Source organism: Saccharopolyspora shandongensis (genome assembly GCF_900106995.1).
In the GTDB taxonomy this organism is placed as follows: domain Bacteria; phylum Actinomycetota; class Actinomycetes; order Mycobacteriales; family Pseudonocardiaceae; genus Saccharopolyspora; species Saccharopolyspora shandongensis.
Genome location: NZ_FNOK01000025.1, coordinates 73903 through 130355 on the forward strand (window position 1 = coordinate 73903; position 56453 = coordinate 130355).

Here is a 56453-nt window from a genome sequence, read left to right on the forward strand (position 1 = left end):
GCGCCGCAGCCTCCGGCTGCTCAGCAGTCGGTTCCGCAAGCACCTGCGCCGCAGCCTCCGGCCGCTCAGCAGCCTGCAGCTCCGCCACCGCCGGCAGCACCTGCCACGCCACCTCCCGCAGCGCCTCCCGTGGCCTCGGAGCCAGCGGCGGAGGCCACGGGCGCCGGCTACTGGGCTCAGCGGTTCTCCAGCGCGGGCAAGGGCAAGGCGTCGCCCCCGTCGCCCCCATCGGCTCCGCCGGAAGGTGATGTCGAGGCGACGATCCAGCAGCCTGCCTTGCGGCGGCCGGCACCGAAGCAGGAGGCTCCCGCTCCCCCGGCGCCGCCGAAGCCCACTCCGCAGGAGGGGCTCACGGAGCAGCTGCCGCGCGTCGCGCCCGCCAAGTCCGAGCCCGACCCGGAAGGCACCGCGGTGCTGGCCTACCCGCCTGCACCAGCGCCCGTACCGGCACCAGCGCCCGCGCAGCAGGAGGAGGAAGCGCCGGACGAGCTGGAAGACCCGTACGACTTCGACTCCTACGACGAACCCGAGCCCGAGTACGCAGAGGACGACTACGACCCGGAGCTGCCCGCGGGCTTGGACGCGGACGAATACCGCGACGGCGAACCCGATGACGAGCCCGTCTCCGCGGGCAAGGAGTGGGGCACGCTGGTGCTGCAGGGCGTCGGCGGCCTGGTCGGCGGCGGGCTGGTCTGGGTCGGGTTCCGCTGGTTGTGGGGCACGAACGCCCTGGCGGCGCTCGGCGCCGCGCTGGTGATCACCGGTCTGCTGGTGTTCATCGCGTGGAAGTTCTTGCGCACCAACGATCTGCAGACGATCCTGCTGGCGGTGCTGGTCGGCTTGTTCTGCACGGTGTCCCCGGCGGCACTGCTGCTGTTCAGCCACTCGTGAGGCACCGGCGCGCAACGACCCATCCACCGTCGGTCATGCTTGGCAGGCGATGACAGTGCAACCGCCCCAGCGCGAGGAGGCACCCGGCCGGATCCCGGTCGGGCTGTCCAGCGCGTCGGTGTGGCCGCAGCCGGCGCGTGCGGCGTTCGAGATGGCCGCGGACCTCGGGTTCGACGGCGTCGAGGTGATGGTCTGGGCGGACGCGGTCAGCCAGGACGTCTCGGCGCTGCACCGGCTTTCCGAGCAGCACGGCGTGCCGATCCTGGCGATCCACGCACCGTGCCTGCTGATCACGCAGCGGGTCTGGTCGTCGGAGCCGGAGGAGCGGCTGCGGCGGTCCGTCGTGGTGGCCAGCGAACTGGGTGCGCAGACGGTCGTCGTGCACCCGCCGTTCCGCTGGCAGCGCCGCTACGCGGAGCGATTCGGCGAGCTGGTCTCGGAGCTGGAGGAAACCAGCGGGATCTCGATCGCCGTGGAGAACATGTTCCCGCTGCGCCCGCCGAGCACGCTGAACCGGTTGCGCGGCGGCAAGAGCAGCGGGCTGTCGGCGTTCAAGCCCTCGCCGGACCCGACGGAGGTCGGCTACCGCAACTACACGCTCGACCTGTCGCACGCCGCTGCGGCGCACGTGGACGCCATCGAGCTGCTGAAGCGGATGAAGGACGGCCTCGCGCACGTGCACCTGGCGGACGGCACCGGCGCGCCGCGGGACGAACACCTGGTGCCGGGGCAGGGCAACCAGCCGTGCGCGGAGGTGTGCGAGGCGCTGGCCGCCGACGGCTACCAGGGCGCGGTGGTCCTGGAGATCAACACCCGCAAGGCGCGCAATCCCCAGCAGCGCGCGGCATTGCTGTCCGAGGCGCTGTTGTTCGCCCGGCTGCACCTGGAGCCGCTGCGCGCGGGCTGACCGGTTTCTCCTGGTCAGGGTCCGGGCGCGGTTTTCCGCGCGATAGCCCGCAAAAACCGCGCGCGGGCGGTCGGCGCGGCTAACCGATGCCTAGTGATCAACTTCTCCGAAGGTCACTAGAATCAGTGACCATGAACTCGTTGCGCGCATCGGTCGCCGAGCGCTTCCGCCCGCTGGACCGCACGTGACAGAGGTCCTGGATCCCTTCGCGGCGGCCACTTCGGTGCGCTCGCTCGGCGACGGCACCTTCGTCGCCCACCTGCATCCCGACTGGGCTGTCGGAGAACGCCCGCACGGCGGCTACCTGCTCGCGCTGATGGCCCGCGCCCTCGGCGACGTGACCGGGCTCGCGCCGCTTTCGATCAGCGCCCAGTTCCTGCGTCCGCCCCGGGTCGGCCCGGTGCTGGTCCGGACCGAGGTGCTCAAGGCGGGCAAGACGGTGACGGCCGCCCGCGCGCAGCTGGAGCAGAGCGGCCAGGTCTGCGTGGACGCCACGGTCACCCTCGGCAAGGTGCCCGAGTCGGAGCCCGAGTGGTCGGATCTGCCCGACATGCCGGTGAACCCGCCGTCGACCGCGATCGATCTCGCCGCCACCGAGGCCCGAAAGTACTTCGCCCTGGCGCGCGTCTGCGACATGCGCCTGGACGCGAGCACCGCGGACTTCCTCAACGGCGGCATCGGCGAGCCGCGGCTGCGGCTGTGGGCCAAGCCCCGCGAGGCGCAGCCCGACCTGCTGTTCGGACTGGTCGCGGGCGACCTGACGGTGCCGGTGACGCTGAACCTCGGCCGGTTCGGCTGGGCGCCGACGGTGCAGCTCACCGCCCTGCTGCGGGCTCAGCCGGCGAACGGCTGGCTGCGGATGGTGGTGGACTGCCGCGCGGTGCACGGGCAGTGGTTCGACGAGGACGTCATGGTGATCGACTCGGTCGGCCGACTGATCTGCCAGGCCCGCCAACTCGCCCTGTCCCCGTGACCAGATCTCCCCGCGATTTCAACGAAAATCGGATCGCTGATCTCCAATGAAATCGCGGGGTATCGGGGTCAGTTGAGGCGGGTGACGTCGAGGCCGCCGTCGGCGTGCTGCTTGCGCAGGCGCTTCTTGTCGAACTTGCCGACGCTGGTCTTCGGCGCTTCAGGGATGAACGTCCAGTACTCCGGCACCTGCCACTTCGCCACCTCGCCCGCGAGGAAGTCGCGCAGCTCGGCCGCGTCCACCTGCTGACCGTCGCGGAGCACCACGGCCACCAGCGGCCGCTCGGACCACTTCTCGTCCGGCACGCCGATGACCATCGCCTCGGCCACCGCCGGGTGCCCCATCACCTTGTTCTCCAGGTCGACCGACGAGATCCACTCGCCGCCCGACTTGATCACGTCCTTGGCCCGGTCCGTCAGCTGCACGAACCCGTCCGGCGTGATGAACCCCACGTCGCCGGTGCGCAGCCAGCCGTCGTTGAACTTCTCCGGATCGTCGTCGCCGTAGTACGCCCCGGCGATCCACGGCCCGCGGACCTCCAGTTCGCCGACGCTCTCGCCGTCCCACGGCAGCACCGAGCCGTCGTCGCCGACCAGCCGGCCCTGCACGCCGGCGGGCAAGCGCCCCTGGCTGGCGCGGTAGGTCCAGCGCTGCTCGTCCGTGACGCCTTCCGGCGGCCGGGCCACGCTGCCCAGCGGCGACGTCTCGGTCATGCCCCACGCGTGCAGCACCGAGATGTCGTACTTCTCGTGGAACGCCTTCATCAGCGACGGCGGGCACGCCGCGCCGCCGACCACGACCTCGCGCAACGAGGACACGTCGTGCGGGTCGGCCTCGAGGTGCTGCAGCACGCCCTGCCAGATCGTCGGCACCGCCGCGGCCATCGTCGGGCGCTCCGCCTCGATCATCTTCAGCAGCGGCTCGGGCTGCAGGAACCGGTCCGGCATGATCATCGACGCGCCGACCATGAACGCCGCGTACGGCAGGCCCCACGACATCGCGTGGAACATCGGCACCACGGCCAGCGACCGGTCCGCCTGCGACAGGGCCATCCCGTCGGTCATGCACACCTGCATCGAGTGCAGGTAGATCGACCGGTGCGAGTAGACGACGCCCTTCGGGTTGGCGGTGGTGCCGGAGGTGTAGCACATCGCGGCGGCCGAGCGTTCGTCGATCTCCGGCCAGTCGAACACCTCCGGCTGCCCGGCCAGCAGTTCCTCGTAGCCGTGCACCGCCACCCCGGCCGGCGCCTCCAGTGCGGCCTTGTCGCCGCCGGCGACGATCACGTGCCGCACCGTCTTCAGCTCCGGCAGCAGCTTCTGGAACAGCGGCAGCAGCGTCGCGTCGACCAGCACGACCCGGTCCTCGGCGTGGTTGGCGACGTAGACGAGCTGCTCGGGGAACAACCGGATGTTCAGGGTGTGCAGCACAGCGCCCATCGACGGAACCGCGAAGTACGCCTCCAGGTGCTCGGCGTTGTTCCACATGAACGTGCCGACCCGCTCGTCGCCGGTCACGCCGAGGCCGCGCAGCGCGTGCGCCAGCTGTGCCGTCCGGCGCCCCACCTCCGCGAAGCTGCGGCGCCGCGCTCCGTCGCCGGTCCAGGTCACGACCTCCGCGGACGCACCGTGCGGCCCGCTGCCCTGCTGGAGGATCCGAGCGATCGAGAGCGGGCCGTCCTGCATCGTGCTGAACATGATCAGAGCTCCTTTGGGCTGGTCATTCAGGCGCGAAACATCGCTCGGCCGTGGCGGGGCGCTGTGGTGGCAGACACAGTAGCGGCTGGAATCGACCTTCGGGAGGGGTGGACACGCAGCGTGCACCGCCGGTTCGCGCCGCGTGCGGAGAGTGGTCTGGCACCCTGAGCGGCATGACGACGATCGCCGTACTCGGAGCCGGAAAGATCGGGGAATCCCTGCTGTCGGGGCTGCTGAAGGCGGGGCGTGCCCCGTCGGACCTGCTGTTCACCGAGCGGTTCCCGACGCGTGCGGAGGAGCTGACCAAGACCTACGGCATCACGCACGTCGAGGTGGCCGATGCGGTGCAGCGCGCGGACGTCATCGTCGTCGCCGTCAAGCCGCAGGACATCGAGCCGCTGCTGGACGAGATGGCGCCGAACCTGCCCAGCGGCAGGCTCGTGGTGTCGTTGTGCGCGGGCCTGCCGACGAAGCTGTTCGAGCGCCGGTTGACCGAGGGCACCGCGGTCGTCCGGGTCATGCCGAACACCCCGATGCTGGTCGGCGAGGCGATGAGCGCGGTCTCCGGCGGCGCGCACGCCTCGGACGCCGACCTGGCGCTGGTCGAGGACCTGCTCGGCAGCGTCGGCAAGGTCGCGCGGGTGCCCGAGAGCCAGCAGGACGCGGTGACGGCGCTGTCCGGCTCGGGCCCGGCGTACTTCTTCTACCTGGTCGAAGCCATGATCGACGCCGGCATCCTGCTGGGCATCCCGCGGGCCACCGCCGCGGACCTGATCGTCCAGTCCGCGGTCGGCGCGGCGGCGATGCTCCGCGAGGGCGGCGGTCACCCGGTGATGCTGCGCGAGGCGGTCACCTCGCCGGCGGGCACGACCATCGCTGGCATCCGCGAGCTGGAGAAGCACGGCGTGCGCGCGGCGCTCATCGACGCCATCGAAGCGGCCCGCGACCGGTCCGTCGAGCTCGGCAAGGCGCACGAAACCGACGAACCCGCCTGACGCCGGCGCGACGCGTGAGGAGCGGCGGTTTCGCGCGAAACCGCTGTTCCCACGCCTGCTGGGTGGTGGTTTCGCGTGAAACCGCCACCTCCGCGCGCGACTCAGCGGCGCTGCCAAGACCAGTTGGTGCGAACTACTCAGGGCCAAGGGGGACGTTCGGCCATCGCAGGTGCCCCGTGTGTCCCGCTACTCTCGATAGAGCACGTGCGTGAGGTTTCCGTCGGAGGGGAAGCCGACGGCGCGACACGTGCCGAAGGGCACGGTGAAGCATGTCTGCGAACTCCGAACCCAGCCAACAGGCGCCACCGAGCATGGGTCAGGTGCGGTTCCTCACCGTCGCAGAGGTCGCAAAGCTGATGCGGGTGTCGAAGATGACGGTCTACCGGCTCGTGCACGCGGGCGAGCTGCCCGCAGCACGGGTGGGGCGTTCGTTTCGGGTTGCCGAGAAGGACGTCCACGCGTACCTGGAAAGCGCCTACTACAACGCGGGCTGAGATCGCTCGGCCGGCCGTTTGCGCAGGTGACCGGCCGCGAGCCCGACGGGCGGCCGATGGCGGCCCGGACGGCTCGCGCGCCCGGTCGGCGGCGCTCGGCGGCGTTTCGAGGACCACGGCGGAAGGCCTCGAGACCTGCAGGTAAAGTTTTGGGTTGGTCGTGCCAGGTGTGCGCGTTCATGCGGCTGCACCGGTGCGGGAGACGTTCGAACTGCCGTCAAGAGCGAAGGAGTCCGCATGGGCTCGGTCATCAAGAAGCGCCGCAAGCGCATGTCCAAGAAGAAGCACCGCAAGCTGCTCCGCAAGACGCGCGTCCAGCGTCGCAAGTTGGGCAAGTGACCTGCGCACCGCCGCCGGCCGATGGTCGGCGGCGGTTGTTTTTTGCCGGTGGGCCCGTGCACACGGCCGACTCGTCCTGGTGACCCGAACGCCGTGGTGAGCGGCGCATTCGGCGGTAGCATCGCAGTCGGCGAGCGTGCCGGAGAGCGCAGGGAGACACAGTGGGCCCGAATGTCGTGCTGGTGACGGGGGTCAGCCGGTTCCTGGGCGGGCACCTCGCCGCGCGGCTGGCGGCCGATCCCTCGGTGCGGCGGGTCCTCGGCGTGGACACCGTGCAGCCCGGCCGCGATCTGCTGCGGCGGATGGGGCGCACCGAGTTCGTCCGCGCCGACATCCGGAATCCGCTGATCAGCAAGGTCATCGCGAACGCCCAGGTCGACACCGTGGTGCACGCGGCGGTCAACTCCCATTCCGGGCCCGGCGGGCGGGCCACGACGAAGGAGATGAACGTCATCGGCACCATGCAGCTGCTGGCCGCCTGCCAGCAGTCGCCGCTGGTGCGCAAGGTGGTGGTCCGGTCGACCTGCGCGGTCTACGGGTCGAGCTCGCGGGACCCGGCGGTGTTCACCGAGGAGATGGAGCCGAAGGACCTGCCGTCGTCCGGCTACGCCAAGGACGCGGTGGAGATCGAGGGCTACGTGCGCGGCTTCGGCCGGCGCCGGCCCGACGTGGACATCACCACGCTGCGGTTCAGCAACCTGATCGGCCCGCGCATCGACGCCGTGCTGTCCCGCTACTTCGCACTGCCGGTGGTGCCGACCGTGCTCGGGTTCGACGCGCGGCTGCAGATGCTGCACTCCGAGGACGCGCTGGCGGTGCTGGAGCGGGCGACGATGGTGGACCGGCCCGGCGTGTTCAACGTGGCCGGTGACGGCGTGCTGATGCTCTCGCAGGCGATCCGGCGCGCCGGGCGCGTCGCGATGCCGCTGCCGAGCACGGCGGTGCTGCCGCTGACCCAGTTCTTCCGCAGCGCCCGGCTGGTCGACTTCTCGTCGGAGCAGCTGCGATACCTCAACTTCGGGCGGGTGCTGGACACCACGAGGCTCCGCGAGGAGTTCGGGTTCACCCCGCGCTGGACCACCCAGCAGGCCTTCGACGACTTCGTGCGCGGCCGGGGCCTGCGGCCGGTGATCGACAAGGAGAACATCCTGGCGCTGGAACGCGGCGCCGGTGACCTGCTGGCGAAGCTTCGGTGACGGAGGCGGCATGAGCGACGGTCGCGCCCGACCGGGTGCGGGGGCGTGATGGCGGATGCGCAGGTGATCCCGCTGCGCGCGGCGGACCGGGAGCAGCTGGAAGCCGCGAAACCACCGGAACCCGGCTGGGAGGACGCCGTCATCGACGCGCTGGCGTTCGCCCGGCGGCGGTTGCTCGGCGACTACCAGGTCGACGAGTTCGGCTTCGACCAGGAGCTGACCGACGAGGTGTTCCTCCGGCTCCTGCGGCCGGTCTACGAGAAGTGGTTCCGGGTAGAGGTGATCGGCGGCCACCACGTGCCCGTCGACCGCGGCGCGCTGGTGGTGGCCAACCACTCCGGCACGCTGCCGTGGGACGCGCTGATGACCACGGTCGCGCTGCACGACCACATCGAGGCGCCCCGGCACCTGCGGATGCTCGGCGCCGATCTGCTGTTCTCGATGCCGGTGCTCGGCCCGCTGGCCCGCAAGGCCGGGCACACGCTGGCCTGCAACCCGGACGCGGAGCGGCTGCTGACCAACGGCGAGCTGGTCGGGGTGTGGCCGGAGGGCTTCAAGGGCATCGGGAAGTCGTTCAAGGACCGGTACAAGCTGCAGCGCTTCGGGCGCGGCGGGTTCGTGTCGGCCGCGCTGCGCACCGGCGCGCCGATCGTGCCCTGCTCGATCGTGGGCGCCGAGGAGATCTACCCGAAGCTGGCGGACATCAAGCCGCTGGCGCGGTTGCTCGGCGTGCCGTACTTCCCGGTCACGCCGTTCTTCCCGCACTTCGGGCTGCTGGGGGCGGTGCCGCTGCCGTCGAAGTGGTACATCGAGTTCGGCGAGCCGATCGAGACCTCGTCGTTCCCGGAGGGCGCGGCGGACGACCCGATGCTGGTGTTCAGCCTCAGCGACCAGGTTCGCGAGATCATCCAGCAGACCCTCTACCGCCTGCTCTCCCAACGCACCAACGTCTTCCTCGGCTGACCGCGGTTTCAATTGAAACTGGGCTCAACCTGGTGAGTGCCGAGGCCAGGGATTGTAAGGCGGTCGCCGTGCCGGTGCCGCGTTGCGGACCGGGCCGTCCGTTGTTCTATTTGTGCTGGTGAACGTGCTTTTTCCGTGAGCTCTAACGCGGAAATCCGGACAGTTACCAGACGAAGCGGACGGTGCGTGATGAGCTACCCCTCGACCTTCGGCTCCCAGGACCCCTTCGCGGATCTGCTCAACAGGTTCTTCGGCATGTCGCCGATGACGTCGCCGCCCGCCGTCCAGCGAGTGCCGATCGGCCGACTGCTCAGCGAGTCCGCTACCGAGCTGATCGGCAAGGCGTCCGAGCGCGCGAGGCAGGACGGCAGCGACGACCTGGACACCGAACACCTGCTGTGGGCGGCGACGCAGGTGGAGCCGTCCCGCAGCCTGCTGGTCCAGGCCGGGGCCGAGCCGGACCACCTCGCCTCGCGGATCGCCGAGGTGCTGCCCGGCGCCAGCGCGGAACCCTCGGCGAGCCCGGGGCTGACGCCCGCCGCGAAGCGCGCGCTGATCGGCGCGCACGCGCGGTCCCAGGCGGCGGAGAAGTCCTACATCGGGCCCGAGCACATCCTGGCCGCCCTGCTCGACGATCCGGACTCGGCGGCGGTCAAGCTGCTGGACTCCTACGAGATCAACACCCGCAAGCTCCGCGACCGGGTCGACCGCGCCGCGACCAACGAAAACATCCCGACGACCGCGGGCAGCGACACCCCGACGCTGGACGAGTACAGCCGGGACCTCACCGAGGAGGCCCGCGCGGGCAAGCTGGACCTGGTCGTCGGGCGCGCCGACGAGATCGAGCAGACCGTGGAGATCCTTTCCCGGCGCAGCAAGAACAATCCCGTGCTCATCGGCGAACCCGGCGTCGGCAAGACCGCGATCGTCGAGGGGCTGGCGCAGCGCGTCATCGCCGGCGACGTCCCGGAAACCCTCCAGGACAAGCGGGTTCTCGCGCTCGACATGACCGGCCTGGTGGCCGGCGCGCAGTACCGCGGCGAGTTCGAGCAGCGGCTGAAGAAGGTGATCGACGAGGTCCGCGCCGCCGAGGGCTCGGTGATCCTGTTCATCGACGAGATGCACACCATCGTCGGCGCCGGGGCGAGCGGCGAGAGCAGCATGGACGCGGGCAACATCCTCAAACCCGCGCTGTCCCGGGGAGAACTGCACGTCATCGGGGCCACCACGATCGACGAGTACCGCAAGCACGTGGAGAAGGACGCCGCGCTGGAACGCCGGTTCCAGCCGGTCCTGATCGCGGAACCCACCGTCGAGGAGACCATCCAGATCCTGCAGGGCCTGCGCGACTCCTACGAGGCGCACCACGGCGTCCGCTTCTCCAATGAGGCGCTCGCCTCGGCCGCCACCCTCTCCGACCGCTACATCAGCGACCGCTTCCTGCCGGACAAGGCCATCGACCTGATGGACCAGGCGGGCGCGCGGGTGCGGCTGCGGTCGGTCAGCCGCAGCGGCGACGTCCGGGAGCGCGAGGACCGGATGGCCAAGCTGCGCCGCGAGAAGGACCAGGCCGTCGACGCCGAGGACTACGACCGGGCCCGCGAGCTCAAGGAGCAGATCGAGGGCCTGGAGGGGGAGATCGCCGGTATCACCGAGCGGCGCGAAGGCGTCGCGGACGTGACCACCCAGGACATCGCGGAGGTGCTGTCCAAGCGCACCGGCATCCCCGTCGCGCAGCTGACCGAGGACGAGAAGCACCGCCTGCTGCGGCTGGAGGAGGCCCTGCACGAGCGGGTCGTCGGCCAGGACGAGGCGGTCCTCGCGGTGGCGGAGGCGGTCCGGCGCAACCGGGCCGGGATGGCGCACCCGGACCGGCCCATCGGGTCGTTCCTGTTCCTGGGGCCGACCGGCGTCGGCAAGACCGAGCTGGCGAAGGCGCTCGCGGAGCTGATGTTCGGCGACGAGCACAAGCTGATCCGCTTCGACATGAGCGAGTTCCAGGAGAGGCACACCGTGTCCCGGCTGGTCGGCGCCCCGCCCGGCTACGTCGGTTACGAGGAGGCCGGGCAGCTGACCGAGAAGGTCCGCAGGCAGCCCTACAGCGTGCTGCTGTTCGACGAGATCGAGAAGGCGCACCGGGACGTGTTCAACACGCTGCTGCAGGTGCTCGACGACGGCCGGCTGACCGACGCCCAGGGCCGCACCGTGGACTTCCGCAACACCGTGGTGATCATGACGAGCAACGTGGGCGCCCAGCGCATCCTGGCCCACGAGGGCGACGTGGACGCCATCCGGGACGAGCTGATGGACGACCTGCACGCGAGGTTCGCGCCGGAGTTCCTCAACCGCATCGACGAGACGATCATCTTCCACCGGCTGACCGAGGACGACCTGGCGAAGATCGTCGACCTGATGCTGGACCGCAGCCGCCGCCTCCTGCGCGCGCAGGAGATCGACCTGGAGGTCACCGAGGCGGCCAAGAGGTGGCTGACCCGGCGCGGGTTCAAGCCGGAGTTCGGGGCCCGGCCGCTGCTGCGCACCATCCAGACGCAACTGGACAACCGGATCTCCAAGCTGCTGCTGCGCGGCGAGGTCCAGCCGGGCGACACGATCCTCGCCTCGCTCGAGGAGGACGAGCTGATCTGCACCCTGGCCCGGCCGCACGAAGCGAACGTCCCGGCGCAGGCCGGGGACAAGGCGCCCGAGTCGAGCAAGGTCTGAAGCTCGATGCGGCTCTTGGGGAGCTTGGTCAACGCGGCGGTTTCACACGAAACCGGCGTTCTCCACGCCTGCCGGGCGACGGTTTCGCGCGAAACCGCCACCGCCCCAACAGGCTTCGCCACGTCCGGGAGAGCTTCCGCAGCACCCGGAATCGCCGTTGCGGCGGAGCCACCCGGAGCGGTGGTCTGGGCGGTTCGGGAGTGCGCCGGTCCGAATCCCGTGGGAAGGATGGATCATGAGTAGCCTTTCGGATGATCCGACCCAGGCGGTGACCGACCGGCTCGCGAAGCTGGCCTGGGGGTCCGTGCTCGTCGTCGGCCTCTGCTCGCTCGTCGTCGGCGTGCTCGCGCTGGTCTGGCCGCGGGCGACGCTGATCGTCCTCGGCGTGCTGTTCGGCGTCTACCTGCTGGTCAGCGGCGTGCTGCAGATCATCGCGGCGTTCGGCACGCACGTGACGGCGGCGATCAGGGTGCTGGCGTTCATCAGCGGCGCGCTGTCGATCCTGCTGGGCTTGCTGTGCTTCCGGGGCGAGATGCAGTCGATCCTGTTCCTGGGCCTGTGGATCGGCATCGGCTGGCTGTTCCGCGGCGTCACCCAGACGACCGCGTCGATCGCCGACCGGGCGATGCCCGCGCGCGGCTGGCAGATCTTCATGGGCATCGTCACGGCCCTGGCGGGGATCGTGCTGATGGTCTCGCCGCTGACGTCGGTGGCGCTGCTGGTCCTGTTCGGCGGGATCTGGCTGGTCGTCCTCGGCGTCGTGGAGATCATCACCGCGTTCCGGATCCGCTCCGCCGCGAAGCGGCTCGCCACTGGATGACCCCGATGACCGGACGCGCGAGCGGGAGGGGCGCGCCCGGCCTTCGGATGGGCCGGTGCGGTGGGCGGGGATGCCACCGCACCGGCCCGGTTTTCGCGTGGCCGCCGTCGGTGTGCGCGGTCATGCTTTCGCCGAGTCCCAATCCACTACCGGTGGGGAGAATCCGATGAGTTCCCGGCTCAACCCGTACATCAGCTTCGACGGCGACGCCCGGCAGGCGATGGAGTTCTACAAGAGCGTCTTCGGCGGCAACCTGACGGTGAGCACCTTCGGCGAGTTCGGCGCCCCGGACCCGAGCAGCGCGGACAAGGTCATGCACGCGATGCTCGAGACCGGCAGCGGCTTCACGCTCATGGCCTCCGACACGCCGCCGGGCATGGAGCACAAGCCGGGCACCAACATCTCGGTGAGCCTCAGCGGCGACTCGGAGGACGAGCTGCGCGGCTACTGGGCGAAGCTGTCGGAGGCGGGCACGGTGGCGGTCCCGCTGGAGAAGCAGATGTGGGGCGACACGTTCGGGATGTGCGTGGACCGGTTCGGCATCGGCTGGATGGTGAACATCGCCGGCTCGTGACCGGCGCAGGTGATTTCCGGGGCCGCGAGCCCGCCGGCTGCTACGACCGGCTGGAGGGCTCGCGGCCCGTTCGTTCAGGACCGGTCGCGGCGCCGGTAGGCGAGGCCGGCCGCTACCGCCCCCGCGATGGCGCTGGCCCCCATGATCGAGTTCAGGCCGATCCGCGCCGCCTTGCGGCCCGTCCGGAAGTCCCGGACCTCCCAGCCGCGGGCCCGGGCGATGTCGCGCAGCCGCTGGTCCGGGTTGACGGCCACCGCCGTGCCCACCGCCGACAGCATCGGGATGTCGTTGGCCGAGTCCGAGTACGCCGTGCAGCGGCGCAGGTCCAGGCCTTCGCTGGCGGCCATCGCCCGCACCGCGTGCGCCTTCGCGCGCCCGTGCAGCATCTCGCCGACCAGCCGGCCCGTGTACACGCCGTCGGAGCTCTCCGCGACCGTGCCCAGCGCGCCGGTCAGCCCGAGCCGCCGCGCGATGATCTGCGCCAGCTCCACCGGGGTCGCCGTCACCAGCCACACCCGCTGGCCGGCGTCGAGGTGCATCTGGGCCAGCGCCCGGGTGCCCGCCCAGATCCGGTCCGCCATCAGCTCGTCGTAGATCTCCTCGCTGAGCTCCACCAGCTCCGAGACCTTGCGGCCGGCCACGAACGACAGCGCCTGCTCCCGGCTGGCCTGCATGTCCTGCGGGTTCTCCCGGCCGCCGACCCGGAACTTCAGCTGCTGCCAGGCGAACCCGGCCAGGTCGGTGGCGGTGAGGAACTTGCGGGCGGCGAGTCCGCGGGCGAAGTGGAACAGCGAGGCGCCCATCATCATCGTGTTGTCGACGTCGAAGAACGCCGCGGCGGTGAGGTCGGGCGGGGTGGCCAGCGAGCCGTCTGGGACGGGTGCGGCGGCGACGGCGGCCTCGGCGGACGCGCGACCGGCCACCTTCGCGCTGTCGATCGGATCGGAGCCGGGCGCGCGCGAGCTCTGGTCCGCGCCATCGGCTGAGCCTTGACGTGTCGGCACCGCCGCGCCTCCCGGGGGTCCTCCGGTGTTGTCGTGCGAAGTTCCAGGTCTTGCCGACCCGGGCCGACCCGGCTCAGCAGGTCTCTAGCTTAAGACCTGGCCGCAACCGAACTTGCGCACCTCCGCCGTGGCGTGGTGGTCCGCGATCCCCGCGGAAATCGGACCTCCGATTTCCGCGGGGATCGCGGCGGGAGGTCAGCGGAGGTCGTCGGGCAGCAGCTGCGCCAGCCGGCGGATCGCGCGGTGCTGGAGGGCCTTGACCGCCCCCTCGTTGCGCTGCATCGCGGCCGCCGTCTCGGTCACCGACAGGCCCTGCAGGAACCGCAGCCGGATGCATTCGCGCTGGTCGGGGTTGAGCTGCCGGACGCAACTGAGCAGCTCTCGGTGGGTCGCCTCGGTGAGCACGTGCTGTTCCGGGCCGAAGTGCGTCCGGCCGACCGGCAGGTTGTCGGTGACGTCGGAGGTGGGGATCTCCAGCCGGTTCCGGCTGGACTTGATGTGGTCGAGGATGAGGTTCTTGGCGATGGTGATGAACCAGGCCGCCACATCGCGGCCCTGGTAGCTGATGGAGGCGATCCGGCGCAGCGCGCGCAGGAACGTCTCGCTGGTGATGTCCTCGGCCAGGCAGTGGTCGCTGACCCGGAACAGCACGTACCGGTAGACGATCTGGGCGTACTCGTCGTAGAGGTGGCCGAAGGCGTCGTTGTCGCCCTGCTGCGCGGCGCTGACGTAGGCCCAGCTCTCGGTGCCCGGCCTGGGCACCGATCGGGAGACCGGGACGTCGACGCTGCGGAAGGGTGCGGCCGGGGCGGGGGGTGCGAGCGTCTTCGGGCTGCTCATCTCTTGCGACCTCCTGCCGTCGTTGGCGGACCGGCTTGGTGCGGGTGAGACGCACCGGTGCCGGTGTCATGTCGCGGTGTCCGGCGGACACCCGCCTCCGGCCGGCCAACGGGGCTCCGATGGCCTGGTGACGCCGGGGGCGTGGGCGTTGGAGCAGCAGCATACGTGTTGTTACTCGGAAGTAGGTAGTACTACTCGGTGACGCTCTGGTTGCAGAGCGTGTTCAGCCGGGGTGCGACGCCTAACTCCGACAGGTGATTTTGGACACTTGACCAGCGCGGTCGGTGTCGTGCCGTTACCCGGCCCGCTGGGTACTTTGGAGGCCGCGAAGTCGGCCCGAATTTCTCCCTGGAGCGAAGGCATGCACGAGGTGACGGTGATGACCCGCGAGGGTTGCCACTCCTGCGCGGACGCGATCTCCGACGTGCGGCGGATCTGCGCAGAGCTCGATGTGTCGTGGTCCGCGCAGGACGTGGACACCGACCCGGAGCTGCGCGCGGAGTACGGCGACCGGGTCCCGGTGATCTTGATCGATGGAGTCGAGCACGGCTACTGGAAGGTCGAGGAGGACCGCTTCCGCCGGGCCCTGGCCCGCTGACCCGTGATCTTGGCCGGTGGTCGGTGCGGGTTGCCGCCATCACGTGCTCCAGACCACGCGTTTTGGCACGTCGGGGGGCCATCGGCAATGATGGCGGGGAAGGCTTGCGCCTCCGGCGGAGTCCGGCCCTGCGACTTTGTGCATGCGTTCACAAATTAGTTACGGTGTACGGGTCGGGTCGCCGGATTCTCGGTGTGGATCAGCGGATCAGGTGTCGAGCCGTCGGATGCCGGCGGCGTTCGCGGATGACGCCGAGCAGCCGGTCGGCGGACCGGCCGGTGTCGGAGCCCCAACCTGAGCAGCGATGTCGGGAAGTGGGCGACGACCGCCGCGCCTCCGGGCGCGGACGGGCAGGCCAAAGCAGCAGGTAGGGCGAGGGAGATCCAGCGTGACGGCCCACGGAGCGGACGTGCAGGACGGTGACGGGCAGGCCGAGGCCGATTCCCGGACCGACTCCAAGCAGTCGCCGGCGATCGAGGTCCCCGCGGCTCGGGAGCGCGCCAGGGCGATCCCGGAAGCCGCCGTCGCCCGGCTCGCGGTCTACCTGCGGGCGCTGTCCAGTCTCGCCGAGCAGAACGTGGGCACGGTCTCCAGCGATGAGCTGGCCGTCGCCGCCGGGGTCAACTCCGCGAAGCTGCGCAAGGACCTCTCCTACATCGGCTCCTACGGCACCCGCGGCGTCGGCTACGAGGTCGCGGTGCTCATCGGCCAGATCGAGCGCATCCTGGGCCTGACCCGCAAGCACAGCGTCGCGGTGGTCGGGATCGGTAATCTCGGCCACGCGCTGGCCAACTACGGCGGCTTCCCGGGCCGCGGCTTCCCGGTCTCCGCGCTGTTCGACCTCGACCCGGACCTGGTCGGCGTGCCGGTCGGCGGCATCCCGGTCAACCACATCGACGACATCGTCGAGGTGTGCGCCGAGCGCGAGGTCACCATCGGCGTCATCGCCACGCCCGTGCAGGGCGCCCAGGAGGTCTGCGAGCGTTTGGTCGCCGGCGGCGTTACGTGCATCCTGAACTTCGCGCCCGTCGTGCTGCAGGTCCCCGAAGACGTCGAGGTGCGCAAGGTCGACCTGGCGGTGGAGATGCAGATCCTGTCGTTTCACGTGGCCCGACGTCAGCAGGAAGCGGCGGCGGAAGCCGGCCGATCCGATGTGGACGGTGCGGACATCGGTCCGCCGGGCGGCGGAGATCGGGTGTCGGGTCAGGTCGAATCGGCGGACAGGATGGTGGAACGGCTGTGAACCTGCTCACCGTCGGGATTTCCCACCACAGCGCCCCGGTGCGGGTGCTGGAGCGCGTCGCGATCGGCGGCGATGACGTCGCCAAGCTTCTCGGCGAACTGCTGCAGCGCGAGCACATCTGCGAGGCGTTCATCATCTCGACCTGCAACCGGGTCGAGGTCTACGCCGTCGCGGAGACCTTCCACGGCGGCCTGGACGACGTGACGTCCGTGCTCGCCCGGCACGCGGGTGCGGAGGTAGGCGAGCTCGCCGACCACCTCTACGTCTACTACGCGGGCGCCGCGGTGGAGCACCTCTTCTCGGTGTCCGCGGGCCTGGACTCGATGGTCGTAGGTGAGGCGCAGATCCTCGGCCAGCTGCGGCAGGCCTACGGCGCGGCTGACGAGAACGGCACCGTCGGCAAGACGCTGCACGAGCTCGCGCAGCAGGCGCTCCGCGTCGGCAAGCGGGTGCACGCCGAGACCGGCATCGACGCCGAAGGCGCGTCGGTGGTCTCCGAGGCGCTCGCCGACGCCGAGGTCGCGCTCGACGGCTTGGCCGGGCGCAGCGCGCTGGTGGTCGGCGCGGGCTCGATGGGCGGCCTGGCCTCCGCGCAGCTCAAGCGCGCGGGCATCGGCGAGGTCGTGATCGCCAACCGCACCGCGGCCAACGGCGAGCGGCTTGCCTCGTCGCTGCGCGCCGACGGCGTCGCCGCCCGCACCGCCGACCTCACGGACCTCAGCAGCGCGATCGCCGCGGCCGACCTCGTGGTGGCCTGCACCGGCGCGATCGGCGCGGTGGTGACCGAAGACGTGGTCGCGGCGGCGCTGACCGTCCGCGACGACCGCCCACTGCTGTGCTGCGACCTCGGCCTGCCCCGGGACATCGCGCCCGAGGTGGCCGGACTGCCCGGCGTGACCGTCGTCGACCTGGAGAGCCTGCAGCAGCGGCTGTCGGACAAGCAGGGCGGCAACGAGTCCGAGCGGGCCGCACAAATCGTCGCCGAGGAACTGCGCGGCTACCTCGCCGCGCAGCGCTCGGCCGAAGTGACTCCGACCGTGACCGCGCTGCGCAAGCGCGCCGCCGAGGTCGTGGACGGCGAACTGCTGCGACTCGATTCGCGGCTGCCTGAACTGGACGGCGACGTGCGCGACGAACTGGCGCGCACCGTCCGTCGCGTGGTGGACAAGCTCCTGCACACGCCGACGGTCCGGGTCAAGCAACTCGCGTCGGTGCCCGGCGGTGCCGGGTACGCCGACGCGCTCCGAGAGCTCTTCGAACTCGATCCGCAGACGACTGCCGTGCTCGGCACCCCGCAGGCCGACGAGAGCCTTCCCGGCGGGGTCACCGTCGCCCAGGCGCGCCTGCGCGGTCGAGCAGAACAGGACGGTGAGGACCGTTGAACAAGACCCTCCGCATCGGCACCCGCGGCAGCGCCCTCGCGATGGCGCAGTCGTCGAACGTCGCCGAGGAGCTGGAGAAGGCGGGTTACCCGACCCAGCTGGTCGCGGTGAAGACCCCCGGCGACCTCTCGATGGCGCCGATCGCCGAGATCGGCGTCGGCGTGTTCACCTCGGCGCTGCGCGAGGCGCTGGCCGCCGGCGAGGTGGACGTCGCGGTGCACTCCTTCAAAGACCTGCCGACCGAACCGGACCCCCGGTTGTCGCTGGCCGCCGTCCCGGTCCGGGAGGACCCGCGGGACGCGCTGGTGGCACGGGACGGTCTGACGCTCGGCGAATTGCCCCCGGGGTCCGTTGTGGGCACCGGTTCGCCGCGCCGCGCCAGCCAGCTCCGGGCCCTCGGCCTGGGGCTGGAGGTGCGCAGCATCCGCGGCAATGTGGACACCCGCCTGCGGAAGGTGACCGACGGTGAGCTGGACGCCGTCGTGCTCGCCCGAGCCGGGCTGGCCCGTGTGGGCCGGCTTGCGGTGATCACGGAAACGCTCGATCCACTGCAGATGCTGCCCGCGCCCGCCCAGGGCGCGCTCGCAGTGGAATGCCGCGTCGATGACGTGGACACCGAGCACCTGCTGCAGTCCGTTTTGGACGATCAGGCCAGCCGCGCCGCGGTGGCCGCCGAGCGCGCCATGTTGTCCGCGCTCGAAGCGGGCTGTAGCGCGCCGGTCGGCGCGCTGGCCGAAGTGGTGGATGACCTCGACGAGGACGGGCGCGTGGCGCTGCGGCTGTCCGTGCGAGGGGTGGTGGCGACCGACGACGATCAGTTGGTGCGCGCCTCCGCCACTGGTGAGACGACCGCCGCCGAGCAGCTGGGCCGGGAATTGGCCGCCCAGTTGCTGGAAGCCAGGGCCGCTTTGCTCAGCGGACCTGGCAGTAGTTGATGGGGAGTGCCCTGATGACCCGAGCACGTAAGACCCCCGGACGGATTGCTTTCGTGGGCTCCGGTCCCGGTGACGCGGGACTGCTCACCGTTCGGGGCCGGAATGTGATCACCCGCGCAGCGCTGCTGGTGACCGACCCGGACGTACCCGCCGACATCGTCGGACAGGCAGCCGACGGCGCCGAGGTCCGCCCCGCCGTGGGCGACCCGGCGGACGTGGCCAAGGACCTGGTGAACGAGGCCTCGACCGGTCGCACCGTGGTGCGGTTGGTCGCGGGCGACCCGCTGACCGCCGACGCGGTGGTCCGCGAGGTCCAGGAGGTCGCCAAGACCGGCGCCGCCTTCGACATCATCCCCGGCGTCGCCGGCGGCAGCGCGGTTCCGGCCTACGCCGGCGTCGCGCTGGGCGCGGTGCACACCGAGGTCGATGTCCGCGGCGACGTGGACTGGGCCTCGCTGGCCGCGGTGCCCGGCGCGCTGGTGCTGCACACCACCGGCAGCCACTTGGCCGAGGCCGCCTCGCGCCTGGTCGAGCACGGCAGGCCGGCGACGACCGCCGTGGCGGTGACCGCCTCCGGCACCACCGTGCAGCAGCGCACGATCGACACGACGCTGGCCTCGCTGGCCGCCGACGCGGGTGAGCTGCAGGGCCACCTGGTGGTGACCATCGGCGACATCGTGTCCGAGCGCGGCAAGCTGTCCTGGTGGGAGTCGCGCGCCCTGTACGGCTGGAAGGTCCTGGTGCCGCGCACCAAGGAGCAGGCCGGCGTGATGAGCGACCGGCTGTGGTCGCACGGCGCGGTCTCGCACGAGGTGCCAACGATCTCCGTCGAGCCGCCGCGCAGCCCCGCGCAGATGGAGCGCGCGGTCAAGGGCCTGGTCGACGGCCGCTACCAGTGGGTGGTGTTCACCTCGGCGAACGCGGTCCGCGCGGTGTGGGAGAAGTTCGGCGAGTTCGGGCTGGACGCCCGGGCGTTCTCCGGCGTGAAGATCGCCTGCGTCGGCGAGGCCACCGCGGAGAAGGTCCGCTCCTTCGGGATCATCCCGGAGCTGCTGCCCGCCGGTGACCAGTCCAGCGATGGCCTGCTGCAGGAGTTCCCGCCGCACGACGACATCCTCGACCCGGTCGACCGGGTGCTGCTGCCGCGGGCGGACATCGCCACCGAGACGCTGTCGGCCGGGCTGCGCGAGCGCGGCTGGGAGGTCGACGACGTGACGGCCTACCGCACGGTCCGCGCGGCGCCGCCGCCGGCCGAGACCCGCGAGATGATCAAGACCGGCGGGTTCGACGCGGTGTGCTTCACCTCGTCGTCCACCGTCCGGAACCTGGTCGGCATCGCGGGCAAGCCGCACGCCCGGACGCTGGTGGCGTGCATCGGTCCGAACACCGCGGAGACGGCGAAGGAGTTCGGCCTGCGGGTCGACGTCCAGCCGGAGATCCCGCGGGTGGAGGACCTGGTGGACGCGCTGGCCGAGCACGCTGCCCGGCTCCGCGCGGAGGGCGCGCTGCCGCCGCCGCGCAAGGCCAAGCGGGCTCGCCGCAGCTGATTTTCCGAGTGGAGGGCGCCTTCGACCGGCATGGCCGGGCGGAGGCGCCCTTCGCTTTGCGGGGCATCTTGAGCGGCTCTGGGTCGTGAGCGTTTTGGGCTGCCATAGCGCTCCAAAACACTCACGACCCCGTCGCCAGCGGAAACGCCGACCACGGAAGTCCGGGGCGGCAGCTCGTTCAGAAGGCCTCGTCGATGCCGTTGCGCTTGCAGAACTCGGACAGCTTCTCGGGATCGGCGAAGAGGTACGTGGTCGAAGCGTTCCCGACCTCGACGAACCGGCGCGGGTCGCTCGGGTCGGCCGGGCGGAGGGCGTGGGCCATCCCCGCGGTGACCTCGATGTCGAGGTAGTCGCCGTTGTCCTCGGTGTCCCAGGAGTGCGACGAGCCGCCGTGGACGAAGGAGAACCGGAACCCCTCGGATTCCTCTTCGTCGATCTCGATCGCGTCGCCGTCTTCATCGATGCCGACCAGCTCGACGTCGGAGACCTCCACGGTGCCGCCGGCGGCACCGACGAACTCGGCCAGGAGGTCAACGTAGCTCGGCGGGTAGGACCCGGAATCCGGGTCGAAGTCGACCGAACGGCCCGCCCGCTCGAACACCGCCAGCAGCAGGTCGTACGGCGACACCGGGCCGGGGGCCAGCTCGTCGGCGACCTCCGCCGCCCACTCCGGGACCAGGCCGAGAACGGTCAGCTCCGCGGCGAGGTCGCGGGCCGGTGCGGCGTGCGTGACCAGGCTGCGCAGGCGGGGCAGATCCTCGTCGTGCTCGTCGCGTTCGGCGAGCTTCTCGACGGCCCGCGTGGCCGCCGACATCGCGATGGGCCCGCCGATGCGGACCAGCGCATCGCAGAAATCCCACGGGGATCGCCGCGCGGCATTCTTGACGATTCGCACCACCAGTTCGGCGACTTCGGGATCGGCCGATCCGCGGTAGCGCTCGCTGAGCACCTCGATCGCTTCCTCCGGGAACCGCGTCCAGTGCTCCCGGGCGTGGCGCTCGGCGAGGCCGGAGTCCAGCGCCGCGATGGCCTCCAGCGCCTTGCCCGGCGCATCCCGGTGCGGTGATTCCAGCGCTACTTTCTCCAGCAGCGGCAGGCTTTCCCGGCCGCGGCCGGCCAGAGCGTCCACTGTGCACCGGGTATCGCCGTTCATGAGCCGGTCGGCGCACCGCTCCAGCGCCCACTCGTAAACTCCCGGCTCTGCTCTCGCGGCGATCGCAGCCAGGGCATCCGCGGGCCACTGCGCGTGGTCGATCGGCAGGTCCAGCCACCGGCGCACCTGGTCGGCCACCTCCCGGCCGGGCGAGGTTCCGGCGGCCGCGTTCAGCAGCACCCAAGCCGTCGAAGTGCGTTCCTCGCTGCTCGGCAGCTCGTCGATCGCCGACTGCGCCAGCCGCAGCAACCGCGGTCCGGCTGCGGCGATGCGGAGGATGCCGAGCGTGGCGGCGGCGCTGCGGCGCACCGCCTCGTCGTCGGAGCCCAGCATTTCCAGCAGCCACGGGGCGAGCAGATCTTCGTGCTCGGCGAGCGCCGCCGAACCGGATTCGTCCGCGCCGATCCGGAGGGCGGAGGCCGTGTCCTCCCAGCGAGCGGGGTCGGCCACCAGATCGGCGAGCAGGTCGCCGGCGGCCTCGTCCCGAAGGCGAGCGAGAGCCACGGTGGCGAACGTCCGGTCCCAGCCCGCGCCGGACCGGGCGGCCGCCCGCAGCTCGGCGCGATCCTCCTGGGTCATCGCGGCGAGCAGCCGCAGATCTGTCGCGTCGTGGAAGGAGATGTCGCCGGGATTCGCGAGCATCGCGGCCAGGCGCGACGGCCGAGCGGTCAAGTCCTGCTCCAGGTGCAATCGATCGAACAGATGTGTGGAAGCTAGCAACCTCCAGGCCCGGAGAACGGGGTTTTGGCCGGGATTGGCGAGGGTGGGCACTCACGACCTGTCTAAGGGCAGGCCGAGCCCTCGGGACGTCCGTTCTGCCGGATCGCTACGCTCGGGGTATCACCCCGCCGAGCCTGTTTGGGGAGCCGCTGTCATGTACCCCTCGCACCGTCCGCGCCGACTGCGTCGCAACCCCGCGCTGCGCCGACTGGTTTCCGAGACCTCCGTGGAGCCCCGCCACCTGGTGCTGCCGATGTTCGTCCGCGAGGGCGCGAACGAACCGGCGCCGATCCCGTCGATGCCGGGCGTCCTGCAGCACAGCCGCGACTCGCTGCGCAAGGCCGCGGTCGACGCCGTCAACGCCGGTGTCGGCGGGCTGATGCTCTTCGGCGTGCCGACCACGCACGACGCCGAGGGCTCCGGCGCGGTCGACCCGGACGGCATCCTCAACGTCGCGCTCCGCGACCTGCACTCCGAGCTCGGCGACGACACCGTGCTGATGGCCGACCTGTGCCTGGACGAGTTCACCGACCACGGGCACTGCGGCGTCCTGGACGAGGACGGCAACGTCGACAACGACCGCACGCTGCAGATCTACGGCGAGATGGCCGTGGTCCAGGCCCAGTCCGGGGCCCACGTGGTGGGCCCGAGCGGCATGATGGACGGCCAGGTCGGCGTGATCCGCGACTCGCTGGACGCGACCGGTTTCGGCGACACCTCGATCCTGGCCTACTCGGCGAAGTACGCCTCCGCCTTCTTCGGCCCGTTCCGCGACGCGGTGGACTCGCAGCTCAAGGGCGACCGCAAGACCTACCAGCAGGACCCGGCCAACGGCCGGGAGGCGCTGCGCGAGGCCGATCTGGACCTCGCCGAGGGCGCCGACATGGTGATGGTAAAGCCCGCGATGTCCTACCTGGACGTGCTGCGCGACATCGCCGGCGTGGCCGACGTGCCGGTGGCCGCCTACCAGGTGTCCGGCGAGTACTCGATGATCGAGGCCGCGGTCGCCAACGGCTGGCTGGACCGGCAGCGCACCGTGCTGGAAACCCTGACCTCGATCCGGCGGGCCGGCGCCGACATTGTCCTGACCTACTGGGCGGCCGAAGCCGCGCGCTGGCTGCAGGACGCGCGGGCATGACGGACCTGGGGCAGCGGGTGGACGCGTTCGGCCGACCGGTACCCGAGCCGGAGCCACCGTCGGCGCCGCAGGCGCTGCAGACGGCGAAGTGGCTGTGGCTCGGATCGGTGCTGCTCGGCGTCGTGCAGGCGTTCGTCCAGCTCCTCGACCGGCCGAAGCTGATCGCGGAACTGCGCCACATCCAGCCGGGCATGACCACGCAGGACCTGGAGGCCGCGGCCAACAGCGGGATCATGTTCACGTTCCTGCTCAAGGCGCTGATCCTGCTGGTGTACCTGATGCTGTCCCGGCGGATGCTGGAAGGCCGCAACTGGGCGCGCGTCGTGCTCACCGTCTTCGGCGGCTTCGGGATCTTCAACGCGCTGATCACGGTGCTCACCGTCTCGCTGGTCGGCGGGGAGCTGATCCGCCAGATCACCGGCGTCGGGATCACCGGTGCGGACGTAGCGTTCTCGCTGGTCGTGATGCTCGTCCAGCTCGCCGCGATCGTGTTCATGTACCGCCCGGAGGCGAACCGGTTCTTCCACGCGGTGCGCAACCGCCGCATCGGTAACGCAACGGGTCGGCCAGGTAACGGTTGGTCATAACGCCTGGACGTCGGCCTCCGCGATTCCTAACCTGGAGCAGGTGACACCGCCGCAGGAACCAGAGCGCGACCCGCAGGTGCCCGGCCACGAGCCCTCCGGGCCGTGGCGGCCGACCACGATCAACTACGCCTTCTGGTCTGGGATCGCCAGCGCGGTGGTGGGCTTCGCGATCCTGGCGGCATCGTTCCTGCTGGTGTCCGACGCCGAACTGCAGGCGGTGCTGGAGGAGACCGCCGCGCAGGGCCAGCCGATCACGATGGACCAGGCGCGCAGCATCTACCAGGCGGTGCTGGTGATGGTGGTCGTGATCGTGGTGGTCATCGCGGCGTTGTGGATCATGTTCCTGTTCTTCATGCGCCGCGGGCGGAACTGGGCCCGGATCGTCATCACGGTGATCGGCGCGGTGTGGATCCTGCTCACGATCCCGTCGGTGGCCAGCGGCAGCATCGTGGCCTCGCTGCTGTCCTTGCTGCAGCTGCTGGCCGTGGCGGCGACCATCGCCTTCGCGTACCTCGCGCCGTCGAACCAGTACTTCCAGCTCGGCCGGCACCGGTGAGCGCATTTCCGATACGTCGGGATGGTCCGCTGTATTAGTGTTTTCGGGTGACGTCGCCCCAGAACCCTTGGCAGCAGAACCCGAACCCGCAGCCCGCGGGCTATCCGCAGGCGCCGATGGGGTATCCGCAGCAGGTGCCTGGTGGGAAGCCGCGCCTGCCCGGCACCGTGAACTTCGCGAGCATCCTCGGGCTGGTGGTGCCGCCGCTGTCCGCGGTGCTGAGCGTCATCAGCTTCGTGGTCCTGCTCGTCATGCTCAGCGACTACCTGGAGAGCACCTGGTCGGTCTTGGCGGTGAGCGCCTTCTTCACCGTTGCCGCGGTGGTGTGCGCCGTCCTCTGGATCGTCTTCTCGCTGGTGATGCGCCGCGGGCGCGGTTGGGCGCGGATCGCGCTGGTGGTCCTGGCCGTCCTCTGGCTGCTCTACGACCTCTACTCGATCGTCTCGTTCTTCCTGACGGTCGGCGGCGACTTCGGGTCGGCCATCAGCCAGCCGACCGTGATCATCGGCATGGTCCAGATGTTCCTCGTGATCGTGACGACGGTGCTTTTCCTCGTGCTGGTCTTCCTGAAGCCGTCGAACGACTACTTCAAGGCCATGCAGGGCAGGTGAGTTTGACCAACCAAGTGGACAGCGGGTCTGCCCTGTTCATACTGTTTGCCGCGTGACTCCACCGCAAAATCCTTGGCAACAAGGTGGGTACCCGCAGGGCGGGACTCCCTCCGGCGGTTTTCCGCAGCAATACCCGCAGGGCGGGTTTTCGCAGTACCCGCAGTCGAATCCGTTCGCGGCGCCACCGGTGCCCGCGCAGGAGCTGATGTCGTTCCAGCGGCCGATCACCGTCGAGATCGCGTTCTGGATCGCGGTCGTCGTGCCGCTGGTCGCCACGGTGCTCTCCGTGCTGAGCTACCTGATGCTGCAGGGCTTCGTGAACGACTCCATCGCCGGCACCAGCGGTGACTCGGACATCGACCGGCAGATCGCGTCCATCGCCAACGGCTTCCTGCTGTTCTTCTTCGTGGTCCTCACGATCATCTACCTGATCCTGACCGGGCTGTGGATCCTCTTCGGCTTCAAGATGCGAGCCGGGAAGAACTGGGCGCGGATCACGCTCACGGTCCTCGCCGGCATCTGGATGCTGGTCGGCGTCATCAGCCTGATCCAGGGCGGCAGCATGACGATGACCGGCGACCTGGACGAGCAGCAGCTGCCCGGCTCGTTCTTCGCGTTGTCCTACAGCCAGACCGGGCTCGGCCTGGTGGGGATGCTCGTGTTCGTCGCGCTGGTCTACCTGAAGCCGTCGAACTGGTACTTCAAGGCGACGAGCCGGTTCTGATGGATTCGCCGCGACCACTGCGCCTCGCCATCGTCCTGTGGTGGGTGGTGGCGCTCGTCCTGGGGTTGCAGTCGGTGCTGATGTGGATTGGGCGCGGCGACCTGGCGGGGCGGTTGATCGCGCAGGACCAGGCCACGCCTGCGGACGCGGCCGACCGCGCGCAGCAGCTGCTCCTGGTGAACACGGGAATCGCGGTGGTGCTGGTGGCGGCCTACCTGGTGCTGGGGGCGTTGATGTTCCGGCGGCGCGCGTGGGCTCGCGGTGTGCTGTCGGGGTTCGCGGTCGTGCACCTGCTGATGTTGCTGGGCACCGGGGCGGTGTTCAGCGTGAACGTGATCGTGCTGATCCTCGGCGCGGCCGCCGCGGTGCTCATGTGGCGGCGCCCGAGCACGGACTGGCTGACGGGTGAGCATGACTGAACCGGTGCTGTACTCGGAGCGCGGCAGCAGCTGGTGGCCGGTGCTGTGGGGGCCGGCGTTCGCGCTGCTCGGCCTCGGCGTCGAAGCGTTGACGCCGGGCCCGGTGAACGCGCCGCTCTGGGGGCTGGTCGGCGGTGGGCTCGCGGTCGCCGCCGCGATCTGGGTGTACGGCCGCCGCAAGCTCGTTTCGGTGCGGCTTACGCCCGCGCAGCTGGTGCTGGGGCGGGAAGAACTCGAGGTCGGCCGCATCGCGGCGGTCACCGACGTAGGCGCGCCGGTGGGGGCGCGGGTGCTCGGCGGGAGCTGGACGGTCCCGAAGGGAACCGGCGAGGTCCCGCTCCGGCTCGAACCCGACGAGGTGGTCCTGGCCTGGGCGAAGAACCCCGAAGCGCTGTCGTCGGCGCTCGCCCGGCTCGTGGAGAGGTGACCGCGCGCGGCCTCGGTGCTGGTTCGCGGTGCGCGCGGTCGGTCATGAGACGCTTCTTCGCGTGACGACTCCGGAACCGTGGCCCGCCTCCGGGCCGCGACTCAGCGACGACGACGTCGAGCACGCCGATGTTCCGGCCGGCTCGGCCGGGCTGAACCAGCCCTGGCGGGCCGCCGTGGCCGGGATCGAGCTGGTCGTGGCGGTGGGGCTGGGGCTCGCGGCCTGGTGGTCGTGGCAGCAGGGGACGGTGACGATCTACCTGCCGGGACCGGAGGGCGCCGTCGACGTCGTCACCAGGTCGATCGGGAGCTGGCTGGCCGCCGCGGTCGGCGCCGCGACCCTGGCCGGGCTGTTGCTGCTCGACGGGATCCGCCAGCTGGTGCTGGCGCTGCGGGCCCGCCGCCGGGAGTCGAACGGGGTGTGACCGGTCACTTCGCCGCGCCTGTCAGACTGGTGACGTGACAGCTTCTGCGAACCCCGCATCGAATTCGAACGACGATCCGGCTCCGCGGTCGCGGCAGCTGTTCGAGCGCGCTCTCGCGGTGACGCCGGGCGGCGTCAACTCGCCGGTCCGGGCGTTCCACTCGGTCGGCGGCACGCCCCGCTTCATGGTCCGCGGCGAAGGCGCGTACCTGTGGGACGCCGACGGCAACCGGTACGTGGACCTGGTGTCCTCCTGGGGCCCGATGATCAACGGGCACGCGCATCCCGACGTGGTCCGGGCGGTGCAGGAAGCCGCTTCGCACGGCCTTTCCTTCGGCACCCCGGGCGCCGGTGAGATCGACCTCGCGCAGGAGATCATCGACCGCGTCGAGCCCGTCGAGCAGGTCCGGTTGGTCAACTCGGGCACCGAGGCGACGATGAGCGCCGTGCGGCTGGCCCGCGGGTTCACCGGCCGCCAGAAGATCGTCAAGTTCGCCGGCTGCTACCACGGCCACGTCGACGCGCTGCTGGCCAGCGCCGGCTCCGGGGTCGCCACGCTGGGGCTGCCGACCTCGCCGGGCGTCACCGGTGCGCAGGCGGCGGACACCATCGTGCTGCCCTACAACGACCTCGACGCCGTGCGCCAGGTCTTCGCCGAGCAGGGCGACGAGATCGCGTGCGTGATCACCGAGGCCGCGGCGGGCAACATGGGCGCGGTCGCGCCGCTGCCCGGTTTCAACGCCGGGCTGCGGGAGATCACCGGCGCCGCCGGGGCGCTGCTGATCATGGACGAGGTCATGACCGGTTTCCGGGTCTCCGCGGCCGGCTGGTTCGGCGTCGACGGCGTCGCCGGTGATCTCTACACGTTCGGCAAGGTGATGTCCGGCGGGCTGCCCGCGGCCGCCTTCGGCGGTCGCGCCGAGATCATGGCCCGTCTCGCCCCGTCCGGGCCGGTCTACCAGGCGGGCACGCTGTCCGGGAACCCCGTCGCCGTCGCCGCCGGGCTGGCCAACCTGCGCGCCGCCGACGCCGAGGTCTACGCGGCGCTGGACCGCAACAGCAAGCGGCTCGGCGACCTGTTCGGCGCGGCACTGACCGCCGAGGGCGTGCCGCACCAGGTCGCCTTCGCAGCGAACTTGGTCAGCGTCTTCTTCAGCGAGACGCCGGTGCACAACTACGAGCAGGCGCAGGCCCAGCAGGTCTGGCGGTTCCCGCCGTTCTTCCACGAACTGCTCCGGCGTGGCGTCTACGCGCCGCCGAGCGCGTTCGAATCCTGGTTCGTCAACGCGGCGATGGACGAAGCGGCATTCGAAGTGATCGCCGAAGCGCTGCCGCACGCGGCCCGCGCCGCGGCCGCGGCCACCGCCCCGGGGGCTGACGCATGACCGGCGAGAAGACGGTGGTGCACTTCCTGCGCCACGGCGAGGTGCACAACCCCGAGGGCGTCCTCTACGGGCGGCTGCCGGGGTACCGGCTGTCGGACCGGGGAGAGCAGCAAGCGAAGGTCGTCGCGGAGTTCCTGGCCGGGCGCGACGTCGCCCACGTCGTCGCTTCGCCGTTGCAGCGCGCGCAGCAGACGGCCATGCCGATCGGCGGGATGTTCCAGCTCGGCGTGGCGACCGACGACCGGCTCATCGAAGCCGACAACCGCTTCGAGGGCCTGAAGGTCTCGGTCGGCGACGGTGCGCTGCGGTCGCCGAAGCACTGGCCGAAGCTCTGGAACCCGCTGCGGCCGTCGTGGGGCGAGCCGTACCTCGAGATCGCGCACCGCATGCTGGGCGCAGCGCACCGGGCCCGGTCGGCGGCGGCCGGCCACGAGGCGGTGTGCGTTTCGCACCAGCTGCCGATCTGGACGCTGCGCCGGTTCCTCGAGGGCAAGCCGATGTGGCACGACCCGCGGCGGCGGCAGTGCTCGCTGGCGTCGCTGACCAGCCTGGTGTTCCGCGGCGAGGAACTGGTGCGGATCGCCTACGTCGAACCGGCCGGTGAGACCGATCCGAAGGTGACAGGGGCATGAAACGACTTGTGGTGCGGCTCGGACTCGTCGCGGCGACGTTAGCGCTGGTCGCAGGCTGTGCGACGCAGGGCGACGACGCGGTGCCGCAGGGCGGCGGCGGTGAGTTCACCTTCGTCTCGCCCGGCGGGCAGACCCGCATCTTCTACCCGCCGGAGCAGCGCGGCAGGGTCAGCGGGATGTCCGGTGACAGCCTCCTGGAACCGGGCAAGCAGATCGGGCTGGACGACTTCAAGGACAAGGTCGTGGTCCTGAACATCTGGGGCTCGTGGTGCGGGCCGTGCCGGTCGGAGGCCGACGACCTGCAGGCGGTGCAGGACAAGACCGCCGCCCAGGGCGTCCAGGTGCTCGGCATCAACGTGCGGGACAACCAGTCGGCCGCCGCGGACTTCCACCGCGACCGGGGCCTGAGCTACCCGTCGATCTTCGATCCGGCGGGCCGCACGCTGCTGGCTCTGCGGCAGTTCCCGCGCAGCACCGTGCCGGCCACGATCGTGCTCGACCGGCAGCACCGGGTCGCGGCGGTCTTCCTGACCGAGATGCTGGAGAGCGAACTGCTCCCCGAGGTGCAGAAGGTCGCCGCCGAACCGCGCTGACGTTCCAGCGCAGCGGCTATCGGCGCGCGTCCGGTACCGGCCTCGGGAAAGCGGGCGCGCGCTGGGTTTTCGCCATGTGGTGTGATGCTCACCTCCGACGGGGTCCGCTGGTCCTGAAAACGCGGGACTTTAGGCCCTGGCGAGCCCGCATCGTGCCTGCGCAATGCGTTCACCAGGAAAGATGTGGGCCGGTTCACCGAGCCCGGTGGTAGATCGCCCTCTTGACTTTCCTACCCTCGAGGTGTGAACCCCACCGAGCTCGCCGCGACCGGACCGCTGCTGTTCGCGGCGGCGATCGCAGCGCTCGCCGGGGCGATCAGCTTCGCCTCGCCCTGCGTGGTGCCGCTGGTGCCCGGATACCTGGCCTACCTGGCCGGTGTCGTCGGCGCCGATGCCCCGCCGGTGAACGTCGCGGAAGCCGAGCAGAGCCGCCGCGGGCGTTGGCGGGTCGCCGGAGCGGCCCTGCTCTTCGTGGCCGGGTTCACCGTGGTGTTCGCATCCGGGACGTTGTTGCTGCTCGGGCTGTCCGACGCGCTGCTGGCGAACGAATTGTTGCTGCAGCGGATCGGTGGCGTGGTCACGATCGCGATGGGCCTGGTGTTCGTCGGGTTGGTGCCCGCGCTCCAGCGCGACCTGCGCATCCACCGGGTGCCCAGGGCCGGGCTCTGGGGCGCGCCGCTGCTCGGCGCCGTGTTCGGGCTGGGCTGGACCCCGTGCCTCGGGCCGACGCTGGCGGGCGTGACCTCCATCGCCATCGCCACCGACGCGACGACTGGCACCGCGGTCCGCGGGATCCTGCTGGTCGCCGCATACTGCCTGGGCCTGGGGATGCCGTTCGTGCTGCTCGCGCTGGGCGCCCGGTGGGCCATCCGGAGCGCCGGGTGGTTGCGCCGCCGGGCCCGGGCCATCCAGATCGCGGGCGGTGTGTTGCTGATCGTGGTGGGCCTCCTGCTCGTCACCGGTTTGTGGGGAGAGCTGATCGCAGTGCTGCGTGAGCCGATCGCCGGTTTCGAAACGCTGATCTGATGCCGGGATTCCTCAAGATCACCCTGGCGTTCCTGCGCAACACGTGGCGCGGGCTGACCTCGATGCGCACCGCGCTGGTGCTGCTGTTCCTGCTCGCGCTCGCCTCGCTGCCCGGCGCGTTGATCCCGCAGCGCTCGCTCAACCAGTCCGAAGTGGACCGCTACTTCAGCGACTACCCGACGCTGGCGCCGATCTTGGACAAGCTCGGCGCTTTTGAGGTGTTCAGCTCCGTCTGGTTCGCCTCCATCTACGTGCTGCTGTTCATCTCGCTGATCGGCTGCCTGCTGCCGCGCTGCTGGGAGTACTACAAGCAGTGGCGCAGCAAGCCGGTCCGGACGCCGCGCAACCTCGCCCGGATGCCGCACTACGAGAAGGCCACCCTCGACGCCTCGGTCGACGAGGTCATGACCTCCGCCCGCAAGCGGCTGCGCGGCTGGCGCATGGTCGAACGCGAGGAGGCCGACGGCGGGCGGTCCATCAGTGCCGAGCGCGGCTTCCTGCGGGAGATCGGCAACCTCGTCTTCCACTTCGCCCTGGTAGGCATGCTCATCAGCGTCGCGGGCGGCAAGCTGTACGGCTACGAAGGCCAGGTCATCGTGGTGGCCAACGGCTCCGAGTTCTGCAACGCCGGCACCTACAACTACGACTCCTTCCGCGCCGGGCTCACCGTCGACGGCACCCAGCTCAACCCGTTCTGCGTGCGCGTCAACGACTTCGACGTGAAGTACCTCCCGACCGGGCAGGTCGAGAGCTTCCGCGTGGACATGCAGTACCAGGCCGACGACGACCTGGACACCAACACCTGGCAGCCGTACCTGCTGCAGGTCAACCACCCGCTGCGCATCGCGGGCGACCGCGTCTACCTGACCGGCAACGGATACGCCCCGCAGTTCACGGTGACGTTCCCGGACGGCCAGCAGCGCACCGGGATCATCCAGTGGCAGCCGGTTTCCGTGCAGACGATGCTCTCGCAGGGCGCCACCAAGTTCGACCCGCCGGGCGTGCTGGACGACGTGCAGCGGCGCCAGAAGCAGCTCGCGATCACCGGCCTGTTCGCGCCCACCGCCACCTTCGACGGCAAGGTGCTGAGCTCCGGCTTCCCGGACCTGCTGGACCCGACCGTCGCCGTGGACGTGCTGCGCGGCGACCTCGGCCTCGACTCCGGCCGCGGTCAGTCGATCTTCGGCGTCGACCAGTCCATGGTGGATCAGGGCAGGCTCGAGCGGGTCGCCCGCAAGAACCTGCGCCCCGGCGAGGACATCACCCTCGACGACGGCACCAAGGTCCGCTTCGACGAGGTCAAGCGCTGGGCCAATCTGCAGATCTCGTACGACCCGTTCCAGCCGTGGGTGCTCGGCTTCGCCATCGCGATCATCTTCGGCATCGGCACCTCGCTGACCATCAAGCGCCGCCGCGTGTGGGTCCGCGTCGTGCCGAACCCGGAACCGGACGAACCCGGTTCCGCGCGTACCGTTGTCGAAGTCGGCGGACTCGCCCGCACCGACCAGGCCGGTTACGGCGAGGAGTTCACCAGGCTGACCGCCGATCTCCTCGGCACGGGCGTCGACCACTCGCCGGAGTCACGCGCGGTCGCTGGGCCCGCGCGCGAAAGGAAGAGCTGATGCCGGTCAATCAGACGCTGTCGACCTACAGCGACATGGCGTACGCCACATCCGTGGTCGTCTACATCGCCGCGATGCTGCTGTACTTCGCGGAATTCGCCTACGGCAGGACCGGGGCGGGCGCCCGCAAGAAGGAGCCGGCCCTGGTCAACGCCGGTGGCGGGGCCACCGCGACGCCGACGATCGGGCACGTGGAGACGCCGGCGAAGCGCCCGCTGAGCGAGCGGCTCGGCGGCATGGCCGTCGCCATGACCGTGCTCGGCGCGCTGGTCCACGCGGCCTCCCTCCTGATGCGCGGTTTCGCCACCGGCCGGGTGCCGTGGGGCAACATGTACGAGTTCGGCTCGGCGATCTGCCTGGCTGCAGTGGTCGCCTGGGTCATCGTGCTGTTCCGGCAGCTGCGCGCGGAGCGTCGCGAGGCCACCCCGACGCAGCTGCGCGGGCTCGGCGGTTTCCTGATGTTGCCGGTCATCCTGCTGCTGTTCCTGTCCGGCACCGTGCTCTACGCCCAGGCCGCGCCGTTGCAGCCGGCGCTGCAGTCGTACTGGATCGTGATCCACGTCGCGGCGGCGATCGTCTCCAGCGGCGTGCTCCTCTTCGCCGGTGTCGCCAGCGTCCTGTACCTGCTGCGGTCCCGGTACGAGAACAACCCGCTGAAGCTGGCCAAGTTCGGCTCCCGGCTGCCGACCAGCCAGGCGCTGGACCGGATGGCCTACCGCGCCACGGTGATCATCTTCCCGGTCTGGACGTTCGCGATCGTCGCGGGCGCGATCTGGGCCGAGGCCGCCTGGGGCCGGTTCTGGGGCTGGGATCCGAAGGAGACCTGCTCGTTCATCGCGTGGGTCGTCTACGCCGCGTACCTGCACGCCCGGGCCACCGCCGGTTGGCGGGGAGTCCGGTCGGCGTGGATCAACATCCTGGGCCTGGCCGTCATGATCTTCAACCTGTTCTTCATCAACATCGTCGTCGCGGGACTTCACTCGTACGCTGGACTGTGAGCCGGTGATCCGCCCCGACCGGGGCGAGGCCGAAAACCGGCCGCTGCGACCGCGATTCCCGGAACACCGCCCGCCACCTGCACAAGTCAGGTTCGGCAGGCGGTGGTCTTTTGCGGAGCCGACCGGCCACCCCCGGTGACTTGTGGGTATATCTGGGACTACCGTGCCTTGCGGAGACGGGGAGATCTCGATTCGGTCCGGCAGGGCGCGACTCGACTGTTGGAGGGACGACAACGGTGACCGGACAGTACGAAGAGCCCGAAGCGCGGCGTGAGACGGGCACCGCCGCGTCGCAGGCCGACGGTGCGATCGCCGAGCAGCAATCCACGGGCAGCGGGAACGGAGCGGCGCTGGAGGGGCAGTACGCCGACCCGGAGACCTCGCCGGGACAACCGCATCCCGCCGGGCACCCGACGCCGTCGTACGTGGACCCGTCGCAGGCCGAGCAACCCCGCCAGTACTTGGTCGGCGACGCCCCGCAGCCGTACTACCCGGGCGGTGCGCCCGGCGGCGCCGCAGCGCAGCCGCAGTACGCCGAACCGAGCCAGTCCGGCCCGCAGCAGTTCCCGGCGAGCCCGCAGTACGCCGACCCGGCGGTTTCCGGCCCGCACCACCAGCCGAACGCCTCGGGTCCGCACCAGGTGCCAGGAGGGCAGTCGGGTCCCTACCCGGTTTCCGGCGGACCGTCCGGACCCTTCCCACCGGTTTCCGGTGGAGCGTCCGGGCCGTATCCGCCAGTTTCCGGAGGAGCATCCGGGCCGTACCCGCCAGTCTCCGGAGGGCCGTCCGGGCCGTATCCGCCGGTGTCCGGTGGAGCATCCGGGCCGTACCCGCCGGTGTCCGGTGGACCGTCTGGGCCGTACCCGCAGCAGAACCAGCAGGGCGGGCCGCAACCGGGCCCGCAGCAGTCGTATTCGTCATACCCCCAGGCTGCCCAGCCCGCGGGCGGCGGGGATCAGCCGTTCGGCCAGGACCTCTCGTCCGCTCAGCTGCTCCGGCCGACCAAACGGTCACCCCAGTCGGGTTGGCGCAAGGCCGTCTACCTAGCCAGCGGCAAGACCGTGAACTTCGGCGAGGGGCCGGCCGACCGGTGGCGGCGCGAGCTGATCGCCCGGATCAACCAGCCACTGCAGGGCTGCTACAAGATCGCGATGCTGAGCCTCAAGGGCGGCGTCGGCAAGACCACCACCACCGCCACGCTCGGCTCCACCTTCTCCTCGCTGCGCGGCGACCGGGTGATCGCCGTCGACGCGAACCCGGACCGCGGCACGCTGAGCCAGAAGATTCCGCTGGAAACCACCGCGACCGTGCGGCACCTGCTCCGGGACGCGCACCGGATCCGCAAGTACAGCGACGTCCGCTCCTACACCTCGCAGGGGCCGAGCCGGCTGGAAATCCTCGCCAGCGAACAGGATCCGGCCGTTTCCGAGGCGTTCAGCGAGGACGACTACCGGCGCACCATCACGCTGCTGGAGCACTTCTACAACGTGGTGCTGACCGACTGCGGCACCGGCCTGATGCACTCCGCGATGAAGGGCGTGCTGGACATGGCCGACTCGCTGGTCATCGTGTCGTCCAGCTCGATCGACGGGGCGCGCAGCGCCTCGGCCACATTGGACTGGCTGGATGCGCACGGGTACGGCGATCTGGTGGCTCGGTCCGTCGCCGTGATCAACTCGGTCCGCCCGGGGTCCGGCAAGGTCGACGTGGACAAGCTGGCCGCGCACTTCGGGGCGCGCTGCCGCGCGGTTTCGAAGATCCCGTTCGACCCGCACCTGGAAGAGGGCGCGGAGGTGGAGCTGGACCAGCTCGAGATGCCCACCCGGATGGCGCTGCTGGAGCTGGCGGCGATCGTGGCCGACGACTTCCCGCAGGCTTCTGGCCGCAACCGGAGCTGACGGTCCGTCGGGGTGGGCACCGCAGCCTGCCCCGACGGCGCGCTCAGTCGTCTTCGCCGCGGCGCTGCTTGCGCTGCTGCTCGCTGATCCGACGCAGGAAATCGGGATCGTCGTCCGGTGCGATAGGCGCCTGCCGGGGGCGCCCGCGGGCCTCCCCGGTCCCTTGGGGGCCGAAGGCCTTCCACATCAGCACGACGATGGTGAGCGCACCGATCGCTGCCAGCACGTAGATCATCGTGGCCACCTCCAACTGTTCCGCTTCGAGATTAGCCAATCTCGGGCGTGGTTGTCGCCGTCGCAGGTGGTGTCATCGCAGGCGGATCCAGGTGGCGCCTCGCTGAGGGGCGAGGCGCCACCTGGATCGGCGGTCGCTGGGACCGCCGGCGATCTTCAGGTCCTCGGTGGCGGGGCGCTGGCCGACGGCCGAGGCGTCGGCTCGGCGCACCGATTACCGCTCAGACCGACCGGTTGACGTCGTTCGTCAGCTCGGCCAGCAGGGTGCGGACCTCGGACTCCCGGAAGCGGCGGTGGCCACCGGGGGTGCGGATGGAACCGATCCGGCCGGCGGTCGCCCACCGGGTCACGGTCTTGGGATCGACCCGGAAGAGCGCAGCGACCTCACCGGGGGTGAGGAGCTGCTCCTGACCGTTCTGGCGAGGCTGCTGGGTCGTCGCGGTCACAGGTGACCTCCACGTTGCGAGTAGTGGGTTTTCGGGCATTCCGGTCGCATCCTGGCACCTCGATGGTCAGGTACTCGAACATTTGGGTTTAGGTAAAGGGAAGGTAAGGGACGAAAACGGCGCTTCGGGCGCCCGCGGCGGCCCGGCCGGAAGGTGCCCGGCCGGGCACCGCTCGTCTTGCTCTACCCTGGATGACGTGCAGGAACAGCAGAAAACCCCAACCTCGGGCCAGGGCGCGCAGTCGAACCTCACGCGCGACATCACGCTCTACACCCTTGCCAGGCTGGGACTGGTGGCCGCAGTCACTGTGGTGCTGGTCCTAGTGCACGTTCCCGTGCTGGTCGCGCTCGCGGTGGCCGTCGTGGTGGCGATGCCGTTGTCGCTGCTCGTCTTCGGCGGCCTGCGTCGCAGGGTCGCCGCCGGGATGGCCGAACGCGGGGCGCGCCGCGCCGAACTGCGCGCCCAGTTGCGCGGCGAGCGAATCGCGGACGTGCAGTGATCGGCGGCTCCGACATCGACCGCTCCTGTGTCCGAACCCGCGGCTGGACCAGCGAGGCCGTGCGGATCATCGACGCCGACGCGAACCGCAGCGCGGACACCCACCTGCTGCGCTTTCCGCTGCCCGCGGAGTGGGGCATCGACCTCTACCTCAAGGACGAGTCAACACATCCGACTGGTTCGCTCAAGCACCGGCTGGCCCGATCGCTGTTCCTGTACGCGATCTGCAACGGCTGGGTGACTGAAAACACACCGGTGATCGAGGCTTCGTCGGGCTCCACGGCGGTTTCCGAGGCCTACTTCGCGCGCCTGCTCGGGCTGCCGTTCATCGCGGTGATGCCCAGGTCCACCAGTCGCGAGAAGGTGTCGCTCATCGAGTGGCACGGCGGCCGCTGCCACTTCGTGGACGAGCCGGGCGCGATCTACGACGAGTCCCGCCGGCTGGCCGCCGAGCTCGACGGCCACTTCATGGACCAGTTCACGCACGCCGAGCGGGCCACCGACTGGCGCGGCAACAACAACATCGCCGAATCGATCTTCGAGCAGCTCGCGCTCGAACCGCACGCCGAGCCGGCGTGGGTGGTGGTCGGTGCGGGCACCGGCGGCACCAGCGCGACGATCGGGCGCTACCTGCGCTACCGCCGGCACAACACGAGGCTGGCCGTCGTGGATCCCGGGAACTCCGTGTTCTTCGACGCCTGGCGGGACGGCGACCCGAACCGCACCAGCGACTCCGGTTCGCTGATCGAGGGCATCGGACGGCCGCGGGTGGAGCCCTCGTTCGTCGGCGAGGCGATCGACCGGATGATCAAGGTGCCGGACGCGGCGTCGATCGCCACGATCCGCTGGGTCGAGAAGGTGCTCGGGCGGCGCGTGGGCGGCTCCACCGGAACCAACCTGTGGGGCGTTTTCGTCCTGGTTTCGGAGCTGATCCAGCAGGGCCGCAGCGGCAGCATCGTGACGCTGCTCTGCGACGGCGGCGAGCGCTACACGCACACCTACTACGACGACGACTGGGTCGCCGAGCGCGGGCTGGACCTGACCGCGCCGACCGCGGTGCTGGACCACTTCCACGCCACCGGGGAGTTCCGGGCAGACTGAACGCGGGAGCCCGCGCAGGAAGGTTGGTGTGTCGGTGAGGCGTTGGGGTTGGCTGTCCGCGGTTGCGCTGCTCGGCGTGGTGGCCGGTTGCACGTCGGGAGAGCAGGCACCACCGACGGCCGCACCGTCGACGCCGACCACTTCGGCCGAGGAGTCCGCGACGGAATCCGCGAGCCCGTCGATCACCCGGAAAGTGCCGCCGGAACAGCAGAAACGGCTCGCCGATCTGCCCGCCGACCAACTCTGCGGCCTGGCCGAGCGGGAGGAGCTGAGCGCCCTGGCGTTTCCGGTGGAGCGCGGGGAGTTCCGGGAGATCGGCTTCGATCCGCCCGTGCGCGGCTGCACCTTCCAGGCCAGTTCGGGCGGGCGTTCCGTGCTGATCGGCGCCCAACCTGAGGGCTTTGCCACGCTCGGCCGCGAAGAGGTCGAGCTGGGCTCCGTTCGCGGCACCCGGACCATGCGCGCTAGCGACTGCACCGTGTTCGCAGGTGTGGCGGGCGCGACGCTGCAGGTCTCGGTGACGGCCGGCGAAGCGAGCACCGACCAGTGCGAGAAGGCCGAACTCGTCGCGGAGTACGTGCTCCCAGCCGTAGTGGGGTGATCGGCCCCCGACAGCTTTGGCGGGCCTCTAGCTGGTGCTGATAAGCGAACGGCCTGTTCACCTCGTCTATCGAGGCGAACAGGCCGTTCGCTGCACATCAGCCGGTGCGGAAACGAGTTCCCGAGCGACCGTCCGCGTCAGCCGATGGCGACGGCGACGCCGGTGAGGATCGCCCACGCCAGCATGGCGAAGCCGGTGTCGCGCAGCGCGGGGATCAGGGCGCGTCCCTGGGATCCGCCTGCCACCGCGCGCAACGGCACGATGAGCAGTGGCAAGGCGAGGAAACCGAGCAGCGCCCAGGAGTTCCGCAGCCCGATCAGGACCGTGATCAGGAACGGGACGAGCGTCAGCGCGACGTAGAGCGTGCGGGTGTCGCGATCGCCGAGCAGCACCGCGAGGGTGCGCTTGCCGGTGACGCGGTCGGACGGGATGTCGCGGAGGTTGTTGGCCACCAGGACCGCGCTGGACAGCGATCCGATGCCCACCGCGGCGCCGATGCCGGAGCCCGAGATCGTGTCGGCCTGCACGTACATCGTGCCCAGCACCGCGACCAGGCCGAAGAAGATGAACACGGCGAGCTCGCCGAGACCCGCGTAGCCGTAAGGGCGTTTGCCGCCGGTGTAGTACCAGGCCCCGGCGATGCAGAGCGCGCCGACGGCCAGCAGCCACCAATGTCCACTTAGGAAGACGACGCCGAGTCCGGCGATCGCCGCGAGCCCGAAGCAGGTCCAGGCCGCCGCGCGCACCGCGGTCGGCTTCGCCGAACCCGAACCGACCAGGCGGAACGGGCCGACCCGGTCGTCATCGGTGCCGCGGATGCCGTCGGAGTAGTCGTTGGCGAAGTTGACCCCGATGATCAGCAGCATGGAGACGAGCAGCGCCAGGACCGCGGTCACGGGGTCGAACCCGTCGATCCCCGCCGCCGCGCCGGTGCCGGCGAGCACTGGTGCGATCGCATTCGGGAAAGTGCGGATGCGAGCGCCTTCGATCCATTGAGCGACAGTCGCCATGTGAGCCATCTTCGCGCACTCGCGAGGACCGTCGGTGAGAGCCTCCCCGGATTCAGGAAACGAGCAGTGCTGCCAACGCGCGCCGATCCGGCTTCCCAGGCCCGCGCAGCGGCAACTCCGGGAGGAAGGCGATGCGCTTCGGCGCGGCTGCCGAGCCGAGCCGCTCGCGCACCGTGGCCCGGAGCGCGTCCTCGGCCGGCGGGGCAGCCGGATCCGCGGGCACGACTGCGGCGACCACCGCCTCGCCCCATTCCTGGTCGGGCACGCCGAGCACGCACGCCTCGCGGACTCCCGGCTGTTCCGCGAGAACCCGCTCGACCGGCAGCGGCGCCACATTGACCCCGCCGCTGATGATCATGTCGTCGGCGCGGCCCAGGACCTCCAGCCGGTCGTCCTGCCACCGGCCCAGGTCGCCGGTGCGGAACCAGCCGGCGGCGAACGCCGGTGCATCGGGCTGATGCCGATATCCCCTGGCCAGCATCGGTCCGGCCAGCAGGATCGGCCCGGTCTCCCCGTCGACGTCGACCTTCGCGACGTCCAGCGGTCGTCCGTCGTAGACGCAACCGCCAGAGGTCTCGCTCATCCCGTACGTCGTGGTGACCCGCACGCCGGAGTCCTGGGCCCGGCGAAGCAAGGCCGGTGGCGTGGCCGCGCCGCCGAGCAGCACCGCGTCGAATTCCCGCAGCGTGGCAAGGCCATCGCCGCCCGCGTCGAGCAGCCGGGCCAGCTGCGTTGGCACCAGGGCCGTGTAGTGCGGGCCGTCCGCGGCGAGCACCTGCCGGGCCGCCGCCGCGAACCCGTCGGGGCGGAACCCGGCAGAGGTGTCGACGGCGTGCGGGCTGGTGCCCGCCAGCAGCGCCCGCACCAGGACCTGGATGCCCGCGATGTGGTGAGTGGGCATCGCCAGCAGCCAGTGGCCGGGGCCGCCGAGGCGGCGGTGGGTGGCTTCGGCGGAAGCGCGCAGCGCCGACGCCGGGAGCAGCACGCCCTTCGGGGCGCCGGTGGATCCGGAGGTGGCTATGACCAGCGCAGTCGGGTCGTCGGGGTGGTCCTCGGCGGCGGTCAGCGGCGTGCCGTCGGCGAGGGCGGCGACGAGTCGGCGGGACTCCGCCGCATCCCCGGCGGCGACCGGCAGCAGCGCCGGCCCGTCGCCGTGCAGTGCCCGCGTCAGCGCAGGTAGCACGGCCAATGCCCCGGATCCGGGTGGCACGGGAAGCGGCTGCAGGTCGCGGGCGTTCGGCATCCGCCCATTGTCGGGGAGCACCGGCCTCGGGGACCGCGCGGCTGCGACGAGAATTTCGACACTCGATCACCTGTTCTAGCGATCAAGTGTTCGAATTCTCGGCCGATGAAATTGGTACGCGCTTGGAAGGAGTCGAGAAATGATGGTTCTGATCGTGCTGATGTGCCCGGCCGACCTGCTGGTGGACCTCTTCGGCGGGTGGCCTGCGGGAGATGGTGGGCGAGACCGGTTCCGCGCCGGAGCAAGCGGTGCGGGCCCTCCCGGAACCGGCCCCGACGGCTCAGAAGTACCAGGGGAAGGCGGACCAGTCCGGGGTCCGCTTCTGCAGGAACGAGTCGCGCCCTTCGACGGCCTCGTCGGTCATGTAGGCGAGGCGGGTGGTCTCGCCGGCGAACAGCTGCTGGCCGACCAGCCCGTCGTCGATGGCGTTGAACGCGTACTTGAGCATGCGCTGCGCGGTCGGGGACTTGCCGTTGATCTCGCGGGACCACTGCAGCGCGGTCGCCTCCAGCTCGTCGTGCGGGACGACTGCGTTGACCATGCCCATCTGGTGCGCCTGCTCGGCCGTGTAGGGCCGCCCGAGGAAGAAGATCTCGCGGGCGAACTTCTGGCCGACCTGACGGGCGAGGTAGGCGGAGCCGAAGCCACCGTCGAAGCTGCCGACGTCGGCGTCGGTCTGCTTGAAGCGAGCGTGCTCGGCGCTGGCGAGCGTGAGATCGCACACGACGTGCAGACTGTGCCCGCCACCTGCGGCCCAACCCGGCACGACCGCGATGACGATCTTCGGCATGAACCGGATCAGCCGCTGCACTTCGAGGATGTGCAGCCGTCCGGCGCGGGCCGGGTCGACGGTGTCGGAAGTCTCGCCGTCGGCGTACTGGTATCCGGAACGGCCGCGGATCCGCTGATCACCGCCGGAGCAGAAGGCCCAGCCGCCGTCCTTGGCGGACGGGCCGTTGCCGGTGATCAGCACGCAGCCGACGTCGCTGGTCATGCGCGCGTGGTCCAGGGCGCGGTACAGCTCGTCGACGGTGTGCGGGCGGAAGGCGTTTCGGACGTCCGGGCGGTCGAAGGCGATGCGCACGGTGCCTTTCCCGGGGCCGTCTTCGACGCAGCGGTGATACGTGATGTCGGTGAAGTCGAAGCCTGCCACGGGCTCCCACAAAGCCGGATCGAACAGCTCAGAGACACGGGGATTCTGCACACCTGGGACAATAGGCGCAGCAGGCGTTCGGCGCGGGGGCCTCCCCGCAGCCGCCCGGCGCTTGCGCGAACGAGGGCGAGAGGGACCATGGCCCCCTCGGCTGGAGTTCGCAAGCGATGTTCAGAGGTGATCGGTTGAATCCGTCCACGGCCCAGGCTGAGGTCATCGTCGACGAGCTCGTCCGCAACGGGGTGCGGCAGGTGGTGCTCTCCCCGGGGTCCCGCAACGCACCTCTGTCTTACGCACTGTACCGAGCCGCGCACGCAGGGCGGTTACGACTGCACGTTCGCATCGACGAGCGCAGCGCGGGTTTTCTCGCGTTAGGACTGGCGTCGCGGACGCAGTCGCCGGTCGTGGTGGTCTGCACTTCCGGTACCGCGGCGACGAATCTGCATCCGGCGGTCAGTGAGGCGTACCACTCGGGCGTCCCACTGATCGTGCTGACCGCGGACCGGCCGCCGGAGCTGCGCGCGGCTGGTGCCAACCAGACCATCGATCAGCACCGGCTGTTCGGCGCCGAGGTCCGCATGTTCGACGAGCTCGCGGTCGCCGAGAGCCGACCGGGGCAGAACGCGTACTGGCGAAGCCAGATGTGCCGGGCCTGGCACGCCGCGGCCGGCGGCAAGCGAGGCGGCCCGGTGCACCTGAACATCCCGTTCCGGGAGCCATTGGTGCCGGACGGGGACGACCAGTGGTGCGAGTCGCTGGCCGGCCGCCCGGACGATGCACGGTGGACGGAGGTCTCCCAGCGAGGTCAGGCACCGAGCGAACTGTCCCGGGTGCGTGCTCGGCGCGGACTCGTGCTCGTCGCCGACTGGGGTGCCGAGAAAGCCGGCGAGTGGGGCGATCGGTACGGCTGGCCGGTGTTGGCGGAATCCGGTGGCGTGGGTGTCGGTGGCTCGGCGGCGATCAGCACCGGGATGTGGCTGCTGAACCTGCCCGAGTTCATGCAGGAGCACCGTCCCGAGCAGGTGCTTTGCGTCGGTCGCCCGACTGTTTTCCGGCAGGTCCAGCGATTGCTGGCGGACACCGACGTGGAGGTGCTGCTCGCGCACGGCGGGGTGGACTGGGCGGCTCCGGCGCACAACCTGCGGGAGGTTGCGGAGACTTTCGGCGCCGCTCCGGGAGATGCCGATCCCGAGTGGCTCACCGCGTGGCAGCACGCCGACCAGAAGGCGTCCGAGGCTCTGCACGCCGCGCTCGACCTGGAGCGCTGGCCGAGTGGAGCCGCGGTGGCGCGCGAGGTCGTCGATGCGTTGCCGGAACAGGCCCTGTTGGTCCTGGGGTCGTCGAACCCGAGTCGTGATGTCGCGTTGGCCGCGCGCCAACGATCCGATGTGGTCGTGCACCAGAACCGGGGCGTGGCCGGCATCGACGGCACGGTGTCGACCGCGATCGGCGCCGCGGTCGCGCACGGCCAACCCGCCTACGCGCTTCTGGGCGACCTGACTTTCCTGCACGACAGCAACGGATTGATGCTGGGGCCGTACGAACAGCGGCCGGACTTGACGATCGTCGTGCTCAACGACGACGGCGGCGGCATCTTCGCCTTGCTGGAACAGGGAAGTCCCGAGCACCGGGAGGCCTTCGAGCGGGTCTTCGCCACGCCACACGGAACCGACATCGGCAAGCTCTGCGCGGCGCACGGGGTCGACCACGTGTTGGTGCGCGAGCGATCCGAGCTCACCGCTGCCCTGCAGCGGCGACCGGGTCTGCGCGTCGTCGAGGTGCGGGCGGATCGCACGGCGCTGCGTTCGGTGCACCAGCGCTTGCTGGCCGCAGTTCGCACGGCGCTTCTCGGCTGACGGCTGGGCTCGTCGCCCAGCCTGCGGGCTACCGTGCTCGGGTGGCTGGCGGCGATCTCTTGGGGCTCCGGCAACGACGCTGGCCGCTGTGCCCTCCGCTGGCCGACGGGTTGAAGCACGCCTATCGGGATCGGTGGGTCCGGTTCCACAGCTTGCCGGGGTCGAAGCGCTATCCGGACACCGCCGACGAGTACACGACCTTGCTCGACCGGCAACACGATCCTGGACGAGTTGTTCACCGGTCAGGAGGTCTACCTCATCACGTGTGACTGGTCAGATAGCCCGGAGCCGGGTGCACGGCCCGACGAGCACGCGCGGCTGCAGCCCGGCGCCTGCCATTGGACCTCCGTGCGCGCGCTGGCTTTCCAGCCATCCCGAGGGTTTCTGAGCTCGTCGTGAATCGTCCGTGTCCGCGCGACACAACGTGAACCTGCGGTGGTCGGTTGCGTGTTCGGGTCCTGCGGCATCGCCGTCCCAAGACGGAAGGCCTGCGCAACTTCCTGGGTGCCTAGTACGGCCGATCCGGCTGCGCACCGTTGTTCTCACCGCTCGGGACACGTTCTGTCCTGCAGTCGGGGCGATCGGCGTCACACGGTCGTCCGATGCGACCGGGGCGACCGGTGTCGCTCGAAAGGTGGGTATTTATCCGCAGATCGGGGCGGCCGGTCGGCCGCCGCCGGTGCTCCCGCCACTTGCTTTCGCGGATTTTCGCTGCACGGTGGGAAAAACCTGTGATCCGAAAACATGCCTGGTCGATGGGAGTCTCCTTACTCTCCTAGCGACCATGATGTTCGAGGAGGTGGCAGGTGTTTCGACGACACGGCCTGCGAGCCACGGCGGCGGCGTGCTGCGCAACGGCTCTGCTCGCTACACCGGCGTTGGCCGGCAGTGACGGACCGGGGGCGCCCGGTGCGGGAGACGACTACTTCCCCGGTTACGGCAACGGTGGGTACGACGTCTCGCACTACGACATCCAGCTGCGGTACCAGCCCACGGACGACCATCTGCGGGGCACCACGACGATCGTCGCGAAGCCGACGCAGAACCTGACCGCGTTCAACCTGGACTTCGCGCTGCCCACCAAGTCGGTGCGGGTCAACGGCGCGCCCGCGCAGTTCTCGCAGGACGGCACGGAGCTGACGGTGACGCCGTCGGAGGCGCTGCCCGAGGGGAGCCTCGCGACCTTCGTCGTCGAGTACGAGGGCGTGCCGTCGACGGTCGAGGTGGATGGCATCAAGCCCTGGATCCGCACCTCCGACGGTGCGCTCGCGGTCGGTGAGCCGGAGATCGCCGCCTGGTGGTTCCCGAGCAACGACCACCCCAGGGACAAGGCGACCTTCGACATCTCCGTCGCGGTGCCGGACGGCACCGAGGTGTTGTCCAACGGCGTGAACACCAAGAACGCCAGCCTCGCGGGCTGGACCACCTGGCAGTGGCGCACGACCAAGCCGACCGCCACCTACCTGGCGTTCATCGGCGTCGGGCAGTACGAGATCAGCACCAAGACCGGCGCGTTCGGGCAGCCGCTCGTCACCGCGTACTCCGAAAACCTCGGCGAGCTCGCGGGCCCGGCGAAGGCCAGCGTCGAACGCACCCCGGAGGTCGTGGAGTTCCTCACCGGGCTGCTCGGTGAGTACCCGTTCGAGGCGCAGGGTGGCTTGGTCTCCTCGGAGGGGATGAACTTCGCGCTGGAGAACCAGACCCGGCCGACCTACAGCCACCGGTTCTTCCGGAACGGGGCGAACACCTCGGTGGTCGTGCACGAGAACGCGCACCAGTGGTTCGGCGACTCGGTGTCGGTGGACACCTGGCGCAACATCTGGCTGAACGAGGGCTTCGCGTCCTACGCGGAGTGGTTCTGGTCGGAGGCGCAGGGCACCGGTACCGCGCAGGAGCTGTTCGACCACTACTACGCGTCGCACCCGGCCGACGACCCGTTCTGGCAGACCCTGCCGGGCGAGCCCGGCGCGGAGGAAGTGTTCAGCAAGGCGGTCTACGACCGGGGCGCGATGACCGTGCACGCCCTGCGGAACGTGGTCGGTGACGAGGCCCTGCTCGACATCATCCGGACCTGGGTGTCGGAGAAGCGCTACTCCACCGGCACGATCGAGGAGTTCATCGCGCTCGCCGAGCAGCGCTCCGGCAAGCAGCTCGACGAGCTGTTCAACACCTGGTTGTTCACCAAGGGCAGGCCGCCGGTCGGCGAGGCGACGGGCGTGCCGGTGAGCGCGACCCGCGTTGCGGTGGCGCCGCCGAAGGCCGTGGCGGAGATCGACCGCACCCACGCCCTGCTACACGACCACTGATTCCGCCTGGGCACTCGCGACCGAGTGCCCACGGCGGGATCCGTTTCCGCTAGCGGACGCCTTCGAGGGCTTCGCGGACCGGGAGCAGCTTCGCTTCCGCCTCCGCGACCTCTTGGTCGGGGTCGGATTCGGGGACGATTCCGCACCCGGCGAACAGGCGGATCCTGCCGCCGCCGCGCTCGGCCTCGGTGCCGGGTGCGGCGGCGGTTTCCACTTGGGCGCAGCGAAGCGCCACGGCGAACTCGCCGTTGCCGTTGCCGTCCAGCCAGCCGACCGGCCCGGCGTAGCGCCCCCGATCCATCCCTTCCAGCTCGCTGATCGCCCGCACGGCGTCATCGGTCGGCGTTCCTCCGACCGCGGCCGTGGGATGCACCGCGGCGACCATGCGCAGCAGCGTTGCAGCGCCGTCGCGGGTGCCGCTTTCGCTGAGCTTGCCTTCGACGTTGGTCGCGAGGTGCAGGACGTTGCGCAGCTTGAGGACCTCCGGCTCGTTCTGCACCGTGAGGTCGCTGCAGAAGGGACGGAGGCGAACCGCCAGCGACTCCGCCGCGTAGGCGTGCTCGCTGCGGTTCTTCGCGGAGGCCATCAACTCATCGGCGAGTTGCTCGGTGGTGTGCCCCTCGCGCGGCCAGACCGTGCCGGCCAGCACCTGGGACCGCACTTCGTATCCCTCGCGCTCGAGCAGCAGTTCGGGAGTGGCGCCGACGAGGCCGTCCACGGCGAACGTCCAGCAGGTCGGGTACCGGGCGGCGAGGTTGTTCAGCAGGAACCGGGCGTCGAGCGGCTCGGAGGTGCTGGCCAGCAGGTCGTGGGCGAGCACGATCTTGTCCAGGTCGCCGGTTTGCCGCATGCGGTGCACGGCCTCGGCCACGGCCTGGCGGTAGCCGGTCGAGGACAGTTGCCCGTCGCTGTAGGACACCGTGCCGGGCGGGTGCACGGGCTCGACCGGCGGCTGTTCGGCGGAGCCGTCGCCGATCGTGGTGATCCAACGCACACCGTCGCGTTGCCCGATGACGACTTCGGGAACGATCAGCACCGAGTGCCCGGGGTCGTCGGCGAAGGCCAGGCTGGCGAACGCCACCGGGCCGCAGCCGGGCAGCCCGACCGAGTCGTCGACTTCGAACTGGTGACAGAGCTCTCGCCACCAGTCGTCGGCCCGGTTGAAGCGGTCGGGACCGGAGACGTCCAGGCGGGCCGCGCAGCCCCAGCCGACGAGCCCGGCGCCGTCGCGGACCCAGCTGAGCACGGCATCGGCCGGCAGCAGTTCCAGCAGGGGGCGGTCGTATCGGGGGTCGCCCGCTTCGAGCCTTCGCGTTCGCGCCGTCGGCAGCCTGGGTGTAGTCGCCACTCCTGGAGGGTATGCGTCGCGCTCCAACAGGTGGGCGGCACCGAAGGCATGCGCGTGGCCGTCGACCGGGTGCCTACAATCGGTCACCGTGGCGAGCGATGCGGTGGCGCAGAACGCGGCCGACTCGGTGACCGAGACCAGTACGGATGGTGACCAGTTGGTTGCGGTGCCGCCCCGTCGTCGGGGACGAGCGCGTGCGGCGCGAGGTGTGCTGGTGTTCGGCCTGTTGCTGACCGTGATGGGGCTGTCCATCGTCGGTGCGTGCTTCATCAACGACCGGACTATCGAGGAGTCCAAGGGCGAAGCGGTGGCCGAGGTGGTGGACACCTCGCTGACCCGGACCGTGGTGCGCTTCAACACCGATGAGGGCCGCGTCTACATCCCGCCGAACGGCGTGCTCTACCCGGCCGACTTGCAGGCCGGGCAGCTGGTCCGGGTCGAGTACGACTCGCGGAATCCGGACCTGGTGCGCGTGGCCGGCCGCAACATGACCCTTTCGCTGCTTCCGGTGTCGAGCTCGCTCGCCGTGCTGTGGGCGGTGCTGCTGCCGGTGTACTGGCTACTCCGGCGGCCGACCGCGCGGTGAGTCCTTGGGCCCTTGTACCGCTGATCAGGCTTCCCTAATTCGGCCGGGTGGTGTGACACTGGTTTCCCCGCCGTAAGGGGGCTAGCGGCGGAGTCGCACGACCGATGTGGACCTGTTCGTGGGGGAAGCGGTTCACTCGTGCCGACCGGCCGCCGGCCCGCGTCTGCGAGGTCGCCATGAACACGTCTGAAGTGCAGTCCAGTGCGTCGGATGTGCAGCAGTGGGTGCTCGGCGCACCTTCAATGTCCACTGTGGATCGTTCGGTTCCGGCTGGTGTGCCCGCTCCGGATCTCGCGCAGTACTGCCTGATGCTCGGTGACGATGCGCTGGTCCTGGCGCATCGGTTGTCCGAGTGGGGAATCCGCGCCCCGGAGCTGGAAGAGGCCGCGGCGCTCGGCGCGATCGCGCTCGACCTGTTGGGAGAAGCCAGGATCCTGCTGCACCGCGCGGGTGAGGTCGAGGGCGCGGGGCGCGGCGAGGACAGCCTCGCGTACTTCCGGACCGCCGCGGAGTTCCGCAACGTGCGGTTGGTCGAGATCGACTGCGGGCCGGGGCAGGGCGGCGGCTTCTCGGCCACCGTCGCGCGGTTGCTGCTGTACACCGCGTGGCGGGCGGCGGTGTTCGAACGGCTGACGCGGAGCCGGGACGCCGTGCTGGCCACCCTGGCCGCGCGGTCCCTCGCAGGCCTGACGAGGCACCGCGACCACGCCGCGCAGTGGGTCATCCACCTCGGCGATGCGAACGCCGCCTCGGCGCGGCGCGTGGCGGGCGGGTTCCAGCGGGTGTGGCCGATGACCGGCGAGCTGTTCACGCCGCATCCGGTCGAGGCCCGGCTGGCGGATGCCGGCTGCGGGGTCGATCCGGCGGTGGTGCGCGGTGAGGTGAGCGAGGTGCTGGACGAGGTGTTCTCGGTGGCCCGCTTGGAACGACCGGACCCGACGGAGTTCGGCGAGTTCGTCCGGCCCGGCGGCCGCGACGGGGTGCACACCGGCGGCATGGAATTCCTGCTCGCCGACATGCAGTACCTGGCCAGATCCGCGGCGCAGTCCTGATCAGGTCCGAGAGTTGCGGCACAGGCGATCAGATTGAGTACTTTCCCCCAAGAACTCCGGGGCCTGGCAGGCGCAAAGTGATCTGGGGGGGGCGCTCGGGAACTTCGGTCTGGTCGACAACGTCGGACCGGTGACCGCGGGCGGGACACCGGTTCGGATGCCTCTTCGGCGAAGCGGAAGGACACAACTCGACATGGACGGAATCTGGGTGCAGGTGCTCGTCGCCTTGATTGCGGGAGCGTGTGGGGCTGGGGTGATGTTGGCCGTCGTCTGCGCCCGGAGACGACGGGCCAGGGAGGTTGTCGGACCCACCGTCGTGCCGCCCGCCACGCAGTCGGTCGTGTCCCCGTCGCCCCTGCCGGACAAGTGGCTCAACGAAGTCCAGCGGTGCGAGCAGGCGGTGTACCGGGCCGCTCGGGCCGTCGACGCGGTGTCCTCCACGCAGGCCCGGCACCAGTTGCAGACGGTGGTACGGCGGATGGACGCGGAATTGCCGAACGTTCGGGCGCTTTCCGAGCTGGGACGCGGCCTGGAGAGCAGCGAGTCGCGGGACGACGCCGTGGTGGGCCGGGTGCAGAGCCAGCTCGACGACGCCGCGGCCAGGTTCGGGATGGTCACCGACCACGTGCTGGAGGCGGTCGTGGAATTGGTCGCCGCCCCCGATCTCAGCCGGATCCACGAGCAGGTGCTGGTGCTGCGCGATCAGTTCCCGCTGCTGCGGCCGATGTCGGCGGTGTTCGGCCCGCCTCCGGGTTCGGCTCCCGCCCGTGCGCTGATGACGGCCGCCTGACGATCAGCTCCCTTCGGTGGCCTGCCGCCACCAGTCGTGCACGTCGGCGGCGACACCGGGCGCGGCCACCAGCAGACCGTCCAGCGGGAGCGCGGTCGTGCTGCCGCGGCGGTCCAGCACGGTGGCACCGGATTCGGTGGCCAGCGCCAGCGCGCCCGCGACGTCCCACTCCTCGTACGAGTCGAGGACCGCGGCGATCGCGTGGCCGAGCGCGACCTGGGTGATGGCCAGCGCCGGGGAGCCCAGCAACCGGACCCCGACCTGGGCGCTCGCGGCGTTCGTGATGAACCGGTCCATGCCGCGCCACGGCCCGTTCTTGGTCAGCTCCGTGCAAACGATGCCGCCGCGCGCTTCGCCTTGCACGGGCAGCCGAACCGGGGTGCCGTTGGCACGCATGCCGCGGCCGCGCGCCGCGGCGTAGATCTGCGTGCGGTACGGATCGGCGACCACCCCGACGACCGGCCCGTGCTCGTCGAGCATCGCCAGGCTGTAGGCGCACCAGGGCAGCCCCGCCACGTAGTTGGCGGTGCCGTCGACCGGGTCGACCGACCAGCGGAACCGCGCGGAACCGGCGCGTGCGGCCCAGTGCTCGGCGACGGTGGTGGGCGCGGCGTCGAATTCCTCGCCGAACACCGGGATTCCGGGGAACTCGTCGGCGAGGATCCGGCGGGTGTGCCGTTCGAGGGTGCGGCCGGTGTCGGTGACCCAGTCGAACGGCGACTTCGAACGCCCGCGAAACCAGGGCGGGGTCGATCTGCGCGGGCGGGGAGGGCAGGACCGTCATGCCGTCCCAGGCTCCGTGCGGTGGGTGACCAGAGCGCAACACTCAGGTGACCGGTTGTGGAGTTACAGGTCACGATTGCGAGTTGCCGCACGCGGCGAGTGGTCCGGTCGGCGAGTTGGCGTGGTCTTCGGTTGGCGTTGGCGGTGCCGTCACGTTGCGGTCGACTGTTCGCCGGACCGGGCCGTCACGGTGTGCCGCGTGCGCATAGCGATCGTGACCGAGAGCTTCCTGCCGCAAATCAACGGGGTGACGAATTCCGTGCTGCGAGTGCTGGAGCACTTGCGGCGGCGGGGCGATGCGGCGCTGGTGATCGCGCCGGGAGCGGGCCCGGAGGAGTACGCGGGTTTCCCGGTGATCCGGCTGCCCGCGATGGACCTGCCGCTGGTTTCGTCGTTGCCGATCGGCTTCCCCACGCGTCGGTTGCTGCGCGGGTTGCAGGAATTCCGCCCGGATGTCGTGCATCTGGCGTCGCCGTTCATCGTCGGGGCGCGCGGCCTGGCCGCAGCCAGGCGGATCGGCGTCCCGACCGTTGCCGTTTACCAGACCGACGTCGCGGGGTTCGCCGAGTCGTACGGCCTGGGGCTGACCGCCCGCGCCGCGTGGCGCTGGATCCGTCGGCTGCACGGTGCCGCCGACCGGACGTTGGCCCCGTCGACGTGGGCCGTGGAAACGTTGCGGGAGCACGGAGTTCCGCGCGTTCACCGGTGGGGGCGGGGCGTGGACACCGCCCGGTTCTCACCGCATCGCCGGGATTCCGATCTGCACCGCGAGTTGGCGCCGAACGGCGAGCTGCTCGTCGGGTACGTCGGGCGGTTGGCGCCGGAGAAGCGCATCGAGCGGCTGGCGGCGCTGGACGGGATGCCGGGCGTGCGGCTCGTCGTCGTGGGTGACGGGCCGGAACGCCAGAACCTCGGTGCGGCGCTGCCGGGTGCGGCTTTCCTCGGCCAGCGGACCGGCGACGAGCTGGCGCGGATCTACGCGAGCCTGGACGTTTTCGTGCACACCGGGCCGCACGAGACGTTCTGCCAGGCGGTGCAGGAGGCGATGGCTTCGGGCGTGCCGGTTGTCGCCCCGGATGCCGGCGGGCCCCGGGATCTCGTCGACCACGGCCGCACGGGCTATCTGCTGCCGGCCGAAGATCCCGCTGTGCACGCGGATGCGCTGCTCGCCGCCGTCGCGGAGTTGCGCGACCCGGAGCTGCGGGCGAGGTTCGGCGACGCAGCTCGTACCGCCGTCGCTGGGCGGACTTGGCCCGCGCTGTGCCAGCAGCTGATCGGGCACTACTCCGACGTTGCGAAACGCGTGGAGCCCTTGGCCGCCTGACGGATCAGGTAGCCGGAGACCCACCGCCCGGACAATAAATCCGTTGCGCCACAACGCTTATCCCATTCATCATGAGTGGCGTGATTTCCGTGCGTCGGGTGGTCGAGGGCGAGCTCGCTGCCTTGCGGGAGGTGCGGCTGCGCGCGCTCGCGGCGGACGCTGCCGCATTCGGGTCTACTTTGGACGGCGAGCGGACGCGGTCGATGGCGTTCTGGCGGGAGCGGCTCGCCCGCGGCCCGTGGTTCGTGGCTTGGGCGGAGCAGGAGGCCGTCGGCGTCGTCTCGGCGGTGCCGACGCCGACCCGGGCGGAGTACCGGCTCGAAGCAATGTGGGTCGACCAGGCGTGGCGGGGCGAGGGCGTCGCGGACGTCCTGGTCGATGCGGTCTTGGCGTGGTCGCGGAGCAGGGGCGCGAGCTCCGTGACGTTGTGGGTCTTCGACGGGAACCCGGCTGCCCGGCGTTTCTACGAGCGCGTCGGATTCCGCCCGGTGGGGCGGCGGGAGCAACATCCGGAGAAGGCGGAGCAGGTCAGGGAGTGCCTGCGGATCCAGTTGCGGTCCGACGCCTGATCGTGGGCCGGGCACCGGGGGAAGGGGGACGGAATAGGAATTCCGCAATGCGGACTTGATGGGCGTGCTGGTGATCTCGCTGATCCCGCCACGTACTCTTCGGGTGTGTCTCGGGCCGGTTTGGACAAGAAGCCTCACGAGGTCGCCGCGATGTTCGACGGCGTCGCGCGCAGGTACGACCTGACCAACACGGTGCTGTCCTTCGGGCAGGACCGGCGCTGGCGGGAAGTGACCCGGCGGGCTCTGGCTCCGAAGCCGGGCGAGCGGGTGCTCGACCTGGCAGCAGGCAGCGGCGTGTCGACGGTGGAGTTCGCCCGCTCCGGCGCCTGGTGCGTGGCCGCGGACTTCTCGTTGGGCATGCTGTCGGTCGGCCGGGATCGAGGCGTGCCGATGGTCGCGGCCGACGCGCTCCGGCTGCCGTTCGCCGACGAATCCTTCGACGCCGCGACGATCTCGTTCGGGCTGCGGAACCTGGTCGACACGGCCGCCGGCCTGCGGGAGATGCTGCGGGTGGTGCGCCCCGGCGGCCGGCTGGTGGTGTGCGAGTTCTCGACGCCAACCTGGCAGCCGTTCCGGACGATCTACATGAACTACCTGATGCGGGCCCTGCCGCCGATCGCCCGCGCGGTGTCGTCCAACCCGGATGCCTACGTCTACCTCGCGGAGTCGATCCGCGAGTGGCCGGACCAGCGCGGGTTGGCGGAGCTGATCGCCGAGAGCGGCTGGAGCGGCGTGCAGTGGCGCAACCTCACCAGCGGCGTCGTCGCCGTCCACCGCGCGGTCAAGCCCTCCTGATTCCTCGCGGCTTCAGAGCCAGGTCGTCTCCGGTGGCGAGGCTTCGGCTGAGTGCTGGGCCTGACCGATCGCGGTCATGAACGCTTGCGATGCCGCGGCGAGCGGGCGGTGCGGATCGCGTACCACCGCGATGCGGCGGCGGACCTCGGGGCCGCCGAGCGCCCGGTGTTCGAGCCCGGCGAACTGGATCAGCGGTAGCACCAGCCCGGGCATCACCGCCACGCCGAGCCCGGCCGCGACCAGTCCCGCGACGGTGGTGATGTTCCGCGATTCCAGCACGACGTCTGGGCGCACCCGCGCGGCGGCGAAGGCGCGTTCGGCGTGCTGCCGGATGCTGCTGGTCGGGTCGAAGGCGATGTGCGGTTGGCCGGCGAGGTCCGCCCAGTCGAGCCGCCGGTGTTCGGAGAACCGGTGCGACGGCGGGAAAACGCAGCAGAACCGGTCGGTGGCGATCGGCCGGACCTGCAGGTCCGGCAGCGGTTCGGGCACCACCGTGACGGCCAGGTCGACCGCGCCGCTGCGGACCCGCTGCAGCACCTCGTCCGACATGCCGTCCTCAATGGACAGTTCGACCTCGGGGTGCGTCGCCCGGTAGGCGGAGGCCACGGGCGGCAGCAGGATCGCCGCCAGCGACGGCAGCGCCGCGATCCGCACCCGGCCACGGCTGCCGGCCAGGAACCCCTCGAAGTGGTTGATCCCGGCGTCGAAGGCCTCGACCACGCGCCGCGCCACCCGGCAGAACTCGCTGCCCTCCGGCGTGATGACGAGGTTCCGCGTGGTGCGTTCGAACAGCGTGATGCCGAGCTTGCGCTCCACCTCCCGGACGGTGCGGCTCATCGAAGACTGAGCCAGGTGGAGCTGATCTCCGGCGAGCGTGAAGCTGCCCGCGTCGTGCACGGCGAGCACCAGTCGGAGCTGTTGAAGCGTCAGATCCATGCCCACGGCGAATTAATCTATCAGTAACTCTTGCTTGACGCGCATGAGCGACGCGGATCACAGTACGTCCGTCCGGCAACGGAGGTGCTGCATGCTCGCCGCGAGTGGGTTCCTGACCATCGGGGTCTTCCTGGCCCTGGTGCTGTCCCGACGTGTTTCGGTGCTCTTCGCACTGACCTTGGTGCCCATAGCCGCCGCGGTGGCCAGCGGCTTCGGCGGCCGGCTCGGCTCGCTGATCGCCGACGGCCTGATCACCGTCGCGCCGGTGGCCATCATGATCACGTTCGCGGTGCTCTACTTCAGCCTGATGGTCGACGCCGGGCTGTTCGACCCGGCGGTGACCCGCATCCTGCGCTGGGCCAAGGGCGATCCGCTGAAGATCACGCTGGGCACCGCGCTGCTCACGCTGCTCGTCGCGCTCGACGGCGACGGCGCGTCGACGTTCCTCATCACGGTGTCCGCGCTGTTGCCGATCTACCAGCGGTTGGGCATGCGGCGAATCGTGCTGGCCGGCGTGATCTGCCTGGCCGCGGGCGTGATGAACATGGTGCCGTGGGGCGGCCCCACGGCTAGGGCGATGGCCGCGCTGAAGCTGGACAGCAGCCAGCTGTTCCTCCCGGTGCTCCCCGCGATGCTGGCCGGAATCCTCTGGGTGCTGCTGGCGGCGTACCTGATCGGCCGCGCGGAGCGGAAGCGGCTCGGCGTCATCGAGGTGGCCGTCGCGAACCGCGCCCGTCCGACCGGGGCCGACCGGGTGCGGTACTGGGCCAACGCGGCCCTGACACTGGTGCTAGTCGGGTGCCTGCTCGCCCAGCTCGCGGACCTGGAAGTGCTCTTCCTGGTGGCCTTCCTGGTGGCGCTGCTGATCAACCGGCCGTCCTGGCAGGGCCAGCAAGAACTGCTGACCAAGCACGCGTACAACGTGGTGCTGGTCGTCGCGGTGATCTTCGCCGCCGGGGTGTTCACCGGCATCATGACCGGCACCGGGATGATCAAGGCGATGGCCGAGGGCCTGGTGGCGGTCATCCCGGACTCCGCCGCCGGGCTGCTGCCGGTGGCGACCGCGATCACCAGCATGCCGTTCAGCCTGGTGTTCACCCCGGACGCGTACTACTACGGCGTGGTCCCGGTGCTCGCCGAGACCACCGCGGCGCTCGGCGGCGATCCGGCCGCCATCGGGCGGGCCGCGATCCTCGGCCAGATGACCACCGGTTTCCCGCTCAGCCCGCTGACCGCCTCGACGTTCATCCTGCTCGGGATGAGCAAGGTCGACCTCGGCGACCACCAGCGGTTCATCTTCAAGTGGGCGTTCGGCACGACGCTGGTGATGACCGCGGTCGCGCTGGTCACGGGGGTGCTGTGATGCGCATCGGCAGCGGAGCCGGGTTCGCCGGCGACCGGATCGGACCTGCGGTGGACCTCGCGGCGCGGGCCGGCCTGGACGACCTGGTCCTGGAATGCCTGGCAGAACGCACCATCGCGCTCGGCCAGCAGCGGAAGCTGCGCGACCCGGCGGTCGGCTACGACCCGCGGCTGCGTGCGCGCTTCGAGCGGCTGCTGCCGGTCACCGGCGAGCACGGCGTGCGGGTGGTGACGAACATGGGCGCGGCGAACCCCTTAGCGGCGGGTGCGGTCACCCGCGACCTGCTGGTGGACCTGGGCGTGCGCGGCAAGATCGCAGTGGTCACCGGGGACGACGTGCTGGACCGGCTCGACCTGCGGGTTCCGGCGCTGGAGGACGGGATCCCGCTCGCCGACCACGGCGCGGTCGTCTCCGCGAACGCCTACCTGGGCGCGGACGCACTGCTACCGGCGCTGGACACCGGGGCGAACGTGGTGCTGACCGGACGAGTCGCGGACCCGTCGCTGTTCGTCGCGCCGCTGGCGCACCGGCTGGGCTGGGAGCTCGACGACTGGCCGCGGATCGCGGCCGGCACGCTCGTCGGGCACCTCCTGGAGTGCGCGGGGCAGGTGACCGGTGGCTACTTCGCGGACCCCGGGGTGAAGGACGTGCCGGGCCTGGCCGAGCTGGGGTTCCCGTTCGCGGAAGTGGCATCGGACGGCACGGCGACCATCGGCAAGCTCGCGGGCACCGGAGGCGTCGTCTCCACAGGGACGGTGCGCGAGCAGCTGCTCTACGAGGTGACCGACCCGACCGGCTACCGCACTCCCGACGTGGTGCTGGACTTCCGCCCGGTGCGCGCGGAGCAGACCGGCGCCGACCGGGTCCGGATCAGCGGTGCCGCCGGTATGGCTCGCCCGGCGGAGTTGAAGGTGAGCGTCGGCTACCGCGCGGGGTATCGGGCGGAGTGCGGCATCAGCTATGCCGGGCCGAACGCCGCCGGCCGGGCACGGTTGGCGGCGGATGTGGTCACCACCAGGCTGCGCGGCACCGGGCTGCGCATCAGGGCGGAAGTCCTCGGCGCGCTCAGGGACTCGGGCGAGCCGACGGATGAGTGCCGCCTGCGGGTGGCGGCGATGGCGCCCGATCCGGCGGCGGCCGACGTCGTGTGCCACGAGGTCGAAGCGCTCTACACGAACGGGCCGGCGGGTGGTGGCGGTGTTCGCGCCGATGTCCGCGAGGTGATCGGCATCGTGTCGGCGTTCATTCCCCGATCGGACGTCGAGACCCGGGTGACGGTGCTGGAGGCCGACGATGCTGCTGCATGAAATCGCCCATTGCCGGGCCGGCGACAAAGGGGACACTTCGACGCTGTCGCTGTTCCCCTATCGCGACGACGACTTCCCCCTCCTGGCCCGGGAGGTCACGGCGGAACGGGTCCGCGAGCAC

The 56453-nt window shown here is 70.6% G+C and carries 56 protein-coding genes and 2 pseudogenes (1 of these 58 running past the window's edge); 46 read left to right on the forward strand and 12 right to left on the reverse strand.

The genetic code is table 11. From position 1 onward, the window contains the following. Positions 1-129: 129 nt before the first annotated feature. From BLW84_RS49290 to BLW84_RS24785, 3 genes are all read left to right on the forward strand, one after another. Positions 130-891: a hypothetical protein gene (locus tag BLW84_RS49290; RefSeq protein ID WP_245761352.1), complete on the forward strand. Its 762-nt coding sequence runs from the start codon at positions 130-132 to the stop codon at positions 889-891. Positions 892-940: 49 nt separating this feature from the next. Further along, positions 941-1798, forward strand: a complete 858-nt coding sequence (locus BLW84_RS24780) for a sugar phosphate isomerase/epimerase family protein (RefSeq protein ID WP_093269440.1) — start codon at positions 941-943, stop codon at positions 1796-1798. A 184-nt stretch (positions 1799-1982) separates the two neighbouring features. After that, positions 1983-2771, forward strand: a complete 789-nt coding sequence (locus BLW84_RS24785; protein WP_093269443.1) for a thioesterase family protein — start codon at positions 1983-1985, stop codon at positions 2769-2771. A 68-nt stretch (positions 2772-2839) separates the two neighbouring features. Here BLW84_RS24785 and BLW84_RS24790 read toward each other — a convergent pair whose 3' ends face one another. Continuing rightward, complete coding sequence (locus BLW84_RS24790; protein ID WP_093269445.1) at positions 2840-4468, reverse strand: long-chain fatty acid--CoA ligase; 1629 nt, start codon at positions 4466-4468, stop codon at positions 2840-2842. A gap of 173 nt (positions 4469-4641) precedes the next feature. Here BLW84_RS24790 and proC point away from each other — a divergent pair, with 173 nt between their 5' ends. From proC to BLW84_RS24830, 8 genes are all read left to right on the forward strand, one after another. Further along, positions 4642-5463, forward strand: a complete 822-nt coding sequence (proC, locus tag BLW84_RS24795; RefSeq protein ID WP_093269448.1) for a pyrroline-5-carboxylate reductase — start codon at positions 4642-4644, stop codon at positions 5461-5463. Between the two features lie 269 nt (positions 5464-5732). Beyond that, a complete protein-coding gene (locus BLW84_RS24800; protein WP_029535864.1) occupies positions 5733-5957 on the forward strand; it encodes a helix-turn-helix domain-containing protein in 225 nt (74 codons plus the stop codon). 237 nt (positions 5958-6194) lie between these two features. Next, positions 6195-6296, forward strand: a complete 102-nt coding sequence (locus BLW84_RS24805; RefSeq protein ID WP_010241351.1) for a 30S ribosomal protein bS22 — start codon at positions 6195-6197, stop codon at positions 6294-6296. A 161-nt stretch (positions 6297-6457) separates the two neighbouring features. Then, positions 6458-7492: an NAD-dependent epimerase/dehydratase family protein gene (locus tag BLW84_RS24810; protein ID WP_093269451.1), complete on the forward strand. Its 1035-nt coding sequence runs from the start codon at positions 6458-6460 to the stop codon at positions 7490-7492. 48 nt (positions 7493-7540) lie between these two features. Beyond that, on the forward strand, positions 7541-8455 hold the full coding sequence (locus tag BLW84_RS24815) for a lysophospholipid acyltransferase family protein (RefSeq protein ID WP_093269453.1): 915 nt from the start codon (positions 7541-7543) through the stop codon (positions 8453-8455). A gap of 189 nt (positions 8456-8644) precedes the next feature. Further along, positions 8645-11176, forward strand: a complete 2532-nt coding sequence (locus BLW84_RS24820; protein WP_093269456.1) for an ATP-dependent Clp protease ATP-binding subunit — start codon at positions 8645-8647, stop codon at positions 11174-11176. Positions 11177-11411: 235 nt separating this feature from the next. Next, a complete protein-coding gene (locus BLW84_RS24825) occupies positions 11412-11996 on the forward strand; it encodes an HdeD family acid-resistance protein (RefSeq protein WP_093269458.1) in 585 nt (194 codons plus the stop codon). Positions 11997-12162: 166 nt separating this feature from the next. Next, a complete protein-coding gene (locus BLW84_RS24830; protein ID WP_093269461.1) occupies positions 12163-12570 on the forward strand; it encodes a VOC family protein in 408 nt (135 codons plus the stop codon). 74 nt (positions 12571-12644) lie between these two features. Here BLW84_RS24830 and BLW84_RS24835 read toward each other — a convergent pair whose 3' ends face one another. Beyond that, positions 12645-13574 carry an HAD family hydrolase gene (locus BLW84_RS24835; protein WP_093269463.1) on the reverse strand — a complete coding sequence of 310 codons (930 nt, stop codon included), beginning with the start codon at positions 13572-13574 and terminating at the stop codon, positions 12645-12647. A 195-nt stretch (positions 13575-13769) separates the two neighbouring features. Then, a complete protein-coding gene (locus BLW84_RS24840) occupies positions 13770-14414 on the reverse strand; it encodes a sigma-70 family RNA polymerase sigma factor (RefSeq protein WP_093269466.1) in 645 nt (214 codons plus the stop codon). A gap of 361 nt (positions 14415-14775) precedes the next feature. On the opposite strand from BLW84_RS24840, the gene BLW84_RS24845 reads away from it, so the two are divergent. From BLW84_RS24845 to BLW84_RS24865, 5 genes are all read left to right on the forward strand, one after another. Next, the gene (locus BLW84_RS24845) at positions 14776-15012 is read left to right on the forward strand and encodes a glutaredoxin family protein (protein ID WP_093269469.1); all 237 of its coding nucleotides are present in this window, start codon (positions 14776-14778) and stop codon (positions 15010-15012) included. A 388-nt stretch (positions 15013-15400) separates the two neighbouring features. Beyond that, positions 15401-16255, forward strand: a complete 855-nt coding sequence (locus tag BLW84_RS24850) for a redox-sensing transcriptional repressor Rex (protein ID WP_093269471.1) — start codon at positions 15401-15403, stop codon at positions 16253-16255. Then, a complete protein-coding gene (locus BLW84_RS24855; RefSeq protein ID WP_093269474.1) occupies positions 16252-17637 on the forward strand; it encodes a glutamyl-tRNA reductase in 1386 nt (461 codons plus the stop codon). The genes BLW84_RS24850 and BLW84_RS24855 overlap by 4 nt, the downstream gene beginning before the upstream one ends. Further along, positions 17634-18572: a hydroxymethylbilane synthase gene (gene hemC / locus BLW84_RS24860; protein ID WP_093269477.1), complete on the forward strand. Its 939-nt coding sequence runs from the start codon at positions 17634-17636 to the stop codon at positions 18570-18572. The genes BLW84_RS24855 and hemC overlap by 4 nt, the downstream gene beginning before the upstream one ends. Before the next feature lie 14 nt (positions 18573-18586). Then, complete coding sequence (locus BLW84_RS24865; protein ID WP_093269480.1) at positions 18587-20119, forward strand: bifunctional uroporphyrinogen-III C-methyltransferase/uroporphyrinogen-III synthase; 1533 nt, start codon at positions 18587-18589, stop codon at positions 20117-20119. Between the two features lie 178 nt (positions 20120-20297). Here the strand turns inward: BLW84_RS24865 and BLW84_RS24870 are convergent, their stop codons facing one another. Further along, a complete protein-coding gene (locus BLW84_RS24870; RefSeq protein ID WP_143061096.1) occupies positions 20298-21944 on the reverse strand; it encodes a HEAT repeat domain-containing protein in 1647 nt (548 codons plus the stop codon). Between the two features lie 202 nt (positions 21945-22146). Here BLW84_RS24870 and hemB point away from each other — a divergent pair, with 202 nt between their 5' ends. The 15 genes from hemB to BLW84_RS24945 all read left to right on the forward strand — a co-directional run bounded on the left by hemB (position 22147) and on the right by BLW84_RS24945 (position 35031). Continuing rightward, positions 22147-23130 (forward strand): porphobilinogen synthase, encoded by a 984-nt coding sequence (gene hemB / locus BLW84_RS24875; RefSeq protein ID WP_093269485.1) that lies wholly within the window; start codon positions 22147-22149, stop codon positions 23128-23130. Beyond that, a complete protein-coding gene (locus BLW84_RS24880) occupies positions 23127-23717 on the forward strand; it encodes a hypothetical protein (protein WP_093269488.1) in 591 nt (196 codons plus the stop codon). The genes hemB and BLW84_RS24880 overlap by 4 nt, the downstream gene beginning before the upstream one ends. A 40-nt stretch (positions 23718-23757) precedes the next feature. After that, on the forward strand, positions 23758-24273 hold the full coding sequence (locus BLW84_RS24885) for a hypothetical protein (RefSeq protein WP_245761353.1): 516 nt from the start codon (positions 23758-23760) through the stop codon (positions 24271-24273). 47 nt (positions 24274-24320) lie between these two features. Next, complete coding sequence (locus BLW84_RS24890) at positions 24321-24884, forward strand: hypothetical protein (RefSeq protein ID WP_093269494.1); 564 nt, start codon at positions 24321-24323, stop codon at positions 24882-24884. A 52-nt stretch (positions 24885-24936) separates the two neighbouring features. Next, positions 24937-25608 carry a YppG family protein gene (locus BLW84_RS24895; RefSeq protein WP_245761354.1) on the forward strand — a complete coding sequence of 224 codons (672 nt, stop codon included), beginning with the start codon at positions 24937-24939 and terminating at the stop codon, positions 25606-25608. Continuing rightward, the gene (locus BLW84_RS24900) at positions 25608-26027 is read left to right on the forward strand and encodes a hypothetical protein (protein ID WP_093269499.1); all 420 of its coding nucleotides are present in this window, start codon (positions 25608-25610) and stop codon (positions 26025-26027) included. The genes BLW84_RS24895 and BLW84_RS24900 overlap by 1 nt, the downstream gene beginning before the upstream one ends. Continuing rightward, complete coding sequence (locus BLW84_RS24905) at positions 26020-26454, forward strand: hypothetical protein (protein WP_093269501.1); 435 nt, start codon at positions 26020-26022, stop codon at positions 26452-26454. The genes BLW84_RS24900 and BLW84_RS24905 overlap by 8 nt, the downstream gene beginning before the upstream one ends. 61 nt (positions 26455-26515) lie before the next feature. Further along, on the forward strand, positions 26516-26878 hold the full coding sequence (locus BLW84_RS24910; RefSeq protein WP_093269504.1) for a hypothetical protein: 363 nt from the start codon (positions 26516-26518) through the stop codon (positions 26876-26878). A 34-nt stretch (positions 26879-26912) separates the two neighbouring features. Further along, a complete protein-coding gene (gene hemL, locus BLW84_RS24915) occupies positions 26913-28262 on the forward strand; it encodes a glutamate-1-semialdehyde 2,1-aminomutase (RefSeq protein WP_093269506.1) in 1350 nt (449 codons plus the stop codon). Beyond that, a complete protein-coding gene (locus BLW84_RS24920; protein WP_093269509.1) occupies positions 28259-28894 on the forward strand; it encodes a histidine phosphatase family protein in 636 nt (211 codons plus the stop codon). Before hemL ends, BLW84_RS24920 begins: the two co-directional genes overlap by 4 nt. Further along, positions 28891-29487: a TlpA family protein disulfide reductase gene (locus BLW84_RS24925; protein WP_177226669.1), complete on the forward strand. Its 597-nt coding sequence runs from the start codon at positions 28891-28893 to the stop codon at positions 29485-29487. Before BLW84_RS24920 ends, BLW84_RS24925 begins: the two co-directional genes overlap by 4 nt. A gap of 243 nt (positions 29488-29730) precedes the next feature. Beyond that, the gene (locus BLW84_RS24930; RefSeq protein ID WP_093269515.1) at positions 29731-30513 is read left to right on the forward strand and encodes a cytochrome c biogenesis CcdA family protein; all 783 of its coding nucleotides are present in this window, start codon (positions 29731-29733) and stop codon (positions 30511-30513) included. Further along, positions 30513-32135, forward strand: a complete 1623-nt coding sequence (gene resB / locus BLW84_RS24935; protein WP_093269518.1) for a cytochrome c biogenesis protein ResB — start codon at positions 30513-30515, stop codon at positions 32133-32135. Before BLW84_RS24930 ends, resB begins: the two co-directional genes overlap by 1 nt. Beyond that, complete coding sequence (gene ccsB / locus BLW84_RS24940) at positions 32135-33133, forward strand: c-type cytochrome biogenesis protein CcsB (protein WP_093269520.1); 999 nt, start codon at positions 32135-32137, stop codon at positions 33131-33133. Before resB ends, ccsB begins: the two co-directional genes overlap by 1 nt. A gap of 641 nt (positions 33134-33774) precedes the next feature. Further along, positions 33775-35031 carry a MinD/ParA family ATP-binding protein gene (locus tag BLW84_RS24945; protein ID WP_425441751.1) on the forward strand — a complete coding sequence of 419 codons (1257 nt, stop codon included), beginning with the start codon at positions 33775-33777 and terminating at the stop codon, positions 35029-35031. A 43-nt stretch (positions 35032-35074) separates the two neighbouring features. Here BLW84_RS24945 and BLW84_RS24950 read toward each other — a convergent pair whose 3' ends face one another. Continuing rightward, positions 35075-35266, reverse strand: a complete 192-nt coding sequence (locus tag BLW84_RS24950) for a hypothetical protein (protein ID WP_093269587.1) — start codon at positions 35264-35266, stop codon at positions 35075-35077. Positions 35267-35486: 220 nt separating this feature from the next. Then, on the reverse strand, positions 35487-35711 hold the full coding sequence (locus tag BLW84_RS24955) for a BldC family transcriptional regulator (RefSeq protein ID WP_093269525.1): 225 nt from the start codon (positions 35709-35711) through the stop codon (positions 35487-35489). Positions 35712-35907: 196 nt separating this feature from the next. Between BLW84_RS24955 and BLW84_RS24960 the strand changes: the two genes are divergently transcribed. The 3 genes from BLW84_RS24960 to BLW84_RS24970 are packed head-to-tail and all read left to right on the forward strand — an operon-like array spanning position 35908 to position 37911. Next, positions 35908-36210 (forward strand): DUF4229 domain-containing protein, encoded by a 303-nt coding sequence (locus tag BLW84_RS24960; RefSeq protein ID WP_342743175.1) that lies wholly within the window; start codon positions 35908-35910, stop codon positions 36208-36210. Next, positions 36207-37310, forward strand: coding sequence for an L-cysteine desulfhydrase Cds1 (cds1, locus tag BLW84_RS24965; RefSeq protein WP_093269528.1), 1104 nt, complete (start codon positions 36207-36209; stop codon positions 37308-37310). Before BLW84_RS24960 ends, cds1 begins: the two co-directional genes overlap by 4 nt. Positions 37311-37344: 34 nt before the next feature. Continuing rightward, positions 37345-37911 (forward strand): DUF3558 family protein, encoded by a 567-nt coding sequence (locus tag BLW84_RS24970; RefSeq protein ID WP_245761355.1) that lies wholly within the window; start codon positions 37345-37347, stop codon positions 37909-37911. Between the two features lie 137 nt (positions 37912-38048). On the opposite strand, the gene BLW84_RS24975 is transcribed toward BLW84_RS24970, so the two are convergent. The 3 genes from BLW84_RS24975 to BLW84_RS24985 form a co-directional block, all read right to left on the reverse strand. Then, positions 38049-38921 carry a 1,4-dihydroxy-2-naphthoate polyprenyltransferase gene (locus BLW84_RS24975; protein WP_093269532.1) on the reverse strand — a complete coding sequence of 291 codons (873 nt, stop codon included), beginning with the start codon at positions 38919-38921 and terminating at the stop codon, positions 38049-38051. A 52-nt stretch (positions 38922-38973) separates the two neighbouring features. Next, positions 38974-40164 carry an o-succinylbenzoate--CoA ligase gene (gene menE, locus BLW84_RS24980; RefSeq protein WP_093269535.1) on the reverse strand — a complete coding sequence of 397 codons (1191 nt, stop codon included), beginning with the start codon at positions 40162-40164 and terminating at the stop codon, positions 38974-38976. A gap of 280 nt (positions 40165-40444) precedes the next feature. Next, entirely contained in the window at positions 40445-41368 is a 924-nt protein-coding gene (locus tag BLW84_RS24985; protein ID WP_093269538.1) for a 1,4-dihydroxy-2-naphthoyl-CoA synthase, read from the reverse strand. 134 nt (positions 41369-41502) lie between these two features. On the opposite strand from BLW84_RS24985, the gene menD reads away from it, so the two are divergent. The 3 genes and pseudogenes from menD (at position 41503) to BLW84_RS24995 (ending at position 45479) form a co-directional block, all read left to right on the forward strand. Beyond that, on the forward strand, positions 41503-43173 hold the full coding sequence (menD, locus tag BLW84_RS24990) for a 2-succinyl-5-enolpyruvyl-6-hydroxy-3-cyclohexene-1-carboxylic-acid synthase (protein ID WP_093269592.1): 1671 nt from the start codon (positions 41503-41505) through the stop codon (positions 43171-43173). 41 nt (positions 43174-43214) lie between these two features. Further along, positions 43215-43572 (forward strand): annotated as a pseudogene (locus BLW84_RS50370) (DUF3885 domain-containing protein). A 407-nt stretch (positions 43573-43979) separates the two neighbouring features. Then, positions 43980-45479, forward strand: coding sequence for a M1 family metallopeptidase (locus BLW84_RS24995; RefSeq protein ID WP_093269540.1), 1500 nt, complete (start codon positions 43980-43982; stop codon positions 45477-45479). Between the two features lie 49 nt (positions 45480-45528). Here the strand turns inward: BLW84_RS24995 and BLW84_RS25000 are convergent, their stop codons facing one another. Further along, positions 45529-46827 (reverse strand): isochorismate synthase, encoded by a 1299-nt coding sequence (locus BLW84_RS25000; protein ID WP_245761356.1) that lies wholly within the window; start codon positions 46825-46827, stop codon positions 45529-45531. Between the two features lie 88 nt (positions 46828-46915). Between BLW84_RS25000 and BLW84_RS25005 the strand changes: the two genes are divergently transcribed. The 3 genes from BLW84_RS25005 (at position 46916) to BLW84_RS25015 (ending at position 49255) form a co-directional block, all read left to right on the forward strand. After that, on the forward strand, positions 46916-47413 hold the full coding sequence (locus BLW84_RS25005; protein WP_245761357.1) for a DUF3592 domain-containing protein: 498 nt from the start codon (positions 46916-46918) through the stop codon (positions 47411-47413). A 176-nt stretch (positions 47414-47589) separates the two neighbouring features. Continuing rightward, positions 47590-48465 carry a 1,2-phenylacetyl-CoA epoxidase subunit PaaC gene (gene paaC, locus BLW84_RS25010; RefSeq protein ID WP_093269599.1) on the forward strand — a complete coding sequence of 292 codons (876 nt, stop codon included), beginning with the start codon at positions 47590-47592 and terminating at the stop codon, positions 48463-48465. Between the two features lie 340 nt (positions 48466-48805). Further along, a complete protein-coding gene (locus BLW84_RS25015) occupies positions 48806-49255 on the forward strand; it encodes a hypothetical protein (RefSeq protein ID WP_245761358.1) in 450 nt (149 codons plus the stop codon). A 3-nt stretch (positions 49256-49258) separates the two neighbouring features. Here BLW84_RS25015 and BLW84_RS25020 read toward each other — a convergent pair. Then, positions 49259-50039: pseudogene (locus BLW84_RS25020) on the reverse strand (inositol monophosphatase family protein). A gap of 198 nt (positions 50040-50237) precedes the next feature. On the opposite strand from BLW84_RS25020, the gene BLW84_RS25025 reads away from it, so the two are divergent. From BLW84_RS25025 to BLW84_RS25035, 3 genes are all read left to right on the forward strand, one after another. Continuing rightward, a complete protein-coding gene (locus tag BLW84_RS25025) occupies positions 50238-51362 on the forward strand; it encodes a glycosyltransferase family 4 protein (protein WP_218157452.1) in 1125 nt (374 codons plus the stop codon). Between the two features lie 80 nt (positions 51363-51442). Then, the gene (locus BLW84_RS25030; RefSeq protein WP_177226670.1) at positions 51443-51931 is read left to right on the forward strand and encodes a GNAT family N-acetyltransferase; all 489 of its coding nucleotides are present in this window, start codon (positions 51443-51445) and stop codon (positions 51929-51931) included. Between the two features lie 105 nt (positions 51932-52036). Beyond that, the gene (locus BLW84_RS25035; RefSeq protein WP_093269548.1) at positions 52037-52726 is read left to right on the forward strand and encodes a demethylmenaquinone methyltransferase; all 690 of its coding nucleotides are present in this window, start codon (positions 52037-52039) and stop codon (positions 52724-52726) included. A gap of 12 nt (positions 52727-52738) precedes the next feature. Here BLW84_RS25035 and BLW84_RS25040 read toward each other — a convergent pair whose 3' ends face one another. Further along, positions 52739-53662 carry a LysR family transcriptional regulator gene (locus BLW84_RS25040; RefSeq protein WP_245761359.1) on the reverse strand — a complete coding sequence of 308 codons (924 nt, stop codon included), beginning with the start codon at positions 53660-53662 and terminating at the stop codon, positions 52739-52741. Positions 53663-53753: 91 nt separating this feature from the next. Between BLW84_RS25040 and BLW84_RS25045 the strand changes: the two genes are divergently transcribed. The 3 genes in view from BLW84_RS25045 to BLW84_RS25055 are tightly spaced (each overlapping or abutting the next) and all read left to right on the forward strand, a layout consistent with a single transcriptional unit that may run on beyond the window. Beyond that, positions 53754-55025 carry a CitMHS family transporter gene (locus BLW84_RS25045; protein WP_093269553.1) on the forward strand — a complete coding sequence of 424 codons (1272 nt, stop codon included), beginning with the start codon at positions 53754-53756 and terminating at the stop codon, positions 55023-55025. Next, the gene (locus tag BLW84_RS25050; protein WP_093269556.1) at positions 55025-56332 is read left to right on the forward strand and encodes an acyclic terpene utilization AtuA family protein; all 1308 of its coding nucleotides are present in this window, start codon (positions 55025-55027) and stop codon (positions 56330-56332) included. Before BLW84_RS25045 ends, BLW84_RS25050 begins: the two co-directional genes overlap by 1 nt. Continuing rightward, positions 56319-56453: the 5' end (the start) of an AtuA-related protein gene (locus tag BLW84_RS25055; RefSeq protein WP_093269559.1), read on the forward strand. It continues 165 nt past the right edge of the window; the window shows 135 of its 300 coding nt (coding positions 1-135); it begins with the start codon at positions 56319-56321; its stop codon lies beyond the right edge, outside the window. The genes BLW84_RS25050 and BLW84_RS25055 overlap by 14 nt, the downstream gene beginning before the upstream one ends.

Excerpts from the sequence above, each read along its gene's own strand:
- BLW84_RS24790 (WP_093269445.1), bottom strand. The coding sequence starts at position 4,468 with ATGTTCAGCACGATGCAGGACGGCCCGCTCTCGATCGCTCGGATCCTC.
- BLW84_RS24925 (WP_177226669.1), top strand. The coding sequence starts at position 28,891 with ATGAAACGACTTGTGGTGCGGCTCGGACTCGTCGCGGCGACGTTAGCG.
- BLW84_RS24820 (WP_093269456.1), top strand. The coding sequence starts at position 8,645 with ATGAGCTACCCCTCGACCTTCGGCTCCCAGGACCCCTTCGCGGATCTG.
- resB (WP_093269518.1), top strand. The coding sequence starts at position 30,513 with ATGCCGGGATTCCTCAAGATCACCCTGGCGTTCCTGCGCAACACGTGG.
- BLW84_RS25045 (WP_093269553.1), top strand. The coding sequence starts at position 53,754 with ATGCTCGCCGCGAGTGGGTTCCTGACCATCGGGGTCTTCCTGGCCCTG.
- BLW84_RS24900 (WP_093269499.1), top strand. The coding sequence starts at position 25,608 with ATGGATTCGCCGCGACCACTGCGCCTCGCCATCGTCCTGTGGTGGGTG.
- proC (WP_093269448.1), top strand. The coding sequence starts at position 4,642 with ATGACGACGATCGCCGTACTCGGAGCCGGAAAGATCGGGGAATCCCTG.
- BLW84_RS24800 (WP_029535864.1), top strand. The coding sequence starts at position 5,733 with ATGTCTGCGAACTCCGAACCCAGCCAACAGGCGCCACCGAGCATGGGT.
- BLW84_RS24815 (WP_093269453.1), top strand. The coding sequence starts at position 7,541 with ATGGCGGATGCGCAGGTGATCCCGCTGCGCGCGGCGGACCGGGAGCAG.
- BLW84_RS24845 (WP_093269469.1), top strand. The coding sequence starts at position 14,776 with ATGCACGAGGTGACGGTGATGACCCGCGAGGGTTGCCACTCCTGCGCG.
- menE (WP_093269535.1), bottom strand. The coding sequence starts at position 40,164 with ATGCCGAACGCCCGCGACCTGCAGCCGCTTCCCGTGCCACCCGGATCC.
- ccsB (WP_093269520.1), top strand. The coding sequence starts at position 32,135 with ATGCCGGTCAATCAGACGCTGTCGACCTACAGCGACATGGCGTACGCC.
- BLW84_RS24950 (WP_093269587.1), bottom strand. The coding sequence starts at position 35,266 with ATGATCTACGTGCTGGCAGCGATCGGTGCGCTCACCATCGTCGTGCTG.
- hemB (WP_093269485.1), top strand. The coding sequence starts at position 22,147 with ATGTACCCCTCGCACCGTCCGCGCCGACTGCGTCGCAACCCCGCGCTG.
- BLW84_RS24905 (WP_093269501.1), top strand. The coding sequence starts at position 26,020 with ATGACTGAACCGGTGCTGTACTCGGAGCGCGGCAGCAGCTGGTGGCCG.
- BLW84_RS24865 (WP_093269480.1), top strand. The coding sequence starts at position 18,587 with ATGACCCGAGCACGTAAGACCCCCGGACGGATTGCTTTCGTGGGCTCC.
- BLW84_RS24840 (WP_093269466.1), bottom strand. The coding sequence starts at position 14,414 with ATGAGCAGCCCGAAGACGCTCGCACCCCCCGCCCCGGCCGCACCCTTC.
- BLW84_RS24975 (WP_093269532.1), bottom strand. The coding sequence starts at position 38,921 with ATGGCGACTGTCGCTCAATGGATCGAAGGCGCTCGCATCCGCACTTTC.
- BLW84_RS24805 (WP_010241351.1), top strand. The coding sequence starts at position 6,195 with ATGGGCTCGGTCATCAAGAAGCGCCGCAAGCGCATGTCCAAGAAGAAG.
- BLW84_RS24920 (WP_093269509.1), top strand. The coding sequence starts at position 28,259 with ATGACCGGCGAGAAGACGGTGGTGCACTTCCTGCGCCACGGCGAGGTG.
- BLW84_RS25050 (WP_093269556.1), top strand. The coding sequence starts at position 55,025 with ATGCGCATCGGCAGCGGAGCCGGGTTCGCCGGCGACCGGATCGGACCT.
- BLW84_RS24780 (WP_093269440.1), top strand. The coding sequence starts at position 941 with ATGACAGTGCAACCGCCCCAGCGCGAGGAGGCACCCGGCCGGATCCCG.
- paaC (WP_093269599.1), top strand. The coding sequence starts at position 47,590 with ATGAACACGTCTGAAGTGCAGTCCAGTGCGTCGGATGTGCAGCAGTGG.
- BLW84_RS24825 (WP_093269458.1), top strand. The coding sequence starts at position 11,412 with ATGAGTAGCCTTTCGGATGATCCGACCCAGGCGGTGACCGACCGGCTC.
- BLW84_RS24880 (WP_093269488.1), top strand. The coding sequence starts at position 23,127 with ATGACGGACCTGGGGCAGCGGGTGGACGCGTTCGGCCGACCGGTACCC.
- BLW84_RS25040 (WP_245761359.1), bottom strand. The coding sequence starts at position 53,662 with ATGGATCTGACGCTTCAACAGCTCCGACTGGTGCTCGCCGTGCACGAC.
- BLW84_RS24830 (WP_093269461.1), top strand. The coding sequence starts at position 12,163 with ATGAGTTCCCGGCTCAACCCGTACATCAGCTTCGACGGCGACGCCCGG.